Origin of the sequence: Pseudomonas sp. FSL W5-0299 (assembly GCF_005930655.1) — a bacterium.
Taxonomy (GTDB): domain Bacteria; phylum Pseudomonadota; class Gammaproteobacteria; order Pseudomonadales; family Pseudomonadaceae; genus Aquipseudomonas; species Aquipseudomonas mandelii.
In genome coordinates, this window is sequence record NZ_RXHX01000038.1 from 1 (window position 1) to 57,671 (window position 57,671).

Consider the following 57,671-nt stretch of genomic DNA (forward strand, 5'->3'; position numbering starts at 1 on the left):
GGCGTAGAGCTTGAGCGCCGGCGTAAACGTCTCGGCGCCCTGATTGAAACGGGTCACCCGGTACGCCAGCGTGTGCGCCCCGGTCAGCCAATGCCTGGGCTCGACCCACAAGGTCACTCGCTGACCGACTTCGGCGTCGTCGGTGATGATGTGCTGATTGACCACCTGGCCGTTGAACTGCAGCTCGACCTTGTCGCCTTTGCCCATGCTTGACCAGGCCGGGACGTAGACCTTGAGCCCGCTGATGGGGAAGTTGTCCAGGGCGGCGGCACGGTTGATTGCCCAGACGTCAGTGGAAGAGTCCAGTAGACGGGCACCGGGGATTTCTGGTTCACGCAGCAGCCTGGAAACGGGGTGACGGACGGGTTGCACGAGCATGGGGAGACTCCTGTCGAGGGGGGCTGGGCGACGGAGTTATTTAAGGTGTGAGTCACGGCGATTGGCTACTGTCATAAATGACAGGTGGAGGTGCTTTCCCGACAAGTGGTACATCCCGTATGGGAGCGACGCGTCGCTTCGATCTCAAGCATGTGCTTGCGAATCAACAAAATATGACGGTAAAAGCGCCGGATCTTTAAAGGATTTTTACCCATGAGCTCGATTCTCGACCTGGAGATCTTCGTTCGCACCGCCGACTCCGGCAGCATCTCCGCCGCCGCCCGTACTTTGGAACTCACCCCTGCCGCTGCCAGCATCGCCCTCAAACGCCTGGAAACCCGCCTCGGCATCCGCCTGTTCGCGCGCTCCACGCGCAGCATGCGCCTGACCGAGGAAGGCCGGCGTTATCTGGAAAGCGTGCGTCTGGCCTTGGCCGCCCTGGCGGAAGGTGAACAGGCCCTCAAGCCTCAAACCCAAGGCTTGAGCGGCGTGTTGCAACTGGCCGCGCCGTCGGACTTCGGGCGTAATGTGTTGTTGCCGTGGCTGGATGACTTCAAGCGCCAGCACCCGAATATCCAGCTGCAACTGCTGCTCAATGACCGCCACTCAGACCTCTTTCGCGAAACCGTCGACGTCGCGTTGCGTTTCGGCGTGCCCAGCGATTCGACGCTGGTGGCGTTGCCGATTCTGCCGGGGCATCGTCGTGTGGCCTGCGCCAGTCCCGATTACCTCGCCCGCCACGGCACGCCGAAAACGCCGGCGGACCTCGGCGAGCACAGCGCCCTGCTCTACCTGCGTAACGGCCGGCCTTATAACTGTTGGCGTTTCAGTCGGCAGCATGAAGTGTTGGAGGTTGAGGTGCGCGGAGACTACCTCACCGACGACGGCGAAGTCGCCCGTCGCTGGGCGTTGGCCGGGCATGGCATTGCTTATAAAGCCTGGCTGGATGTCGCCGCCGATGTGCAGGCCGGGCGGCTGGTGACGCTGTTTGATGACTGGCAAGGCGAAAGCGTGCCGTTCAATTTGCTGTGCCCGCATCGGGTGCAGGTCTCGGAGCGGGTCAAGGTGTTGCAAGCGTTTCTGCAAGAACGTTGTCATGCACTTTGCGTATAAATTCACTTTTCGACGCGCAGGCGTTCTGGTATTTGATTGAAGCTTTCCCACGGTAAAAGGATTTCCTCATGAGTTATCGCACGCTGGGTCATTCGGGTTTACAGGTGTCGACCCTGACCTTGGGCACCATGATGTTCGGCGAACAGACCAGTACCGAAGATTCCCTGCGGATCATCGACAAGGCTTGGGACCAGGGCATCAATTTCATCGACACTGCGGACGTCTACACCGGCGGCCGTTCCGAAGAGATTGTCGGAGAAGCGATTGCCGGCAACCGTCACGAATGGGTGCTGGCGACCAAGGTCGGCTTTGGACCGGTGGACGGTGTGCCGAACCGCAGCGGGTTGAGCCGCAAGCATATTTTCAATGGCCTTGATGCCAGCCTGACGCGTTTGGGCACTGACTACCTCGACATCTATTACCTGCACCGCGAAGACCACAACACGCCGCTGGAAGTGACCGTGTCGGCGATTGGCGATCTGATTCGCCAGGGCAAGATCCGGTACTGGGGTCTGTCGAACTACCGTGGCTGGCGGATTGCCGAGGTGATCCGGGTGGCGGACCAGTTGGGTGTTGATCGGCCGGTGATCAGTCAGCCGCTGTACAACATCGTCAACCGTCAGGCCGAGACCGAGCAGATCACTGCCGCGCAAAACTATGGTTTGGGCGTGGTGCCTTACAGTCCGCTTGCGCGCGGAGTGCTCAGCGGCAAATATGCGCCGGACGTGAAACCGGACGCCAACAGCCGCGCCGGTCGCGCTGACAAACGCATTCTGGAAACCGAATGGCGAGTGGAGTCGTTGCGTATTGCCCAGCAGATTCAACGGTACACGCAGGAACGTGGCGTGGGCATTGTCGAGTTCGCCATTGCCTGGGTGTTGAACAACAGCGCCGTGACATCGGCGATTGTCGGACCGCGCACCGAGGAGCAATGGGATGCGTACACCAAGGCGCAGGCAGTGAAAATCACGGCTGAAGACGAGGCGTTCATTGATTCGCTGGTCACGCCGGGGCATTCATCGACGCCAGGGTTCAATGATGTGAGTCATTTTGTTTCAGGGCGCAAACCGCGCACGGCTTGAGATTTTTCGCGAGCAGGCTCGCTCCCACAGTGGACCGCATTTCAAGGTGGGAGCGGCTTGCAGTGAAAATAGTCCACAGATGACCGCGATCCTGTGGGAGCGAGCCAGCTCGCGATGAGGCCCTCACACCTGACACACCTCGCACTGCAATGGTGCAAAACCCCGTAAACCACGCCCATTACCGTGACTTGCCAGTCCCGTTTTGACCCATACCGAAAAATAAACCTGCCCTTCGTCGGTGCGTTTCCCCCTACAAGCGTTGTGCCTTTACCCTCTCCCCACCGATTGTCGAACAATTTCGCCACTTGACCTGCCCCGCTCTAGGATCTGGCCTAGACTCATTTTCGCGAGGTAAAACCGGTCAGTCATCTGGTGGTAAAAAACTCGAAACTTTCGGTCCTGCCCAAGGGTCAGGTTAAAGGTAGGGCCTCAGCGACTGGTGCATTCCTTGCAACGGCCCCTTCACCCTTTCTGCATTAGCGCATGGGGCAGCATTTGCTCACCGATGCGAAGCGCGTTTGCGCCCGGCCACAGGATTTGGCCACGAACACCGTTGGTGCCAGACCTAGAATTAGATCAACAACACGGGAGATTCATATGATTAGTGCGGCTTTAGATATTCAGGGAGAGCGTGCTCATCAGCAGGTCGGCGAATCAAGCGCCGTGAATGCTCCGAGCGCCAAATCGATCAGCGTACCAGGCACCAAAACGCTGTCACCGGCTGCCAGTCAGAATCCGAACAGAAAGAAGGTATTGTTCGTCACCTCCGAGATCGCCGATCTGGTCAAGACCGGCGGCCTGGGTGACGTTTCCGCAGCGCTGCCTCGGGCCATGTCTCATCTGCACGATGTGCGGGTGCTGATCCCCGGTTACCCGCAAGTGCTGCACAGTGAAAACCCGATCCATATCATCGGTGAACTGGGTGGGCACGCCGCACTGCCACCCTGCAAGATCGGACGCATGGACATGCCGGACGGTCTGGTCATTTACGTGTTGATCTGCCCCGAACTCTACGAGCGCGAAGGTTCGCCTTACGGCGCCAACAACGGCCGCGATTGGCCGGACAACCACATTCGTTTCGCCCGCCTGGGCCTGGCCGCCGCCGATATCGCCGCCAATCTGGCACAAATCCACTGGTGCCCGGATCTGGTGCATGCCCATGACTGGCCAGCCGGCCTGGCGCCAGCGTACATGCACTGGCGTGGACAGCGCACCCCGACGCTCTTCACCATTCACAACCTGGCCTATCAAGGCGTCACCAGCCTGGGCTCGTGCCCTGAACTCGGTATTCCCAACCATGCCTTGCAACAGGAAGGCATGGAGTTCTACGGCAAGATGTCGTTCCTCAAGGCCGGCATGGCCTATTCGAGCCACATCACCACCGTCAGCGCCACTTACGCCCAGGAAATCACCACGCCGGCCTTCGGCTGCGGTCTCGACGGCTTTCTCGCCGCCAAGACCCAGCAAGGCCTGCTCAGCGGTATTCCCAATGGCATCGATGAAAGCTGGGACGCCGCCACCGACCCGCACCTGTTCTGCCCGTTCGGCATCGGCGACTGGGACGGCAAAGCAGTCAACGCCGCCCATGTCCGCGACCTGTTCGGCCTGGAAGACTCCGAAGGCCCGCTGTTCGCCGTGGTCTCGCGCCTGGTCTATCAGAAAGGCCTGGACCTGACCGAAGCGGTCTCCGAATACATCGTCAACAACGGGGGCCAGATCGCGATCATCGGTCGTGGCGAGCCCGAAGAAGAACAAGCCATGCGGGAACTCGCCCTGCGCTTCCCCGGGCAAATCGGCGTGCGCATCGGCTTCAATGAAACCGACGCCCGTCGCATGTTCGCCGGCAGTGATTTCCTGTTGATGCCGTCGCGTTACGAGCCATGCGGCTTGAGCCAGATGTACGCCCAGCGCTTCGGCTCGCTGCCGGTGGCCCGCAATACCGGCGGTCTGGCCGACACCATCGAAAACGGCGTGACCGGTTTCCTGTTCGACGAATCCACGGTGGAGAGCTATCAAGAAGCCCTGAGCCGCGCGTTCAAGGTCTTCGCCTTCCCCGGCCTGCTCAGCGCCATGCGGTGCCGCGCCATGGCCGCGCCGTTCAACTGGTGCAAGGCGGTTGAACCCTACGCCGAACTATACGAACGACTGGTCGCCAAAGCCCTGGGTAAATCGGGCAAACAGTAAAAAGAGGTTTTCAACGATGCCGTTACGGACCCTTGAGACCTGGCCCCACGGCGCAATCATGCTGGACGCAGAACACACGCGTTTTGCCTTGTGGGCGCCAGATGCGTTTTACGTCAGTGTCGAACTGGAAGATGGACAATCCTTGCCGCTACTGCCTCAGGCTGATGGCTGGTTCGTGATCAAGACCCGTTGCACGGCGGGTACGCGTTACCGCTACAACATCGATGGCGAGCTGGAAGTGCCGGACCCGGCCTCCCGCGCGCAGGCCGGCGATATCGGCGACCACAGCGTGGTGGTCGATCCACTCGCCTATCAATGGCAGAACAGCGCCTGGACCGGCCGCCCCTGGAACGAGGCGGTCATCTACGAATTGCATGTCGGTGCGCTCGGCGGCTTCAGTGAAGTCGAGAAGCACCTGGCACGCCTCGTTGACCTGGGCATCACCGCGATCGAGCTGATGCCGCTGGCGCAGTTCCCCGGCGATCGCAACTGGGGTTACGACGGGGTTCTGCCCTACGCGCCCCAATCGTCCTATGGCACTCCCGAACAACTTAAACACCTGATCGACACCGCCCACGGCCATGGCCTGGCGGTGATTCTCGACGTGGTCTACAACCACTTCGGCCCGGACGGCAATTACCTGCATCACTACGCCAAGGGCTTTTTTCGCGAAGACAAGCACACGCCTTGGGGCGCGGCCATCGATTTCCGGCGCCGAGAAGTGCGGGACTTTTTTATCGACAATGCGCTGATGTGGTTGCTGGAATACCGCTTCGATGGTCTGCGCCTGGATGCCGTGCACGCCATTGAGAGCCCGGACTTTCTTCAGGAACTGGCGCAGACGGTTCGCGAGCAAACCAACCCGGCGCGGCACGTCTGGCTGACGGTCGAGAACGAACACAACCAGGCCAGCCTGCTGGAGGAAGGATTCGACGCGCAGTGGAACGATGACGGCCACAACGCCTTGCATGTTTTGCTGACCGGTGAAACCGACGCCTACTACGCCGACTATGCCGACAACCCCACGGAAAAACTGGCGCGCTGCCTGAGCCAGGGCTTCGTGTTTCAGGGCCACGTGACCCGCCACGGGACAACCCGGGGCGAGCCCAGCGGTCACCTGCCGCCCAGCGCGTTCGTGCTGTTTTTGCAGAACCATGACCAGATCGGCAACCGTGCCTTCGGCGAACGCTTGCATCAATTGGCTCCCCTCGAAGCCCTGAAAGCGGCGACCGCGCTGTTGCTGCTGTCGCCGATGATCCCGCTGATGTTCATGGGCGACGAATTCGCGGCCGAAGAGCCCTTCCTGTTTTTCACCAGCCATCACGGTGAGCTGGCGGAGCTGGTCCGCGAAGGGCGACGGAATGAATTCGCGGCCTTCAGCGCCTTTGCCGATCCTCATAGACGCGAACAGATCCCTGATCCTAACGCGCCTCAGACCTTTGAAGCGTCGCGGCCAAAACTGACCGCCACCCGGCAATCGGCCATGCAGGGGCTGTATCACCAACTGCTGCGGATTCGCCACGACCACATCATCCCCCACCTGCCGGGCGCTCAAGCCCTCGGTGCCGAGGTGTTGGGCGAAGGTGCAGTGACAGCGCGCTGGCGACTGGGCAATGGCCGTCAGCTGCGCATTGACCTGAACCTCAGCGACAAGCCAGTGGTCCACTCCCCACAGGCCGACGCCAGGTTGTTGTTCGAAACGCCGCCTCAGTCAGCCGGCCTGTTGGAACAGGGCACCCTTGCCCCGTATTGCGCGCTAGTCAGCCTCACGGCCGCAGCCCCCTTGCTACCCCCGGATGGAGAGCGCCAATGAGTGATGCGCAATTGGAAATACTGGCCGGCCGTGCCGGTTTGGCAGTCGACTGGATCGACGCCAACGGCCGCCCGCAGAAAGTCGCCCCCTCGGTATTGCGCAATGTCCTGATCGGACTCGGCCACCCGGCCAGCACCGCACAGGAAATCGACGCCAGCCTCCTGCAATTGCAGGAGGTGCAACAGACCCGGCATCTGCCGCCGCTCATTACCGCCGATTTCGGCGTCAACCTCGACCTGGCGCATTTCTTTGAACCGGAATCGCCGTGCGAGATCCACCTTGAAGATGGCTCACGACTAAACTTGAAACTGGACGCCGAGGCCCAACTGCCCGGCCTGGTTCCGGTCGGGTATCAGCACGTCAGCATCGACGGACAATCATTTACCCTGGCCGTGGCACCGGCGCGTTGCTACAGCGTCGGCGATGCCGTCGACAGTCCGATCCCACGCACCTGGGGCCTCAGCGTGCAGTTGTACTCGCTGCGTCGCGCCGGCGATGGCGGGTTCGGCGATACCCAGGCGCTGGAAGACCTCGCTCGAGTGGCCGGCGAACGCGGTGCCGAGGCGCTGGCGATCAGTCCGCTGCACGCGATGTTTGGCAGCGACACCCAACGCTACAGCCCGTATTCACCGTCCAGCCGGTTGTTTCTCAACAGCCTCTACGCTGCGCCGGGCGCTATTCTCGGCGAGCGCGCGTGGCGTGCCGCGATAGACGCCACCGGCCTCGCTGCCGAACTGCAACACCTGGAAGAACAGCCGCTGATTGACTGGCCCGTGGCCGCCGAAGCCAAGCATCGTTTGCTGCAAGCCTTGTATGAAGGCTTCGTCCAGGGCGAACACCCGTTGCATGCCGATTTCAGCAGTTTCCGCCACGCGGCCGGTGAGGCACTGGAAAACCACTGCCGCTTCGAAGCCATACAAGAAGCGCGCGCCACCAAGGGTGAAACCCTCGACTGGCGCGAGTGGCCGGAACAATGGCGCGACCCGCGCAGCGCCGCCCTCGCCGAATTTGCCGAAGAGAACGCCGGTCGCATTGGCTTCTTCGCATTCAGCCAATGGCTGATCACCCGTTGCCTGGAGCGCGCACAAACCGCCGCCCGCAGCGCGGGGATGAGCATTGGGCTGATCGCTGATCTGGCGGTGGGTGCCGACGGCGGTGGCAGTCAGGCGTGGAGTCGCCAGGACGAACTGCTCGCCTCACTGACGGTGGGAGCGCCACCGGACATTCTCAACCGCACCGGCCAGGGCTGGGGCATTTCCGCGTTCTCTCCTGAAGGCCTGGTGCGCAACGGCTTTCGCGCCTTCATCGAAATGCTCCGGGCCAATTTCGCCCACGCCGGCGGCTTGCGCATTGATCACGTCATGGGCCTGCAACGGCTGTGGGTGATCCCCAATGGCTCGCCGCCCGCCGACGGCGCCTACCTGTATTACCCGGTGGACGACCTGCTGCGCCTGCTCAGCCTTGAATCCCATCGCCATCAGGCGATCGTACTGGGCGAAGACCTGGGGACGGTGGCCGATGGTCTGCGGGAAAAACTCATCGCCCGCTCGATCCTCGGCATGCGCGTGCTGCTGTTTGAACAGGACAACGCGCACTTCAAATCGATTCTCGACTGGCCGGACAACGCCCTCGCGACCACCAGCACCCATGACCTGCCGACGCTCAATGGCTGGTGGCATGGCCGTGACATCGACTGGAACGCCCGATTGGGCCTGGTCGATGCCACGGGTGAAATCGAATGGCGCCATCACCGTGAGCGCGAGCGTGAAGGCCTGCGTCGCGTGCTGAGCGAGGACCCGCAGAACTTCCGCGAAGAATCCCATGAGACGGACCAGATACTGGACGCGGCGGTACGCTTTCTCGGGCATACCCGGGCACCGCTGGTGTTGCTGCCACTGGAAGATGCCCTGGGCATCGAACAACAGGCCAACCTGCCCGGCACCATCGACACGCACCCCAACTGGTCGCGGCGCTTGCCGGGCAGCAGTGAAGCGCTGCTCGATGACCCGGACGCCTCGCGGCGCCTGGAATTGCTCGCCTGCGCGCGACTTCAGGCTGGCGAGCGTGACCAATGAATCAGTCAATACAACCGCTGCCGCTTAGCGCGTCGTTGCGCCTGCAATTCCATAAAGGCTTCACGCTGGATCAAGCCGTGCCGTTGGTGCCGTACTTTGCCAGCCTGGGCATCAGCCACGTCTATGCCTCGCCACTGCTTGCTGCCCGCGCCGGTTCAATGCACGGGTACGACGTGGTGGACCCGACCACGGTCAACCCTGAGCTGGGCGGTGAAGCGGCCCTGCGCCGCCTGGTTGCGGCCCTGCGCGAACACAAGATGGGGATGATCCTCGATATCGTGTCCAACCACATGGCCGTCGGCGGTAGTGATAACCCTTGGTGGCTGGACTTGCTGGAATGGGGACGCCTGAGCCCTTACGGCGAGTTTTTCGACATTCAGTGGCACTCGCCAGACCCGCTGATGGAGGGCCAGTTGCTGCTGCCTTTCCTTGGCAGCGATTACGGCGTCGCCTTGCAGGACGGCACCCTGCCGTTGCGCTTTGATGCACAACGCGGTGCGTTTTATGTCGAGCACTACGAGCATCATTTCCCGATCTGCCCGTCGAGCTACGGTGAACTGCTGCGAACCGACGACGAGCAACTCAAGTTTCTCGCCGACCGTTTCAGTGCTTTGAGCTACCAGACCGACTCGCACAGCCTGGCGCAACCGCTGAAGGCAGAGCTGCGCGAACTGGCCAGTGACCCTGCGATCCTGCAGTGCATTCAGCAGAATCTCAGTGCCTACGATTCGCTGACGCCCGATGGTTTTAAGCGGCTGCACAACCTGCTCGAACGCCAAAGCTATCGGCTGGCCAGTTGGCGCACGGCGGCGGATGACATCAATTGGCGGCGTTTTTTCGATGTCAACGAATTGGGCGGCCTGCGGGTCGAACGTCCCGCCGTGTTCGAAGCGACCCACGCGAAAATCTTCGAGTTGGTGGCTGAAGGCCTGGTCGACGGTCTGCGCATCGACCACATCGACGGCCTCGCCGACCCGCGCGGCTATTGCCGCAAACTACGGCGTCGGGTCGATACGCTGTCTCCCGATCGACACCTGCCGATTTACGTGGAGAAGATTCTCGGTGAAGGTGAAACCCTGCACCGCGACTGGTCGGTGGACGGCACCACCGGTTACGAATTCATGAACCAGTTGTCGTTGCTGCAGCACGATCCCGAGGGTGAAAAGGTTCTGGGTGAACTGTGGAATCGCTTCAGCGAACGGCCCGCCGACTTCCGTCAGGAAGCGCAATTGGCGCGCCAGCAGATTCTCAACGGCTCCTTGGCCGGCGATTTCGAGAGTGTGGCCCAGGCGTTGCTGCAAGTGGCTCGGGACGATCTGATGACCCGCGACCTGACCTTGGGCGCGATCCGTCGGGCGTTGCAGGAACTGATCGTGCATTTCCCGGTGTACCGCACCTACATCAGCCCGCGTGGCCGTTCTGCCGAAGACGATGTGTTTTTCCAGCAGGCCATGGACGGTGCCCGGCAGACCCTCGGCGAGGCCGATTGGCCGGTGCTCGATTGCCTGGCCGGTTGGCTCGGCGGTGAGCCGTGGCGCAAACGCCCGGTGGGTCGTCAGCGCAAGATCCTCAAGCATGCCTGTGTGCGGTTCCAGCAACTGACTTCACCCGCCGCAGCCAAGGCTGTGGAAGACACCGCGTTCTATCGCTCAGCGGTGCTGCTGTCGCGCAATGATGTGGGCTTCAGCACCGAGCAATTCAGTGCGCCGGTCGCCGATTTCCATGCCGTCTGCATCAATCGCCTGGAGCAGTTTCCGGACAACCTGCTGGCCACCGCCACCCACGACCACAAACGCGGCGAAGACACCCGCGCGCGGTTGGCGGTGTTGAGTGAACGCAGCGCCTGGTACGCCGAGCAGGTCCCGCTGTGGCGGACACTTGCCCGGCCCCTGCGTGAAGACGACCAGATGCCCTCGGCGGGCGATGAATTGATCCTGTATCAAGCGCTCCTCGGCAGCTGGCCACTCGATTTGCACGGTTACGATCAACCGGCGCTGGAGAACTACACTCAACGGGTGTGGCAGTGGCAACAAAAAGCCTTGCGTGAAGCCAAATTGCAAAGCAGCTGGAGCGCGCCGAACGAGGCTTACGAAAACGCCGTTCAGCAATTCCTGCAACGCTTGCTGCTCAGCCCTGAAGGCGAGCTCTTGTGCACCGCACTCAGCAAAGCCGCCAAGAGCATCGCCGTCCCCGGTGCCCTCAACGGGTTGGCGCAAACCTTGCTGCGCATGACCGTGCCGGGGATCCCGGACCTCTACCAGGGCAACGAGTACTGGGACTTCTCGCTGGTGGACCCGGACAACCGCCGGCCGGTGGATTACGTGAGCCGCCAACAGGCGATGCAGGTGCCGTTGAATCTGCCTGACCTGTTGACCAACTGGCGTGACGGGCACATCAAGCAAACCCTGATCAAGCAGGTGTTGAACCTGCGGGCCGAGCATGCGGAGCTGTTTCGACGAGGGACGTATCAAGCCCTTGAGGTCGTGGGCAGCCAGGCTCACCGAGTGCTGGCCTTTGCTCGCGAACATCAGGGAAAACGGGCCATCGTGATCGTACCGATTCGATGCGCCCCGCTGCTGGAAAACAGTGCCGAACCCCGGGTTGACGCGCTGCGCTGGGGCGATACACGGGTGAAATTACCGTTCACCGCCTCCGAGGAAAATCTGAAGGGACTTTTCTCGAGCACCGCAGTCACACACCACAGGGAGCTGAACATCAGCGCCGCGCTGGGGGATTTCCCGGTCAATCTCTTTATTCAAACGTTTACCCAAGCTTGAGTTCAGTTCAGGAGTATTGCGATGAGTACCGACGATAAACGCGTTCGCGAATTTGCCTATCAAATCTGGGAATCGGAAGGTAAGCCTGAGGGCCAGGACGCCCGGCATTGGGAGATGGCGTGCAAGCTGGCTGAAGCCGAAGCCCTGGCCCCCAAAAAATTGCCCAAGGCTGCCGGCAGTAAAACGGTTGCCAAGCCTGCTGTGGCCAAAGCCAATGGCAAGGTGCCCGAGCCGAAAGCCAAGGCCAAGCCTGCAGCGGCTTCTAAGGTGATTCCGCCCGGCGAAAAAGCTGCCGAGAAGAAGCCTAAAGCAGCGCGCAAACCGCCTGCTGTCTGACGCTTCACTATCGCGTCCTGATTGACCTCGTGGCCAGCCCCCTGGCCACCGTGGGCTTGCTCGCCCACGAAAAACCTGTAGGAGCGAGGCTTGCCCGCGAAGGCGGCATGTCAGTCGATTCAACTGTGACTGAAACACCGCCTTCGCGGGCAAGCCTCGCTCCTACAAAGAATCCCCTTTTTGCAGGAGCATCTATGTCCAATCCAAAGAAAGCCGCGCCAGAACCTCACGCCGAGGCCTCGCGAATCCGTGAAGGCTTGCCCTTCCCGCTGGGTGCGACCTGGGATGGTCTGGGGGTCAACTTTGCCTTGTTTTCCGCCAACGCCACCAAAGTCGAACTGTGCATCTTCGACGATGCCGGCGAGGTCGAACTCGAACGTATCGAACTGCCGGAATACACCGACGAGATCTACCACGGCTATTTGCCCGACGCCCACCCAGGGCTGATTTACGGCTACCGTGTCTATGGCCCCTACGACCCGGCCAACGGTCATCGTTTCAACCACAACAAACTGCTGATCGACCCCTATGCAAAACAACTGGTCGGCCAGCTGAAATGGTCCGAAGCGTTGTTCGGCTACACCATCGGGCATCCTGACGCCGATTTGAGTTTCGATGAACGCGACAGCGCACCGTTTGTCCCCAAGTGCAAGGTGATCGACCCGGCTCACACCTGGGGCAACGACCATCGCGTCAGCGTGCCGTGGGACAAGACGATCATTTATGAAACCCATGTACGCGGCATCAGCATGCGCCACCCTTCGGTCCCCGAGAACGTGCGTGGCACCTTCGCCGGGTTGATGGTCGATGACGTGCTGGAACACATTCGCAAGCTCGGGGTGTCCTCGGTGGAGTTGCTGCCGATCCACGCTTTCGTGAACGACCAGCACCTGTTGCACAAAGGCATGACCAATTACTGGGGCTACAACAGCATCGCCTTCTTTGCCCCGGACCCGCGTTACCTGGCCAGCGGCAAGATCGCCGAGTTCAAGGAGATGGTCGCGCACCTGCACGAAGCCAATCTGGAAGTGATCCTCGACGTGGTCTACAACCACACCGCCGAGGGCAACGAACAAGGGCCGACCCTGTCCATGCGCGGCATCGACAACGCCTCGTATTACCGTTTGATGCCCGATGACAAGCGCTACTACATCAACGATTCCGGCACCGGCAACACCCTCGACTTGAGTCACCCTTGCGTGCTGCAAATGGTCACCGACTCCCTGCGCTATTGGGCCACGGAAATGCACGTGGACGGTTTCCGCTTCGACCTGGCGACCATCCTCGGCCGCTACCACGAAGGCTTCGACGAACGTCACAGCTTCCTCGTGGCCTGCCGCCAGGACCCGGTGCTGCGCCAGGTGAAGATGATCGCCGAGCCTTGGGATTGCGGTCCCGGCGGTTATCAGGTCGGCGGTTTTCCACCGGGCTGGGTCGAGTGGAACGACAAGTTCCGCGACACCGTGCGCGCGTTCTGGAAAGGCGATGACGGCCAACTGGCCGACTTCGCCAGCCGCATGACGGCGTCCGGCGAGATGTTCAATCAGCGCGGCCGACGGCCCTATGCCTCGTTGAACTTCATCACCGCCCATGACGGTTTCACCCTCAATGACCTGGTGTCGTACAACGACAAGCACAACGAAGCCAACGACGAGAACAATCAGGACGGCAGCAATAACAACCTGTCCTGGAACCACGGCGTCGAAGGCCCGACTGACGATCCGGAAATCAATGAACTGCGTCAGCGGCAAATGCGCAATTTCTTCGCCACGCTGCTGCTGTCCCAAGGCACCCCGATGCTGGTGGCCGGCGACGAGTTCGCCCGGACCCAGGAAGGCAACAACAACGCCTATTGCCAGGACAGCGACATCGGCTGGGTCAATTGGGACCTGAGCGAAGACGGCAAGGCCCTGCTCAAGTTCGTCAAGCGCCTGATCAAGTTGCGCCTGGCCTATCCGATCCTGCGTCGCGGACGCTTCCTGGTGGGTAATTACAACGAGGACATCGGCGTCAAGGACGTGACCTGGCTCGCCCCGGATGGCAGTGAAATGTCCACCGAGCAGTGGGAAGAACCGCACGGCCGCTGCCTCGGCATGTTGATGGACGGCCGCGCCCAGGAAACCGGTATCCGCCGCAAGGGCGGTAACGCAACCCTGTTGCTGGTGGTCAACGCGCACCACGACATCGTCAACTTCACCTTGCCGGAAGTGCCGGACGGCTATCACTGGACGTGCATGGTCGACACCAATCAACCGTCGATTCGCGGACAGGAACGCTTCGAGTTCGGTCACGAATATTCCGTCACCGGGCGTTCGCTGCTGCTGTTCGAATTGCAGCATGAGGAAGAAGAGTGAAATGGACCTTCAAGCGTTTCTCACTCGCCAGCCACCGGACTACGCCGATACTCAGGCGCTAGGCCGGTGCCTGCGGGCGTTGGTGGAGGCTGGGCTTGATCAGCTTCCGCTGCCAGGCAGTGGCCAGACGCTGGAACGCTTCCAGCGGTTGGCCGAGGTCGGCGGGCATGACCTGGGGTTGTGCAAGTTGTACGAAGGCCATACCGATGCGCTGGCAATCATCCAGCAGTTGGGTGGCTCGCCGACACCGGGCAGCACGTGGGGGATGTGGGCCGCTGAACCGCCAAACGCCCGGGTGCGCGTCCGTCCGCAGGGACACATGGTCGAGTTGAACGGGCGCAAGGCCTGGTGCTCGGGCGCGGCGGTGTTGAGCCATGCGCTGCTCACGGCCTGGGATCAACAGGACTGCCAGCAATTGGTTGCGGTGGCGCTGGATCAACCCGGCGTGACCGTGACCGATCAAGGCTGGCAAGCGGTCGGCATGGGCGCCTCCGGCAGCGTCGAAGTGCTGTTCGAAGGCGCCGAGGGCCAAGCCATCGGTTCACCCGGCGATTACCTGAATCGGCCCGGTTTCTGGCAGGGCGGCATCGGCATTGCCGCCTGCTGGTACGGCGCGGCGCAAAGCATTGCCGAACGCCTGCGCAGCCATTGCGCGCACCATGAAGAACCCCACGCCCTCGCTCACCTCGGCGCCGTCGACAGTGCGCTGCATGCCGCCGCCGAGGTCTTGCGGGTCAGCGCACTGATGATCGACGCCGCCCCGCTGGACGACGCCGAATTGCTGGCCCGGCGCGCCCGTGCGGTGGTGGAACACACCGCCGAACAGGTCATGTTGCATGTCGGCCACGCCCTCGGCGCGGGTCCCTACTGTAGGGATCGGCAGTTCGCCCGATTGATCGCCGACCTGCCGGTGTTCCTGCGCCAAAGCCACGCCGAACGCGACCTCGCCGCCCTCGGCCAAACCGTCATTACCGGAACATGGACGTTATGAAAACCAACCCTATCGTCGGCCAGGGCACGCCGCTTCATCGGTGGCAGACCTCCAGCCACTTGGCGCAGTTACCGGTGATCGATATCCTGAGCCTGGTGCCGGAAGGTGCCCGCGCAGTGATCATCGCTCCGCACCCGGATGACGAAGTGCTGGGCTGCGGCGGTTTCCTGCAATTGCTCGCCGCCGCCGGTCGGCCCTTGCAACTGATCTCGGTCACCGATGGCAGCGCCAGCCATCCCGGCTCCGAGCGCTGGCCGGTGGAGCGCCTGAGCGCGGTCCGGCCTCAGGAGTCGGTCGAAGCCCTGCGGCGTCTCGGTGTGCCACTGCACAGCCTGAAATGGCTGCGCGGTGGATTCAAGGACAGCCAGGTCGCTGATCGAGAAAGCGAGCTGAGCGAGTTCATCGAACGTCACTTGCACCCCAACGACGTGGTATTCACCACGTGGCGCGAGGACGGCCATTGCGACCACGAAGCCGTGGGCCGGGCCAGCGCCACAGCGGCAAGACGAGCGGGTGCGACCGTCTATGAATTGCCCGTATGGACCTGGCACTGGGCGACACCTGAAGACAGTTTCGTGCCGTGGCACCGGGCGCGAAAAATCCTCCTGGCCCCGCACCTGGTCGCGCGCAAACGCCACGCGATCCACGCCTTTGCCAGCCAGTTGGAGGGTGACCCGCACATCGGCTTGCCGCCCGTGCTGGCGCCCTATGTGCTGGAACGGCTGCTGCAACCGTTCGAAGTGGTGTTTGTATGAGCGTCGACGACCGCTATTTCGACGGTCTGTTTGCCGGCAACGATGATCCCTGGTCGTTCCGTCAGCGCTGGTATGAACAGCGCAAACGCGCAATCACCCTCGCCGCACTGCCCCGCCCTCACTACCGGGCGATCTTTGAGCCCGGCTGCGCCAACGGCGAGTTGAGCTTTGAGCTGGCCAGCCGCTGCGATCGTCTGCTGTGTTGCGACACCGCCGCCGCAGCTGTGACGCTGGCTCGTACCCGACTCGGCCCGTTCGACCACGCCGAAGTCCGCCACAGCCGCTTGCCTGCCGATTGGCCGGACGAGAAATTCGACCTGATCGTGCTCAGCGAGATCGGCTACTACCTCGACGCCGATGATCTGAAACGCCTGATCGAACAGGCCGCACAATCGCTGACCGCCGACGGCCAGCTGCTGGCCTGCCACTGGCGCCCGCCCATCGACGGCTGTCCGTTGAACGCCCGGCAAGTCCATGACTTGCTCCACGAACATTTGCATTTGCCGCGACTGGCCCTGCATCAGGAAGCGGATTTTCTACTGGAACTCTGGAGTCGTGAACCACGCTCCGTGGCGGCTCTGGAGGGCTTGCGATGATCGGCATTCTGATCCCCGCGCATAACGAAGAAGACTTGCTCGAAGACTGCCTTGAGGCGGCCCTGCTCGCCGCGCAACACGAGCGGCTGGGCGGTGAAACCGTCGAGGTGCTGGTGGTGCTCGACAGTTGCACCGACCGGTCCTCGGAGATCGTCAGCGCCTATCCGGTGCACAGTCTGGCGATCGAGGCACGCAACGTCGGTCAGGCCCGCGCCGCCGGCGCACGGTTTCTGCTGGAGCGCGGGGCTCGCTGGATTTCCTGTTCCGATGCCGACAGCCGTGTGGCGCACGATTGGCTGGTGGCGCAACTGGCCCTCGACGTCGATGCGGTGTGCGGCACGGTTACGGTGGAGGCGTGGCACGAGGCGTTCGATGAGTCGGCTCAGATTCGCTATCACCAGCACTATCAGGCCCGCGAAGGTCATCGGCACATTCATGGAGCCAATCTGGGCATCAGTGCTGACGCCTATCAGCGCGCCGGCGGTTTCGAACCGCTGGCCTGTGACGAAGATGTGCAACTGGTGCGACAACTCGAACGCTGTGGCGCAAACATAGCCTGGAGCCATCGCCCGCAAGTGCTGACCAGTGCTCGGCTGGACAGTCGCGCACGCGGTGGTTTCGGCGATTATTTGCGAGACCTGGTACAGCCTGGTTAAAAAATACCGTCTCAGATGCCAGCACCACGCGACGAATAGCGAGACTTGAGCAATACTCTCCTCGCGGCAATCCAGGGTATGGAGCGCTGCACATTGCTCTCAAACAGAACAAGGACGTAGCCCGATGAAACCCGTTTCCCTCATCGAAAGCAGCTTGCCGGGACAGGTCTGGAACAGCGCCCGGCAACTGGACAACATCCCCGTCATCAACACCGAGACCCTGGTCCCCACTGGCGCGCGTGCCGTGGTCATTGCGCCGCATCCTGGCGATGAAGTGGTCATGTGTGGAGGCTTGCTTCAGCTCCTATCCTCGTTGGGTCATCCCCTGCAATTGATCTCGATTACCGATGGCAGCGCCAGCCATCCGGGCTCGCAACAGTGGTCAGAGAAACGCCTGAGTGTGTTTCGCGGCCAGGAAAGCGTCGAAGCCTTGCGCCGGCTCGGTTTACCGATGCACAGCCTGAAGTGGATTCGCGGCGGCTTTACCGACAACGCCCTGGCCAAGCATGAAACCCAATTGACCCAATTCATCGCCCGTTATTTGCGCCCCGGCGATGTGGTGTTCACTACCTGGCGCGAAGACGGCACCTGCGATCATGACGCCGTCGGCCGCGCCAGCGCCAATGCGGCGAGCATGGTCGGCGCGACGATCAACGAACTGCCGGTCTGGGCCTGGCACTGGCCGACCCGAGATCAAGGACTCTTTCCCTGGCATCGTGCGCGCAAAGTACGCCTCGACACCTGGACCGTCGCGCGCAAAAGCCACGCCACCCACGCCTACGCCAGCCAGCTCGACGGCGAACCGGCCATCGGCATCGCGCCACTGCTGCCCCGGGTGATACTGGAGCGCATGCGTTTGCCCTATGAAGTTGTCTTTGTCTGACCCAATTCCCCATCCAACCCATCCCTGCGGGAGAGAGCCTGCTCGCGATATCGTTGGGGCAGTCGACATCAATGCTGGATGTCACTCCGCTATCGCGAGCAGGCTCGCTCCCACATGGAATGGGTGTCGCTCAAACTGAACTGCCCGCCGCTGCATCAGTCGCATGCATAAGCAGCCCAGATTCAGAGGAGTGAACGTGACTAGCGATTCCGAGCAGCGAGCCGTTGAATCAGTGCCCTTGGACTCGCCCCCGGCGATTCATCGATTGAGGGTGCTGACGGTCAACACCCACAAAGGGTTTACCGCCCTCAATCGGCGATTCATCCTTCCGGAGCTGCGAGAAGCGGTGCGCAGTACGTCGGCCGATCTTGTATTCCTGCAGGAAGTGGTCGGCGAGCACGATCGGCATTCCTCCCGTTACAACGACTGGCCGCAGACCTCGCAATACGAGTTCCTGGCCGACAGCATGTGGAGCGATTTCGCCTACGGTCGCAACGCCGTTTACCCCAACGGCCATCATGGCAACGCGCTGCTATCGAAATACCCGATTCGCGAACACCGCAATCTCGATGTCTCGATCACCGGCCCCGAACGCCGCGGCTTGCTGCACTGTGTACTGGACGTGCCGGGGCACGCGGAAGTCCATGCGATCTGCGTGCACTTGAGCTTGCTGGAAAGTCATCGCCAGTTGCAGCTGCAACTGCTCTGCCTACTGCTCGAATCCCTGCCCGACGATGCGCCGGTCATCATCGCCGGCGACTTCAACGACTGGCAGTTGCAAGGCAACGCCGCCCTCTCCCGTCGCAATTACCTGCACGAAGCCTTCGAACGCCACAATGGCCGCCCGGCGAAAACCTACCCGGCGCGCTTTCCGCTGCTGCGCCTGGACCGGGTCTACCTGCGCAACGCCAGCAGCCACAACCCGCGAATTCTCGGCAATAAACCCTGGACGCACCTGTCGGATCACTTGCCGTTGGCGGTGGAAGTGCACCTCTGAGCGATCAATGCATCAAGGTGCGTTGACCACAACATAGGTCACATTGCTGCCCTGATACTGCGGCTGGTACCAGGTCGAACCGCACTGCATGTACACCGTGTTGTATTGCATGACCTGCACGCAACTGGTGGGCATTTGTGCCGGCGTCAGGATCGAGCCAACCACCGCTGCTGTCACCGCGACCGTCGCGGTCACGGCCGCCGCCGTGGCGATCGGATGATAGTGATCGTCGTAGCCATAGCGGCCATGCCCGTCGACATCAATGTCGACGTCGCGATTGTTGTTGATGTTGACGTTACGAGTGCTGTTGTTGATGTTGGTACGGTTGCCGACAGTGTTCCCGGCATTGACCCGGTTGCCTGAGTTCACCCGATTGCCCGCATTGACGTTGCTCGCGCGCGGCGGGGTATTGATCCGCTGCGCCCGCTGGGCATTGGGGGCTGGCGCACGGTTGACTGACGCCCTTGCCTGCCCCTGACCCCGTGGCCGGGCATCCGCTTCGGCGATCAGGCCGACAGTCAGCACTGCGGCAGTGGCTAGCGATACAAACAGGCTCCACGACATCGACCGGTTCATGTCATTCCCCTCCCTGATCAGCGGCTTTCTTCAGCGCAATCGCCACATCACCCTTGGCCGGTTTGAAGGTGAACATCGACTCCTGGAGGCCAGGCTTCAGGTTCCAGTGATACACCGCGCTGTATTCCGGAAAGCTCTGCTCATCGGTGGTGGTAATCACCAGTTTGCACGGCAGTGGTTTCTCGGACCGTGTGATCCACAATTGCCAGTCGACGCCCTCCTGCCGAAAGGCCAAGTGATCACAGAGTTGGCCCTTGATCGTTGACGGTCCCACGTACAGGGCTTCCTTGAGTGCATCGATCTGGGCCTGATCGCTGCCAAACAGAAACAGGTCTTCCATGGGGATCTGGATCCCGTAATGGTTTTCGATCATGTGCAGGGTTTCGGACACCTTGGGCGGAGCATCCACCGTGGTGTAGTACTTGAGGTACGGTGAGTACTGGGTCAGTTTCTTGCCGTTATAGAAGAACTCTCGCGTTCGGACATCGCCTTCTGTCCGGGCGTACATTCGGTCATGCCCCAGCACTTTCAGGGTAGTGGAAGCCTCGGACTTGATCTTCTGCCCGGTCTCCAGGACGGTATCCAGGGTCACTTCGGCATCTACCTGAAACTTCGACAGGCTGCGCAGGTAGTTGCCCATATCAATCAGCTTATCGACCACCTGCGGATTGATGATCGGGGTGGCGTCCGCCGCCGGTACCTCTTCGGCGCGAGCCCCTGGGGCAAGGAGCAGGGTAAACATCAGGCAGAAAACACTGGGTTGGGTTTTCATCGATTTTTCTCCTGTCCCTGCGCCGGGCTGCCGCCCGAAACCTTGTGGCTGAATGTTCAGCCTAGTTGCGGCCAGTCCTGTTCGCCAGATAGACAAACCGGTGTGAGGACAGCGATTCCCTTGCGTTCATTTCAGCGCAGCATTACTGACAGAATCGAGACATGGACATCGTCGGGCAAGCAGGCCCTGAACCCCGTCCGGACAGACCGGTAGCCCACTACCCAAAGGCTCTGGCCCGAGGGTTTTTTGACGATTTTTCGAACAAACAAGTACTTAGATGCGCGGCAAAAATCAGGCACTTGCGAGCACTAAAATTCCATTACCGCCTATCGGCCATTTTCTTGACGCACTGTCAAGGGTCTTCTTAGCTTCACGTTACTACCCCCGGAAATCCACCAGGGGCAAACCTCCAGACACCCGCGAAATCGGGCGGCCAGCGGCTTGCCTCAATCCATTCGGTCGCCCCTCATTCGGGGTAGGAGAGACGCCAAAGCGAGATACGGCATGCGATTGCAAGGTAGACCCCCATGAAAACTTCATTCACCCAACAAGAGATCAAAATCACTTTTTGCACTGTCTCGAGTTCTCTGCTGCTGTGTTCGTCCATGGAGGTGCAAGCCGGGCACGCAGAGGATGAAACCGCCCCCTGGTATCGCCAGGATGTTCCGGCAATGACCTTGCCCACGATACACATCACCGCCCCCTACCCCGGCCATTTCAGCGCCGCCTCCGATACACGAAGTTCTCGCCTGACCATCGAAGATGCCGCGCCTTCGACCTGGGACCAGTTGTACGGACAGGCATCGCGACAAGCACAGACCGATGTAATGACCCAAGGGTTTTCCAGCCCTGGCAGCACCGAATTCAAAGGCCCGGCGATCCTGACCCTGCAAAGCGGTAGCGGCCATACCCAACGGGTCGGACTGATCGGCGGGATGACGCAGTTACAAGGCAACAGCAACGGCCTGTTGACCAGTCGCGCCCTCGCCGCCCCCGAGACCGACACCCTCAACCTTCAAGGCCAGAGCCTCGGCGCCTACTGGAGCCTGACCGGGCCACAAGGCTGGCACGTGGATCTATCGGCCAGTGGTGGACGGGTCGCCGGTTTCAGCCGTAACGACCAGGGCGCGCGGATAGCAACCGAAGGCAGTGCGGTGACGTTGTCGGTGGAAGGCGGTTTTCCGATTGGGGTCAGCGAAAACTGGGTAGTCGAACCGCAAGCGCAGTTGATCAATCAGCGCATCACGCTGGATACGCCTTATGCCGGTTCAAGTAATGCATCGTCCAGCGACCTGACGTCCTGGAGCGGCCGGGTCGGCGCAAGGTTGAAAGGTAGTTACGACATCAACGGCCTGGGGGTCGAACCCTATGTGCGGACCAACTTGTGGCACACCGTGTACACCGGCAACACCGTGACCCTCGATCAGGTCGACAAGATCAGCAGCAGCCGCAACTCATCGACGGTCGAAGTGGGGTTGGGGCTGGTGGCCAGAGTCACGCCCGCGGTGAGTTTCTACGTCAGCGCCGATTACAGCAGTGATGTGGATGAAAATGATTTGAATGGGTTGATCGGGAGTCTGGGTGTGCGGATGCGGTGGTGAAGTGATCGTTCCCACGCTCCGCGTGGGAATGCCTCCAGTGGCGCTCTGCGTCACATCGTAGGGACGCGGAGCGTCCCGGGGCTGCATTCCCACGCGGAGCGTGGGGAACGATCATGTCGCAGCGAGCCTGCTCGTGATGGGAGAGACCCCGTACTGGATCAACCCTCAGGACTCAGGATCAACACCGCCAACGGTGGCAGATTCAACACCAGTGAAATGTTCTGGCCATGGCTCGGCTCTTCCTCGGTAAACGCCCCGCCGCTGTTGCCATAATTGGACCCGGCATACATCGCCGCGTCGCTGTTGATCACCTCGCCCCAGCGCCCGGCGAACGGTACGCCGATGCGATAGGCCTGACGCGGCACCGGCGTGAAGTTCGCCACCACCAACACCGGCCGCCCTTCCTTGCTCCAACGCAGGAACGCGTAAACGCTGTTGATCGCATCATCGCCGATCAACCACTGGAAGCCTTGCGGCGCGTCATCCTGGTCATGCATCGCCGGCTCTTCGCGGTACAGCCGATTGAGGTCGCCGACGAGTTTCTGCACACCCTTGTGTTCGGAGTATTGCAGCAGGTACCAGTCCAGTTGCTGATCGTGATTCCACTCGCGCCACTGGCCGAACTCGCAGCCCATGAACAGCAGTTTCTTGCCCGGGTGCGCCCACATGAAGCTTAAATAGGCCCGCAGGTTGGCAAATTTCTGCCAGCGGTCGCCAGGCATCTTGTCGATCAGCGAGTGCTTGCCGTGCACCACTTCATCGTGGGAGATCGGCAGGATGAAACGCTCGGACCAGGCATACACCAGGCCGAAACTCAGCTCGTTGTGGTGATGGGCGCGGTACACCGGATCCTGTTGGATGTAATGCAGCGAATCGTGCATCCAGCCCATGTTCCACTTGTAGTCAAAGCCCAGCCCGCCCTGTTGCGTGCTCTGGCTGACACCCGGCCACGCGGTGGACTCCTCGGCAATCACCAGCGCACCGGGCGCTTCGATGTTGACCACGTCGTTGAGGTGACGCAGGAAGTCGATGGCTTCGAGGTTCTCGCGACCGCCGTGACGGTTTGGCACCCATTCCCCGGCCTTGCGCGAGTAATCGCGATAGAGCATCGACGCCACGGCATCGACCCGCAGGCCATCGACGTGGAAATGCTTGAGCCAGTGCAGCGCCGAGGCCAGCATGTAGCCGTGCACTTCGGTGCGGCCCAGGTTATAGATCAGCGTGTCCCAGTCCTGATGGAAACCTTCCTGCGGATTGCCGTATTCGTACAACGCGGTGCCATCGAATTGCGCCAGGCCGTGGGTATCGGTGGGGAAATGCGCCGGCACCCAATCGAGGATCACGCCGATGTCAGCCTGGTGACAGGCGTTGACGAAGGCGGCGAAGTCATCCGGCGAACCATAACGGGCGCTCGGGGCGAATTGCGACAGCAACTGGTAACCCCAGGAACCGCCGAACGGGTGTTCCATGATCGGCATCAGCTCGATGTGGGTGAAGCCCAGTTCCTTCACATAAGGAATCAGCCGCTCGCCCAGTTCGTGCCAGGTGTACTGGCGCGCCACTTCACCCAGATCGTCCAGCTCGCATTGCCACGAGCCGGCGTGCAATTCATAGATCGACAGCGGCGCACTCGGCAGATGACGCTCGCCACGAGACTCCATCCACGCCTGATCCTGCCAGTCGATGTTCAACGGTGAGGCGACTTTGGACGCGGTGTCCGGCGGCAACGAGGTGGCCAATGCCATCGGGTCAGCCTTGAGCGGCAGAATCCCGTGGGCGCCGAGGATTTCGTATTTGTAGGTTTCCCCTGCCTGCAAACGCGGGATGAACACTTCCCAGACCCCGGTGGGATGGCGCAAACGCATCGGGTGCCGACGACCGTCCCAGTTGTTGAAGTCACCGACCACCGACACCCGTTTGGCATTCGGCGCCCACACGGCGAAACGCACGCCGTCGACGCCGTCCACCGTCTTCAACTGCGCGCCGAGGCAGGCGCTGAGGTCGCGATGATTGCCTTCGGCGAACAGGTACAAGTCCATTTCGCCGAGTAATGGGCCAAAGCTGTAAGGGTCCTCGGAAACCTGTTCGCCACCGGCCCAACGGGTGCGCAAAAGATACGGCTGCGCCCGATCGAAGTGCCCGACAAACAGGCCCGGCGTCTGGGTGGCTTCAAGGTTGCCGAGTTCTTCCCCGGAGTCCTTGGCCAGTACCTGCACGCTCAGCGCGTCTGGCAGATACGCTCGAATGAATTGCCCGCCGGCGTCATCGCCGTGGGGGCCGAGAATTGCAAAAGGGTCGTGATGTTCGGCGCGTACCAGCGCGTCGATATCCCGCGATCTGGGCAGCAACGCTTCTTTAGCGTGACCCTGTTCCTTGTTCGAGAAACTCATGACTACTCTCCACCAAGCTCGGAAAAGGGTTTAAGCCCACTCAATAATCCATACAAACCGTGCAATGGCACCGGCAGCCACGTGGGGCGATTTTCAGCCTCATAAGCCACCTCATACGCCGCCTTCTCCAGCCCGAACAACGCCAACGCGGCGTCCTCGCCTTCCGGATCTTGCCACGCATGAGCAAGACTAGCTGCCGCCAGCCGATAAGCGTCGACAAATGCCTGTTTTGCTTCATTCAAATAACGGTCGGCTACCCGTTGCCGTGCCGCTCGGGCTTCGGCGGTGTTGTCGACGTTGTGCACGTTGATCGCCATCGCTGCGGCGTAATCGAAGGAGCGCAACACGCCACTGACATCTTTGTACGGGCTGTGCTTGCCGCGTCGTTCGCTCAGCGGCCGTGCCGGCTCGCCTTCGAAGTCGATCAAGAAGGCGTCGCCCTTGATCACCAGCACCTGACCCAGGTGCAAATCGCCGTGGACGCGAATGCGCAAACCACCGACGGCTTTTTCGCCCAGGTCCTGGACATGACTGAGAATGGCTTTTTTGTTGTCCAGTAAACGAGTGACCAGCGCTTTGTCCGCCGGGTTCAGTTCGCCTTGATGCTGTTTGAGCAACTTCAGCGAGTGCTCCAGTTGCGCCGCGACGTCCTTGGCCGAGGCCAGGGCCTCTTTTTGCGTGGTGACCTGCGGGGCGAAGTCCGGGTCATCGGTCGGGGCCGCCAGCACCTGGTGCATCTCACCCAGCCGTTGGCCGAGCATGCCGGCGAAGTCTTTGAGCTCACCCAGTGCGTTGTAGTGCTGCTCCTGCTCGGACATGGCGTCGGCCAGTTCGTCGCGCAGTGCCCGTTCGAGGTTGTTCTGCGTCCATTCCCAGGCATCGCCCTGATTGCTCAAATAGCCTTGGGCAATCATCAGCAGATTGTCCTCGCCCTTGGCGTCGCGGCGAACCACCGACCCCAGCAGCGGTGAGATGTTGCTAAAACCGGCGTTGGTCAGATAGGCGCTCATTTCCAGTTCCGGGTGCACGCCCGAGGCGACCTTGCGGATCAGCTTCAGCACCAGGCTGCTGCCGATCACCACCGAACTGTTGGACTGCTCGGCCGACAGGTAGCGCACTTCGGATTCGGCCGTCAGGCCCAGTTTGGCCAGCTCCTCGGTCGGTTCGAAACGGATCTCGCCGCCATCGGAAGGCAACACGGTGTTTTCCTGCATGCCTCGCAGCACCGCACGGATGAAGTTTTCCAGGCTGAATGCGTCGGTGATCAACCCCACTTGAGGGCCACGTCGAACCCGAGACAGCGCCAGTTGCTGCGGCAACGCCGGCCCGACCTGATCATCGGCAATGAAGCCGAACGGCAGCTGGTAACGGCTGGTCTGACCGCCACTGGTGACTTCGATTTCACTGAGCAACACCGGATGCTGCGCATCGCCAAAGCGCACGCCATAGACCAGGTTGACCTTCTCGATGGCCGCGTCCTTGCCGGCGAACCAGCGACGGTTTTGCAGCCAGTTCGGCAGGATGCCCTGCTCCAGCGTGCCGCGTGACGGCGCTTCGAGCAGTTCTTCCATGCGTTTTTTCAACACCAGGGTGGTGAAGTCCGGCAGGCTTTGCGCCGGTTCTACGTGCCAGCTGGGCATTTGATTCTCCGCAGCAAGTCCAAACCAATAAAAGCCGTAAGGCGCCAGCGTCAGGAGGAAATTCAACTGGCCGATCGGCGGGAAGGCGTTACCCCCGAGCATCTCCACCGGCACCATACCGGCGTAAGCCGACAGGTCCAGCTCCGCCGCTTGCGCACTGCGCGATACGTTGGCCACGCACAGGATGATTTCGTATTTGCCGTCCGGCCCGTTGTATTCACGGGTGTAGGCCAGAATTCGCCGGTTGCTCGGCGAGAGCATTTTCAGCGTGCCACGCCCGAAGGCCTTGGACTGTTTGCGCACGGCGAGCATGCGCCGGGTCCAGTTCAGCAGCGAATGCGGGTCGCCGGCCTGGGTCTCGACATTGACCGACAGGTACCCGTATTGCGGGTCCATGATCGGTGGCAGCACCAGGCTTGCCGGGTCGGCGCGGGAAAACCCGCCGTTGCGGTCGATCGACCACTGCATGGGCGTGCGTACGCCGTCACGGTCGCCGAGGTAGATGTTGTCGCCCATGCCGATTTCATCGCCGTAATACATCGTCGGTGTGCCCGGCATCGACAGCAGCAGACTGTTGAGCAGTTCCACCCGACGGCGATCCCGCTCCATCAACGGTGCGAGGCGGCGGCGAATACCGAGGTTGATCCGCGCCCGACGGTCGGCCGCGTAGTAGTTCCACAGGTAATCGCGCTCCTTGTCGGTGACCATTTCCAGGGTCAACTCATCGTGGTTGCGCAGAAAAATCGCCCACTGACAGTTGGCCGGGATCTCCGGAGTCTGGCGCAGGATGTCGGTGATCGGGAAACGATCTTCCTGCGCCAGCGCCATGTACATGCGCGGCATCAACGGGAAGTGAAAGGCCATGTGGCATTCATCACCGTTGAGGCCTTTTTTATCGGTGTCACCGAAGTACAGCTGCGTGTCTTCCGGCCATTGATTGGCCTCGGCCAGAAGCATGCGGTCTGGATAGTTGGCGTCGATCTCGGCACGGATCTGCTTGAGGACGTCGTGGGTCTCGGGCAGGTTTTCGTTGTTGGTGCCGTCGCGCTCGATCAGGTAGGGAATCGCGTCCAGGCGCAGGCCGTCGATGCCCATGTCGAGCCAGTAGCGCATCACCGACAGCACCGCTTTCATGACTTGCGGGTTGTCGAAGTTGAGGTCTGGCTGGTGCGAATAGAACCGGTGCCAGAAGTACTGGCCGGCGACCGGGTCCCAGGTCCAGTTGGACTTTTCGGTGTCGAGAAAGATGATCCGGGTGCCGTCGTATTTGTGATCGTCGTCGGACCAGACGTAGAAGTCCCGCGCCGCCGAACCGGGTTTGGCTTTTCGTGCGCGCTGGAACCAGGCGTGCTGGTCGGAGGTGTGGTTGATGACCAGCTCGGTAATCACCCGCAGGCCGCGTTTGTGGGCCTCGGAGATGAAACGTTTGGCATCGGCCATGGTGCCGTAATCGGGGTGGACGCCACGGTATTCGGCAATGTCGTAGCCATCATCGCGCCGTGGCGACGGATAGAACGGCAAGAGCCAGATGGTGTTGACGCCGAGGTCGGCAATGTAATCGAGTTTGGCGATAAGGCCGGGAAAGTCGCCGATCCCGTCGTTGTTGGAGTCGAAAAAAGACTTAACGTGAACCTGGTAGATCACCGCATCCTTGTACCAGAGCGGGTCCTTGATAAAGGTGGCTGCCTTGGGTTTCTTCGCCATTTGAAACTCCTGTTGAATTCAGTGCAGCCCCTGAGCCGAACGCCTACCTGCGGCGAGGGAGCTTGCTCCCGCTCGGCTGCGAAGCAGTCGCAAAACCTGTAAATCAGTTGACCCTGAAAATATAGGGCCGCTGCGCGCCCCAGCGGGAGCAAGCTCCCTCGCCACAAAAGTTCATCCCATCGCAAATCTGGGGGGCTTCAAGAAGTTGTGATTCGCCAGATACCGAATGGTTGATGTGCCGGGTCGATTCGCATGAACTGATACTTGCCGTACCAGGTCCAGCGATGGCCGCTCATCAAGTCTTCACCCTGAGTGCTGGCGTCATCGGGCAAACCCATTTCCCACAGCGGCAATTCAAAATTCGCTTCCTGGACGTTATGCGGATCGAGGCTGACGGCCACCAGAATGAAGTTGCTGCCATCCGCGCTGCGTTTGCCGAAATACAGAATGTTGTCATTCCACGCGTTGTAGACCTTCAGGCCCAGGTGCGTGTGCAACGCCGGGTTTTGCCGGCGGATGCGGTTGAGCTGGGCGATCTCGGCGATGATGTTGCCCGGCGCGGTAAAGTCCCGTGGGCGGATCTCGTATTTCTCGGAATTGAGGTATTCCTCTTTGCCCGGTACCGGCGCGGCTTCACAGAGTTCGAAGCCCGAATACATGCCCCACAGACCCGAGCCCATGGTCGCCAGCGCCGCGCGGATGAGAAAGCCGGCGCGTCCGGATTCATGCAGAAACGCGGGGTTGATGTCCGGTGTGTTGACGAAGAAATTCGGCCGGTAGCATTCGCGCCATGGCGACTCGTTGAGTTCGGTGAAATAGGTCGCCAGTTCCCGCTTGGTATTGCGCCAGGTGAAGTAGGTGTAACTCTGGGAGTAACCGACCTTGCCCAGCCGCGCCATCATCGCCGGCGTGGTAAAGGCCTCCGCCAGGAAGATCACCTCGGGATACAACGCCCGCACATCGGCGATCAGCCATTGCCAGAACGGCAGCGGCTTGGTGTGAGGGTTGTCGACACGAAAGATCTTCACGCCCTCTTCGACCCAACCGACCACAATGTCCCGCAGCTCGACCCACAGGCTGGGAATTGCATCGCTGGCATAGAAATCGACGTTGACGATGTCCTGGTACTTTTTCGGCGGATTCTCGGCGTATTTGATCGTGCCGTCCGGGCGCCAGTTGAACCAGCCCGGGTGCTGTTTGAGCCACGGGTGATCCTGGGAACACTGGATCGCGAAATCGAGAGCAATTTCCAGTCCGTAATCCGCCGCCGCCGCCACCAGTCGACGAAAGTCTTCGCGGGTGCCGAGTTCGGAGTGGATCGCCTCGTGCCCGCCCTCTTCGCTGCCGATGGCATACGGGCTGCCCGGATCGTCGGGGCCGGCGCTCAGTGAATTGTTCGGGCCTTTGCGGAAGCTGCGACCGATTGGATGAATGGGCGGGAAATACAGCACGTCGAAACCCATGTCCTGAATCATCGCCAACCGAGCATGCACGTCGTTGAACGTGCCGTGACGGTTTGGATCGTCGGTGATCGAGCGCGGAAACAACTCATACCAGCTGGCGAACTGGGCGAGCTCGCGCTCGACGTCCAGCGGAAATTCGGGACTGAGGCTCAAGTAGGCACGGTGATCGGCCTGAGCCATCAGGTCCGCACTGCGTTGGTGCAGAAACAAGGTGACTTGTTCCGCTTCGAGCAACCCGGACAGTTCATGGTGCAACGCCGCCAGGTCTTCGCTCAGCGGCCCTTCCGAGCGCTCGGCCGCCTGTTTCACCTGATTGCGCCCTTCCTGCAACTCCAGGCTGATGGGCACGCCGGCAATGTGCTTCTTCTCGATCTCGTATAGAAAGCTGGCGTACTGATCGATCCAGGCTTCGATACAAAAGACGTAGCGGCCTTGATCTTCAACGCGGAACTGTCCTTCCCAGCCGTTATTGCCGAGTTCGGTCATGACCTCGCTCTGCCAGGCCTCGTCGCCGTCGGCACGCCAGCGTATGCGTACGGCCAGTTTGTCGTGGCCGTCGGCGAACACTTTGCTGGTCACCACCACGTCCTGGCCCACCACGGCCTTGGCCGCGAACTGCCCGCCATCCAGGGTTGGCATCACGCTTTCAATCGCGATGCGCGGCAGCAGTAGCGCCTGTGACAGTGGCATATGAGGGTTGTAGTTCAGCTCTGTCGGTTTTTCAGCAGTCATCGAGCATCTCTCCTTAACGCCCCATGGACGCTCTTGTGTCTGGTCGTCTTTCACACGAAACCCGTCGGTCCCGAAATGAACTCACTTAGGTTCCGAGCGACAAGCGCGGGGAAAAGTTCACGCCCATTTGCTGCGGAATCAAATCCCTTGCGTGACGGTCAACTCACTTAAGCACGACTTACGCCATGTGCCACTGGAGGCTTCAACGATGAGTATTCCAATCCCTGCCGAGACACCCGATCCGAACATCGACACCCCGACCATTCCGCCGACCGAACCGCAACCGGTGCCTGAGAAGGAACCGCCTGGCACTACGCCGCCACCCCGGGAAGAACCACCGAGCACGATGCCGCCGGTGATCGTCTCGCCTGAGTGACGATGGCGATCTAGGGTCGTTCCTGCTCGTCTTTGTCCCTGTCGAGCATTTGCACGATCCTCGGCATCACGCTGAAAATCGCCAACGCCAGCAGCGTACTAAACACCGCCGTCGCCTCGCGGCCCAGCCCGGCCGAGACACCGATGGCGGCGGTCAGCCATAAACCGGCGGCGGTGGTCAGGCCTTTTACGTGGCCTTCATCGCCCTCCTGGTTTTTCAAAATGGTGCCGGCGCCGAGGAAGCCGATCCCGGCGATCACGCCTTGCACCACCCGGCTCATGGCATCGGCCTGGGAGCCGGACATCTGTGGCACCAGCACAAACAACGCAGCTCCCAGCGCTACCAGCATGTGCGTACGCACACCGGCGGCCTTGCCCTTTTGCTCACGCTCGAAACCCAGAATGCCGCCCAGGATCGCAGCCATCAGTAATCTCACGGTTATACGCGTCAGTTGTGACGCATCGCCGATGTCGGCGAATTCCGCTTGCAGCGTTACCCAAACCTCATGCCACCAGGCGTTCATGGTGCAATCCTTGTGATTGATCGTTATGGGAGGATGGACCGCGCCGACCATTAATCGGTTGCACAGAACGATGTCCGCCGGATGTGCCCTAACAGTTTAGAACCCGCTAAAAAAAGGACATCGCCATGACTGTGCGCATCGAAAGCCAGACCTGCTTTTTCGTTACCGAGAACGGCGAAGAAATTCGCCTGTGCCCCGATGTCACGATCATCACCGACTCGGAAAAAGCCATGTCGGCGGTGGAACTCAACGGCCAGCGCGTCTACATCACCGAAGCAGAAGCCGATGCATTGACCGTAGCAGGCGCAGTGGACGGCCGTAAGCATTTGAAGGCTACCGACAGTGATTCGGTGATTTGACTGCCCCCGATCAACAAGCCCCGCAAGCGCCTGATATAGGCGTCTGCGCCCTGCTGTGACGGGGTGCATCAAGTTGTCGCAGGCAGCGGATCAATCCCCATCTGATCCGCTTTTTATTGCAATACCTGAGTCTGTTATGCAAACAGATCACTGGTCATAGTGCTCATGCCTGATGGAGGCTGATGAGCGAAAGACCATGAGCGAAAGAATCCCCGTCCGAATCGTAGAACCTGCCTCATTTATAAAAACCGAGCCTTTGCGTCCAAAGATAAAGGCCAAGTCCAGCGACAACCTGATTCACACCCGCAGCTTCACCGGCCTGTTCCGCACATTGCGCCTGAGCGGTGCGGGCGTTCTGTTTTTGCTGTTCTTCGGCACCGTGTGGCTGAACTGGGGTGACCGTCAGGCGGTGCTCTGGGACCTTTCCGAAAGCAAATTCCACATCTTCGGCGCAACTTTCTGGCCCCAGGACTTCATCCTGCTTTCGGCGCTGCTGATCATCGCCGCGTTCGGACTGTTCGCAATCACCGTGTTCGCCGGCAGGGTCTGGTGCGGCTACACCTGCCCACAGAGTTCCTGGACCTGGATCTTCATGTGGTGCGAGAAGATCACCGAAGGCGAACGCAACCAGCGCATCAAGCTGCAAGCCGCGCCGTGGGGCCTGAACAAACTTATTCGCCGCTCGGCCAAGCACACACTGTGGCTGGCCATCAGTCTGCTCACCGGGCTGACCTTTGTGGGGTATTTCACGCCGATCCGGCCCTTGGCCGAAGAGCTGCTGACCTTGCAGATGGGCGGTGTCAGTCTGTTCTGGGTGCTGTTTTTCACCGGCGCGACTTACATCAACGCCGGCTGGCTGCGTGAAGCGGTGTGCATGCACATGTGCCCGTATGCGCGGTTCCAGAGCGTGATGTTCGACAAGGACACTCTGACCATTTCCTACGACTTCGCCCGCGGTGAAAACCGTGGCCCGCGCAAACGCGAGGTGAAACCAGCCGAGGTGGGCCTGGGTGATTGCATCGATTGCCAGCTGTGCGTGCAAGTCTGCCCGACCGGGATCGACATACGCGACGGCTTGCAAATGGAGTGCATCGGCTGCGCGGCGTGTATCGACGCCTGCGATTCGATCATGGACAAAATGGGCTATGCCCGTGGCTTGATCAGCTATACCTCGGAGCATGAGTTGCAAGGGGGCAAGACTCATCTGCTACGGCCGCGGCTGATCGGTTACACCGCGGTGCTGCTGGTGATGATCGGCGCCCTCGCCCTGGCGTTGGTCGAGCGGTCGATGGTGTCGCTGGACGTGAGCAAGGACCGCGGCCTGTTCCGAGAGAACAGCCAGGGGCAGATCGAAAACATCTACAGCTTGAAGGTCATCAACAAGACCCAGCTGCGTCAGGACTATCGGCTGAGCCTGGTGGACGGCGAAGGCTTCGTGCTGCAAGGCAAGACCGAGCTGAGCCTGGCGCCGGGTGAGATTGTCGATGTACCGGTGTCAGTGGCCATGACCGCCGAACGCCCCAGCAGCAGCTCGCAGACGATCAGTTTCAAGATTGTCGACAGTGACGAACCGGACATCTATAGCGTGGCCAAGAGCCGGTTTGTTGCGCCGATGAACCGTTGATCCCTTAGACTGCGGTGCTGCCATTCGCGGACAAGCCTCGCTCCTACGGTTTCGTGCTGACTGTAGGAGCGGTGCTTGCCCGCGAAGAAGTCACCTCGATTTCACTGAAAAACACCAATCCAGGCACTCGATGAAACGCTACGAAAAATTCGCCGAAGACATCGCTGAACTGATTCGCTCCGGCGTTCTGGGCCCTGGCCAGCGCGTGCCGTCGGTGCGCTATGCCAGCCAGACTTACGGGGTCAGCCCGTCCACCGTGTTCCAGGCCTACTACCTGCTCGAACGCCGTGGCCTGATCCGCGCCCGGCCGCGTTCCGGCTATTTCGTCAACGCGCACGCGCCGAGTCCGTTCTCGGAGCCGGTGATCAGCAGCCAGGTCAATGAATCCACCGAAGTCGACGTCAGCGAGCTAGTGTTTTCGGTCCTCGACTCGATCAAGGACCCGACCACCGTGCCCTTCGGCTCGGCCTTTCCCAGCCCGACCCTGTTCCCGTTGCAGCGCCTGTCCCGCTCCCTGGCCAGCGCCGCACGGGACATGGACCCGCGCATGGTCGTCACCGATATGTCGCCGGGCAACCCGCAGCTGCGGCGCCAGATTGCCCTGCGCTACATGGTCGGCGGCCTGATGTTGCCGATGGAAGAACTGCTGATTACCAACGGTGCGCTGGAAGCCCTGAACCTGTGCCTGCAAGCGGTCACCGAACCCGGCGACCTGGTGGCCATTGAAGCGCCAGCGTTCTATGCCTGCCTGCAAATCCTGGAACGGCTGAAACTCAAAGCCGTCGAGATCCCGGTGCACCCGCGCGACGGTATCGACCTGGGCGTGCTCGCGCAAACCCTGGAGCGCCACCCGATCAAGGCCTGCTGGTGCATGACCAGTTTCCAGAACCCGATGGGCGCGACCATGCCCGAGGCGAAGAAGCAGGAGCTGGTCGAGCTGTTGCGCAGCCACCAGGTGCCGCTGATCGAGGACGACGTCTACGCCGAACTCTATTACGGCCAGCAGGCGCCGAAACCGGCCAAGGCGTTTGATACCGAAGGGCTGGTGATGCATTGCGGTTCCTTCGCCAAGAGCCTCGCCCCCGGCTACCGCATCGGCTGGGTCGCCGCCGGGCGATATGCGCAGAAGATCGAACGGCTGAAACTGATGACTTCGCTGTGCGCCTCGATGCCGGCCCAGGCCGCTATCGCCGATTACCTGCAACACGGCGGCTACGACCGGCACCTGCGCAAACTGCGCTACGCCCTGGAAGAACAGCAAAGCGCCATGCTCGCCGCCATCGCCCGCTATTTTCCGGCGCAGACACGTGTCAGCCAACCGGCAGGCGGCTACTTCCTATGGCTGGAACTGCCGCCGCAGATGGATTCGCTGAAGTTGTTCCAGATGGCACTGGCGCAAGGCATCAGCATCGCGCCGGGGCCGATCTTTTCACCGACGCAGCGGTTCAGGAATTGTATCCGGCTGAATTATGGCAGCCCGTGGACCGAGGATTCGGAGAAGGCGATGGAGACGTTGGGGCGGATAGTTCGGTCGTTCTGAAGCGTTGATGTCGTTTGGGCTACCGTCATCGCGAGCAGGCTCGCCCCCACAGGAATTTAGTGTCGTTCACAAATACTGTGTTCACATCAATCCACTGTGGAAGCGAGCCTGCTCGCGAAGGAGCCGGGCCGGACAATACAAATCTTAAGGATTAACGCCCACCGCCCAGGTCAACAAAAGTCCCGGTCGCATAAGAAGCCTTGTCCGACAGCAACCAGATAATCGCCTCGGCCACTTCGTCCGGCCGTCCACCGCGGGCCATCGGGATCGCCGATTCCAGCTTGCTGACCCGATCCGGATCACCGCTCAGCGCATGGAAGTCGGTGTAAATAAAGCCTGGCCGCACCGCGTTGACGCGAATGCCCTCGCCCGCCACTTCCTTGGACAGGCCGATGGTGAAGCTGTCCAGCGCGCCTTTTGACGCTGCGTAATCCACGTATTCGTTGGGTGAACCCAGACGTGAGGCTACAGAGGACACATTGACGATGCTGCCGCCCTGCCCGCCATGCTTGGGCGACATGCGCATGATCGCGTGCTTGGCGCAGAGGATCGGTGCCAGGACATTGGTCTTGAGCGTTTTGAGAATGCGGAACTCGGACATTTCGTCGACGCGGGATTTTTGACCCACGGTGCCGGCGTTGTTCACCAGCGCCGTGACGCGACCCAGTTCGGTGTCCACGCGGTGGAACAGACTGATCACTTCGTCTTCGATGCTGACGTCGGCACGCACGAGAATGGCTTGAGCACCCAGTGCCCGAACTTGCTCCAGGACGCTTTGTGCAGCCGATTCGTCGGACTGATAGTTGATACAGACCCGATAACCAAGCCCTGCAGCCAACAGCGCGGTTGCCGCGCCGATACCACGGCCGCCGCCGGTGATGACAATGACTTTGTCCATGTTGACTTCCCCTTCACGCGTAAGCAATCGGGGGCAAGAATAACCTCCATTGCCGGCTTTTGCATGGACTCACATCAACTGAACTCGCCAACGCTGTGTGCATTGGGGTCTCTGTAGACGCCGTCGCCCCTCACGATCAGGCAGGCTCGACAGCGGCCACAGGCACCCATCGTTCACCACGGACGATGTCGGCCATGAAGCGATCCGCCGGCAGCGGGTGCCCGAGCAGGTAGCCCTGCAACGAATCGCAACCGAGTTTGGTCAGGAAGTCTTGCTGGACACCGGTCTCGACGCCTTCGGCGACAATGCGCAAGCCCAGCGCCTGGCCGAGCGCGACGATGGCGGACACGATGGCGGCGTCGTCACTGTCGTGTTCCAGATCGCGGACAAAACCGCGGTCGATCTTCAGCTCATTGGCCGGCAGGCGCTTGAGGTACATCAAGCTCGAATAACCCGTGCCGAAGTCATCGATGGACAGATCGACGCCCATGTCCGAAAGTTCCTGAAGCACCGTCATGCTCGCATCGGCATCGCTCATGGCGGTGGTTTCGGTGATTTCAAGGGTCAGGCTATTGGCCGGCAACTGATGCCGGGCCAAGGCGTTGGAGACGCTCTTGACCAGGCCCGTATGGCAGAACTGCAACGCCGAGAGGTTCACCGCAATGCGCCAGTCGGTGTAGCCGAGCACGTACCACTCGCGCATCTGGCGGCAGGCTTCGTTCAGCACCCATTCACCAATGGGAATGATCAGCCCGGTCCTTTCCGCCAGCTCGATAAACTTGTCCGGCAGCAGCATGCCCTGGGTCGGATGCTCCCAACGCAGCAACGCCTCAGCACCCACCGGACGACCATTGCTGGCGTCGAACTTGGGTTGGTAATAGAGGCTGAACTGCTGCTGATCGAGGGCATTGCGCAAATCCTGGAGCAGTTGCAGCTGTTTACGCGCGTTGCTGTTCATCGAGGCGTCGAAGAAGCTGTAGCCGTTTTTCCCGGCGCCCTTGGCGTGGTACATCGCAGCGTCGGCGTTCATCAGCAATTCCTGGGCGGTCTGGCCGTTGCCCGGGTACAGCGCGATGCCAAGGCTGGCGGAAATCTGCAGGTCTTGCTCGGCGACCCGGAACGAACTGCCGATCAGCCCGACCTGCCGCGCGGCGACGTTCAGCGCGTCATTTGGCTCGCTGAGGCGTACCAGCAGGACGAATTCATCGCCGCCGATCCGCGCCAAGGTGTCCTGACTGCGCATGTCTTCGCGCAGACGTAAACCGACCTCACGCAACAACTGATCGCCCATGTGGTGGCCGAAGGCATCGTTGACCGGTTTGAAGCCGTCGAGGTCGATAAACATCAGCGCAAAGCAACCGCCCTGCTCCTGAACCTTGGACATGGCCTGTTCGATACGGTCGGCCAGCAACATGCGATTGGGCAACCCGGTCAGAGTGTCGTGCAGGGCCAGTTGGGTCAGTTCGCGATTGGCTTGCGTCAACGAGCGCGCAAGATCTGCGGTGCGGGCTTCAAGACGCGCATCGAGAACCGAGGTCAACAAGGCGATGCTCAATACCGCAAGCGTGGTGATCAGCACCAGGTTGTCGAGGCCTTTGCCGTTCAAACCGCTGAGGGCGGCGCCACAGAAACTGCCGTCCGGGAAGCGTGCCGCCGCCATTCCGGTGTAATGCATGCCGACGATGGCCAGGCCCATGATCACCGCCGCACCGGCGCGAAACAGGCCCACATACGGCGTGTGCTGGCGCAGGCGGAAGGCGATCCATAACGCGGCGCCGGAAGCACCGACGGCGATGAGCAGCGATGCACCAAACAGCGTCGGGTCGTAATCGATGCCCGGCTGCATGCGCATGGCCGCCATGCCGGTGTAATGCATGGCACTGATCCCGGCGCCCATGATCAGCGCGCCGAACGCCAGTTGCCAGGACGGCAACCGGGGCTGACTGACCAGCCACAGGGCAAAACCGCAGGACAGGATCGCGGTCAGCAGCGACAGGGACGTAAGGCTGAAGTCGTAACCCAGATCGATGGGCAAGGTGAACGCGAGCATGCCGATAAAGTGCATCGACCACACACCCACGCCCATGGCAAAGGCGCCGCCCGCGGTCCAAAGGAACACGGCACGGCCCTTGGCGGTGGCAATGCGTTCGGTCAGGTCGAGCGCGGTATAGGAGGCGAGAATCGCTACACAGAGCGAAATGATAACCAGCGTGGGGGAATAGCTACCGATGAGCATGTGACTTCTCGCGATCGCCCCCCGTACTGCTTCCGTTCTCGGCAGGGCAAATCGGGCGATTGTACTGATTGCGCAAAAGAACGCACTGACAAAGTAATCAAATGGCCATCAACCCGATGAAACGCTTGTTTGATCGCCCCAAAGGCTCAAGTTGATCGGTCCCGAACTCTGCGTGGGAACGATCAACAAAGGGGTTGGGGGTCAGGGCTATTTGTTTTCGCTGACTTGAAGCGCCCCGTCCCAACCACCGCCCAGCGCTGCAATCAACTGCACGCTGGCGATCAAGCGGCTCTGTAACAGACTCAACACGTTACGTTCGTTATTTAACGCCGTGGCCTGGATCACCACCACGTCCAGGTAAGCAATCAATCCGGCCTTGTATTGATTTCGCGTCAACCGCAGGGATTCACGCGCAGCATCCAGTGCTTCCTGGCGCACGCCGGCTTCGTCTTCCAGCACCTTGAGCTGCACCAGATAGTTTTCCACCTCGCGGAAACCATCGAGCACGGTCTGGCGGTACTTGGCGACCGTTTCGTCGTAGGCCGCTTCACTGCGATCGACCTCGGCCGAACGCTGGCCGCCATCAAACAGGGTCATGGCCAGTTGCGGCCCTACCGACCAGAAGCGGTTCGGCACGCTGATCCAGTTGGCATAGGTGCTGCTGCTGTAACCGCCGTTCAGGCTCAGGGTCAGGTCCGGGTAGTAGGCGGCCTTGGCCACGCCGATGTTGGCGTTGGCCGCCATCACCGAACGCTCGGCGGAAGCGATGTCCGGGCGACGCTCGAGCAGCTGCGACGGCAGGCCCAGCGGCACTTCAGGCAATGCCGGGATGGTCTTGGTTTCGGCCAGGCTGAACTCGGCGGGTGGTAGCCCGATCAGCACCGCGATGGCGTTCTCGAACTGGGCACGCTGCCAGATCAGATCGACCATGTCCGCCTGGGTGCTTTTAAGCTGAGTCTGCGCCTGGGCCACCGCGTCCTTGCCGGAGACACCGGCGCGGTACTGGTTTTCGGTCATCTTCAGCGAGCGCTGATAGGCCTCGACGGTCGCTTCCAACAGGCGTTTCTGTTCGTCGATCACCCGCAATTGCAGGTAGTTCTGCACCAGCTCCGATTGCTGGCTCAGGCGCATCGCCGCCAGGTCGGCGAAGCTGGCTTCGGCGTTGGCCGTGTCGGCTTCCAGGCCCCGACGCAATTTGCCCCAGATATCCGCCTCCCAACTGACCCCGGCCTGCGCGGTGTAGGTGTCGCGAATCCCGCTGGAGGAACTGGTCAGGCTCGAACTGCTGCTGCCGGTGCCCTGGCTGGAACGATTTTTCCCGACTGTAAGGTCCACCGTCGGAAAAAACGCGCCCCGGGCACTGCGCACCAAGGCTTGGGCCTGACGGTACTGGGCTTCAGACTGGGCGACAGTCTGGTTGGAGCGGTTGAGTTTTTCGATCAGGCCGTTGAGCTGCTGATCGCCATACAACTCCCACCAGGCACCACGGGCCAGTGAATCACTCGGGCTGGCCTGACGCCAGCCGGCGGCTTCCTTGTATTGCACCGGCGCGGCGGCTGGCGGGCGCTGATAGTCCGGGCCGACAGCGCAAGCGCTGAGCATCGCCACGCACAGCGCCAGGCTCAACAAACGCGAGCCCCGGGCGGCTGCCAGTGGCGTGGCCAGATTGATAAGCGAACGGTCAGTCATAGCGGAGTTTCCAGAGCAGCATCGGTACGCACGCCACGCCATTTGTTGAAGCGATGGCGCAGTTTGTCGAGATAGAGGTAAACCACCGGGGTGGTGTAAAGGGTCAGCACCTGGCTGAAAATCAGCCCGCCGATGATGGTCAGGCCCAGCGGCTGACGCATTTCCGCGCCTTCGGCACGACCCAACAGCAACGGCAACGCGCCGAGGATCGCCGCCAGGGTGGTCATCAGAATCGGCCGCAGACGTTGCAGACAGGCACTGCGAATCGACTCCAGCGGCGCCAGGCCCTGCTGGCGCTCCAGTTGCAGCGCGAGGTCGATCATCAGGATGGCGTTTTTCTTGACCACGCCGATCAGCAGGAACAGCCCGAGCAACGAAATCAGGCTGAATTCGCCCCCCAGCGCGTAGATCGACAGCAACGCGCCAACCCCGGCCGACGGCAATGTCGACAAAATGGTCAGCGGATGAATGTAGCTTTCGTACAGCACGCCCAGCACCAGATAGACCGCCACCAGCGCGCCGAGAATCATCCACGGCTGGCTCTTCTGGGTGGCGGCGAAGGCATCGGCGGTGCCGGCCATTTTCGCAATGACATCCTCCGGCAGGCCCACCTTGGCAACTGCGCGCTCGATGGCGGCGCTGCCCTGCTCCACCGTGACGCCTTCCGCCATGTCGAAGGCAATGCTTTCGGAGGCGAACTGGCCTTCATGGCTGACCCGGTCATCTTCCAGACTGTTTTCATAGTGCGCGATGGTCGACAGCGGAATCCGCGCGCCGTCAGCGGTGATCACTTGCACCTGCTTGAGCGTGATCGGGTCCTGGGCGTATTTCGGATTGACCTCCATCACCACCTGGTATTGGTTGAGGCTGTCGTAAATCGTCGAGATCTGCCGCTGGCTGTAGGCGTTGTTCAACACCGAGGTGACCATGTCCATGTCGACCCCCAAGCGTTTCGCCTGATCGCGGTCGACGATCAGCGTCACTTGCTGGGCGCCCCGACCTTCACGGGCATCGATCGCCGTCAGCTCTGGCAACGCTTTCAATGCGGCGACGACTTTCGGGTACCACTGGCGCAATGCGCCCAGATCACCGCTTTGCAAGATGTAGGAATACTGCGCCGTGGTCTGTTCACGCCCCCCGCCGAACTGCAAGTCCTGGTCCGCCATCAGCATCAACTGCGCACCAGGGACCTTGGGCATTTCCTTGCGCAGGCGCTCGATGACTTTCTGCGCGGAAATGTTGCGTTCCTTGATCGGCTTCAAGCGCACCAGCATGAAGGCGTTGTTGGTGCCGTTGGTGCCGCCGATGAACCCGGCGACGCTTTGCACCGCATCGTCCTTGAGCACGGCACGGCGGAACGTTTCCATTTTCGGCTGCATGACGCTGAACGACAGACCGTCGTCGCCGCGCACAAAACCGATGAGTTGGCCGGTATCTTGTTGCGGCATAAACGTTTTAGGAACAACGACATACAACGCAATGTTAACGCCGACTGTCACGATCAGGCTGAGCAAGGTCAGCCGGCGGTGACGCAGCACCCAGTCCAGGCTGGTGGCGTATTTGCCGACCATCCACTCGTTGGCCCGCTGGCTCCAGCGCTGCAAACGATTTTCCTGCCCCGGCGTGTGCGGCTTGAGCCAACGGGCGCAGAGCATCGGCGTCAGCGTCAGCGAGACCACCAGCGAGACCACGATGGACGCTGCCAAGGTGATGGAAAACTCGCGGAACAGGCTTTCGACAATCCCGCCCATGAACAGGATCGACAGGAACACCGCCACCAGCGAGACGTTCATCGACAGCAACGTGAAGCCGACTTCCTCAGCGCCGAGGTAGGCGGCCTTCATCGGCGGCACGCCTTCATCGATGTGCCGGGAAATGTTCTCCAACACCACGATGGCGTCGTCCACCACCAGCCCGGTGGCCAGGATCAGCGCCATCAGCGACAGGTTGTTCAGGGAGAACCCGTACAGGTACATCACCGCAAACGTGCCGACCAGCGACACCGGCACCGCCAGGGTCGGAATCAGCGAGGCGCGGAAGTTACCGAGGAACAGGAACACCACCAGAATCACCAGCGCCACGGCGATCAGCAGGGTCATTTCCGCTTCGTGCAACGTCGCCTTGATCACCGGCGAGCGGTCCATCGCCAGGTTCAGCTTGACGCTGGCCGGCAGCACCGCCTGCAACGCCGGCAGCTGAGCCTTGATTTCGTTGACCGTCTCGATGATGTTCGCACCGGCCTGGCGGTTGATCACCAGCAGCACCGCCGCGTCATTGTTGAAGAAGCCGCTGTTGTAGCGGTCCTCGACGCCATCGCTGACCTTGGCCACGTCTTTCAGGCGCAATGCCGCGCCGTCGGCGTAGTGGATGATCAGCGATTCGTAATCCTTGGCCTTTTCCAGTTGATCGTTGGCCTGCACCTGCCACAGCCGCTGGCCGTCTTCGACCGAGCCCTTGGGCCGGCGCACGTTGGCATTGGCGATGGTGTTGCGCACATCGTCCAGGGCCACGCCGTACTGGTTGAGCGCCTGGGGTTCGAGTTCGATGCGCACCGCCGGCAGGGAACTGCCGCCGATCTGCACCTCACCGACGCCCCGCACCTGGGACAGGCTCTGGGACAGGATCGTCGAGGCCAAATCATAGAGCTGGCCTTTTTCCAGCACGTCGGAGGTCAGCGACAGCACCATGATCGGCGCCTGGGACGGGTTGACCTTCTTGTAGGTCGGCATGCTGCGCATCCCGCTCGGCAGCAGGTTGCGCGAGGCGTTGATCGCCGCTTGCACTTCCCGGGCCGCACCGTTGATGTCGCGGTCGAGGTCGAACTGCAAAATCACCCGGGTCGAGCCCTGGCTGGAGCGGCTGCTCATGGTGTTGACGCCGGCGATGGCGCCGAAGGAGCGTTCCAGCGGCGTGGCCACGGTCGAAGCCATAACCTCAGGGCTGGCACCGGGCAAGCTGGCCTGGACCACGATCACCGGGAAATCCATCTGCGGCAACGGCGACACCGGCAACAGGCCGAAGCTCACGCCGCCCAGCAGCATGATCGCCAGGCTCAGCAGCATGGTCGCGACCGGCCGCTTGATGAAAGGTCCGGACAGGTTCATGGCTGCTCTACCGCTTCCGCGGCTTCAGACTTGCGACCCCAGCGCCGACCGAGACGGTCGAAATACAGGTAGATCACCGGCGTGGTGAACAACGTCAGCACCTGACTCAGCAGCAAACCGCCGACCATCACCAGGCCCAACGGCTGGCGCAATTCAGCGCCGGAACCGGTGGCCAGCATCAACGGCACCGCTCCAAACAATGCCGCCAGGGTAGTCATCAGGATGGGCCTGAAACGCAGCAGCGCCGCTTGATAAATCGCGGTTTCCGGGTCCATGCCCTGATTGCGCTCGGCGTCGAGGGCGAAGTCGATCATCATGATCGCGTTCTTTTTCACGATGCCGATCAGCAAAATGATGCCGATGATCGCGATCATGCCCAGGTCATTGCCGCTCAACAACAACGCCAGCAAGGCGCCGACCGCCGCCGAGGGCAAGGTCGAGAGAATGGTGATCGGGTGGATGTAGCTCTCGTAGAGCACGCCAAGCACGATGTACATGGTCACCACCGCCGCCAGAATCAGCAGCAAGGTGCTCGACAACGATGCCTGGAATGCCTCGGCGGCGCCCTGGAACTGGGTCTGCACGCCAATCGGCATGCCGATGTCTTTTTGCACTTGTTCGATGATTTCCACCGCGTGCCCCAGCGCCACGCCGGGTGCGAGGTTGAAGGACATCATCACGGCCGGGAATTGGCCGATGTGAGTGATCGCCAGTTGCGCCTGACGCTCCTCGATGCGCGCCAGGCTGGACAGGCGCACTTGCCCGCCGTCGGTGGTCTTGACGTGAATCTGGTTCAGCGCATCCGGGCCGATCTTCTCGCCGGACTGCGATTGCAGCACCACGCGGTACTGGCTGGCCTGGGTGTAAATGGTGGAAATCTGCCGCTGGCCGAAGGCGTCGTACAGCGCATCGGTGATGTTCGACACCGATACGCCGACCCGCGACGCTGCATCGCGGTCAATCACCAGATAGACCTGCAAGCCCTTGTCCTGCAAGTCGCTGGCGACGTCGGTCAACTCCGGCCGTTGCGTCAGTGCGTCCACCAGACGACCGCTCCACAGGCTGAGCAACTCGGAATCTGGCGACGACATGCTGAACTGGTATTGCGTGCGGCTGACACGGTCTTCAATGGTCAAGTCCTGCACCGGCTGCATGAACAGGCGAATGCCAACCAGCTTGTCCAGTTCCGGTTGCAGACGGGCGATCACTTCGGTGGCGCTCAGGTCGCGGTTGCTGTGGGACTTGAGGTTGATCAGCAGGCGACCGCTGTTGAGCGTCGAGTTGTCGCCGTCGACACCGATGTAGGACGACAGGCTCTCCACCGCCGGATCGGCCAGGATCACCTTGGCCAGTTCCTGCTGCCGCTCGCTCATCGCCGCAAAGGAAATCGACTGCGGCGCCTCGGAAATGCCCTGGATAACGCCCGTGTCCTGCACCGGGAAAAAGCCCTTGGGCACGATCAAATACAGGAACACGGTCAGCGCCAGGGTGCCGATGGCTACCATCAGCGTCAGCGGTTGATGCTTGAGAACCCACTTTAACTTGCGGCCGTAAGCCGCGATCATCCAATCAATTGTCGCGCCGCTGGCCCGGTAGAAACGGCCCTGTTCTTCTTCCTTGGGTTCACGTTTCAACAACCGTGCGCACATCATCGGCGTCAGGGTCAGCGACACGACCAGGGAAATCAGGATCGCCACCGCCAGGGTGATGGCGAATTCGCGGAACAAGCGCCCCACCACGTCCGCCATGAACAACAGCGGGATCAGTACCGCGATCAAAGACAGGGTCAGGGAAATCAGGGTAAAGCCGATCTGCTTGGCGCCCTTCAGCGCCGCATTAAGGGGACTGTCCCCTTCTTCGATAAACCGGGAAATGTTCTCCAGCATCACGATCGCATCGTCCACCACGAAACCGGTGGCGATGGTCAGGGCCATCAAGGTCAGGTTGTTGACCGAGAAACCGGCGAGGTACATCACGCCGAATGTGCCGATCAACGACAGCGGTACGGCCACCGACGGAATGATCGTGGCGCTGAAGCGGCGCAGGAACAGAAACGTGACCATGACCACCAGCGCGATGGCGATCAGCAATTCGTGCTGCACGTCGGTGACGGAGGCGCGGATGGTCTGGGTGCGGTCGGTGAGGACCGTGACGTCGAGGCCGGCCGGCAGGTTGTCGGTGATGCTCGGCAGCAAGGCCTTGATACGGTCGACCACCTCGATAACGTTCGCGCCGGGCTGACGCTGAATGTTCAGCAACACCGCCTGGTTTTCATTGGCCCACGCCGCCAGGCGTTCGTTCTCGGCACCGTCGACAATCTCGGCCACGTCCTTGAGGCGCAGCGGCGCGCCGTTGGCGTAGGCCAAAATCAGGTTGGCATAGTCCTTCGGCGAGGTCAGTTGGTCGTTGGCATCGAGCATCGAGACCCGGGTCGGGCCGTCGAAGTTGCCCTTGGGCTGGTTGACGTTGGACGCGCCGATCAGGGTGCGCACATCCGACAGGTTCAAGCCATTGGCCGCCAACGCCTCCGGGTTGACCTTGATCCGCACCGCCTGGCGCTGGCCGCCGGCAATGCTGACCATGCCGACGCCGCTGATCTGGGCGATTTTCTGCGCCATGCGCGTATCGACCAAGTCGTTAAGCTTGGGCAACAGCATGGTTTTGGAGGTGATGGCCAGGGTCAGCACCGGGGTGTCCGCCGGGTTGACCTTGTTGTACACCGGCGGTGCCGGCAGGTCCTTGGGCAGCAGATTGGTCGCAGCGTTGATCGCGGCCTGCACCTGCTGTTCGGCGACGTCCATGTTGATGTCGAGGCTGAAACGCAGGGTCAGCACCGACGCGCCACCGGAACTGGTCGACGCCATCTGAGTCAGGCCGGGCATCTGCCCGAACTGACGCTCCAGCGGCGCGGTCACGGCGCTGGTCATGACATCCGGGCTGGCGCCGGGATACAGCGTCATGACGCGGATGGTCGGGTAATCCACCTGAGGCAATGCCGACACCGGCAGCAGCCGATAAGCAATCACGCCCGCCAGGATAATGGCCAGCATGCTCAGCGTGGTGGCGACCGGGCGAAGGATGAACAGCCGCGAGATGTTCATGCGCCGCCCTTTTTCGCCTTGTCGGTGGTCGCCGGCTCAGCCGAGCTGGCTGCCGACTTGCCTTGCAGATGCCCGGTCGGGGTGGTCGGCACGTCCTTGGTGTCGTTGACCACCTCCACTTCGCTGCCTTCCTTCAGGCGGTCAGTGCCTTCGAGGACCACACGGTCCCCAGGCGCCAGGCCTTCGGTAATCACAGTGTTTTCACCGTCACTGGCACCGACTTTCAACTGGCGGATCGCGACTTTCTTGTCACCGTCCATGGCGTAGACGAAGGTGCCGTTAGTGCCGAACTGAATCGCCGCCGATGGCGCGAGCACCACGTCTTTCAAGGTGTCGGCGAGCAGGTGGACGTTGACGAACTGATTGGGGAACAGCGCCTGATCACGGTTCTCGTAGCGTGCCTTGAATTTCAGGGTGCCGGTGGTCACGTCGATCTGGTTGTCCAGGCTCTGCAACACACCGGTGGCCTGCAACTTGGTGTCACCACGGTCCCAGGCTTCGGCCGGCAATTTGGCGCCGGTGCGGTAGCGTGCCAGGACGATGTCGAGGCTGTTTTCCGGCAAGGTGAAGGCGACGCTGATCGGTTGGGTCTGGGTGATGATCGCCAGCGCCGTGGTGTCGTTGGCCGCCACCAGGTTGCCGACGTCCAGCTGCCGCAGACCCACGCGCCCGGTTATCGGGGCGCGGATCCTGGTGAATTCGAGATTGAGCTTGGCGTCGTTGACCGCCGCCTGATTGGTCTTGACCGTGCCCTGGTACTGGGCGACCAGTGCTTCGGCGGTGTCCAGGGTTTGCTTGGCGATGCTGTCTTCCTTGAACAGGCCGCGATAACGCTCGACGTCGACCTGCGCGTTTTTCAGTTGTGCCTGGTTCTGCAGCAGCGTGCCTTCGGCCTGGAGCAAGGCGTTCTGGTAAGGGCGCGGATCGATTTCAGCCAGCAGGTCGCCGGCCTTGACCATCTGCCCTTCTTCGAAGGAAATTTTCATCAGTTCGCCGCCAACCCGACTGCGCACATTGATGGTGTTCAGTGCGGTAACGGTGCCCAGTGCCTTGTAGTACAGCGGAAAATCACCCTTGACCGCCGGCGCCACACGCACCGGGATCGGTCCGGTCGCCCCGCCGAAACCAGGACGCATCCCCCCCGACTTGCCGGTGTGGCCGGCCACGGCTTTCGGCGCAGCTCCGTCCTTATTGGCAGTGCCGGCGGGCCAGAATTTCCAGCACAGGCCCGCGATGACCAACAGGACAAGCAGGCCGAGCAGCCAGCGACGAGGATTACGGGAAGCGGAGGATTGCATGGAATGATCAACCATTGGGCGCGTGAGCTTCTTTCTACGGGAGGCTGAACGATAAGCACTGGTGGGCATTAAGCAAAGCGCCTTTACCGGCAATTTACCTTCGGCTTACGTAACAGGAGATTTATCTAAGACACTGAAGCACAAATGAAAACGGCCTGGACAGAGGGGGCGTTCTCAGCTAATTACCCCGCCGCGCCGGGTCTGCTGTTGTGCAGAGCTAGGCGCGAGAAGCGTGGTTTGGTCATTCCAAATAAGCTTCGAGCAACGCAGCCCTGCACAACAGCAGGCCCGGCCCTTCGGGTTGTGCCTTCAAGCGGGCCAGCCTGCGTTGCAGGCCTTGGAAAGGGAACAACCATTCCCAGCGGCCTGCGCCTTGCCTGGCCCGCTTTAAGGCGACAACGCGGCGGGGAAATTAACTGAGAACGCCCCCTCAGGCCGTTAACAATTGTAAAAGTAACCTTATTTCAGAACGGCGAGTGCCGCTTCGTAGTTCGGTTCTTCAGCAATTTCCTTGACCAGTTCGCTGTGCAGAACGTTGTCGTTTTCGTCCAGTACCACGACGGCACGGGCGGTCAGGCCTTTGAGCGGGCCGTCAGCGATGGCCACGCCGTAGTTCTCGATGAACTCGGCACCGCGCAGGGTCGACAGGTTTTGTACGTTTTCCAGGCCTTCGGCGCCGCAGAAGCGAGCTTGAGCGAACGGCAGGTCAGCGGAGATGCACAGCACCACGGTGTTGGCGATGTCGTTGGCCTGGGCGTTGAACTTGCGTACCGAAGTGGCGCAGGTCGGGGTGTCGACGCTTGGGAAGATGTTCAGCACTTTGCGTTTGCCGGCGAAGCTCGCCAGGGTCACGTCGGACAGATTGCCGGCGACCAGGGAAAAGGCTGGCGCCTTGGAACCGGCTTGTGGCAGTTGGCCGTTGACTTGAACCGGGGAGCCTTTAAGAGTGACTTGAGCCATGAACGGAGTCCTTCTGACATTGTTGTGGAGAATTTTGAAGAGGCCGAAGTTAACCACGAAATGGGCCGACGACCTATGCCCGGATACAAATTGTGAAGTGTCGCCCCCTAAACTGGATACAACTCTTCCAAACGACACAGAAACCTGTAGGAGCGAGCCTGCTCGCGATAGCAGACGAACATTCAAAATGGATGTCGATTGGTACACCGCTTTCGCGAGCAGGCTCGCTCCCACAGGGTCGGATGCGTGCCCACTGTCTCAGCAACCGCAGCACATTTTGGTGCCGCGTCTCGAAAATCCGGCGCATATCAACGCACCACCGACAGCCGAACAGTTCGCGCAGCCGGTGTACAGCGTACCGCCCTCTCCCGCCTTCACCCGGCGTTCAAGATGAAAGGCAGCCACCGCCTCTACATTTCACACATTGCCTGTCGATTCGGCTCACGCCCATTCGACTAGACAGTGAATCACCCACCCTCCAGCGGAGATAAAACCATGCGATTCATGATCATTGTGAAAGCCAGCCCGGACTCCGAGGCCGGTGTGCTGCCCACCGAGGAATTGATGACAGCGATGGGCAATTACAACGAGGAACTGACCAAGGCCGGCATCCTCATCGACTGCGACGGCCTGCAACCAAGCAGCAAAGGCGCCCGGGTGCGTTTCTCCGGCGAAAAACGCACGGTCATCGACGGCCCGTTCACCGAAACCAAAGAGCTGATCGCCGGTTACTGGATTTGGGAGGTCAAGTCGAAAGAGGAAGCGATCGAGTGGGTCAAACGCTGCCCCAATCCGATGCCGGGCACCGAAGCGGAGATCGAGATCCGCCCTATATACGGAGCGGAAGATTTCGGCGAGGAATTCACTCCGCAACTGCGTGAGCAGGAAGAACGGATACGCGAGCAGATGAAAAAGCGCTGAACATTGCAGGGGGTTAAGCGTCCAGCGCCACCTCATCAACACCTTTCTCGGGCAAGTCGATCACCACACCGCGCTCTCTTGCAGGTGCCAGGCTTGCCCGCGATGGCTTTTCTGCCACATCACCCAAGCCTCAGGTTTGCATTCAATTTCAATGCACAAAAAATACCGAAAACCTGAACAAACTTCCAAAGCCCCCGTCCGGCTGGCGAATCCGACGTTAGCTGCTAACTTCAACAAACATGTCATACAGGCTTGATAGGAAAGAGATTACGCAGCAGTGGCAACCGCGACACAACTGCCTTTCGGTAAATAGGAGTCTCGTATGCACTGTGCAATTCGCTTGGCCGGCTACAGCCTGATGACCATGTTCGTCAGTTGCGGCGTCGGTGCCCAGGACCTCGATACCCAAATCCGCAAGGCTGCGCTGGAAAACAGTCTGCCGGCCCAAGAAGCGATCCTTTGTTTCTACACGGGTTCTATGGCGATCGACCCCCCATCCCGTCCGGTACTCGACGCCGTCACAGCGGTGAAATGACGCCCAAGGGTTCACTATGACTAACCGCCTGTTGCTCACCGCGCTCTCGCTCGCCCTGAGCACCAGCGCCTGGGCCGACTTCACTGCTACTCCCGAAGACGCCCGGGGCATCGCCAAGGAAGCCTACCTGTACGGATTTCCGGTGGTGGAGATGTACAAAACCCTCTACTCCCAAGCGGTTGACACGAAGAGCGCGAACTTCAAGGCGCCGTTCAACCGGATCGGCAACACCGCGAAGGCGTTCACCGCCAAGGACACTGCGTTCGTCACACCCAACGCCGACACGCCCTACTCCTTTGTGTGGATGGACCTGCGCGCCGAACCGGTGGTGCTGACCTTGCCGCCCATCGACGAGCACCGTTACTACTCCGTGCAATTGATCGACGCCTACACGCAAAACTTTGCGTACCTGGGCACCCGCAGTACGGGCAACAACGGCGGGCATTTCATGGTCGCCGGCCCCAACTGGCAGGGTCAGCAACCGGTAAAAATGGATCGACTGCTGCGCAGCGAAACCAACATCGCCTACGCCCTGTATCGCACGCAGCTGTTCGATGAAAAGGACCTGGCCCAGGTCAAGAAGATTCAGAAAGGCTACAAGGTCGAAACGCTGAGCCACTACGTCAAGCAAAAGGCCCCACCCGCCGCGCCGAAGATTGCCTGGCCCAAACCCACCCCGACCATGAGCGATACCCCTGATCTGTTCCGCTACCTTAACTTCATGCTGGCCTTCGCCCCGGCGCATGACTCGGAAACGGACTTGCTCGCGCGCTTAAAGACCATCGGCATCGAGGCCGGCGAGCCTTTCAACCTGCACGACTTCACCGCAGAACAACGCCAGGCCCTGGAAGACGGTATCAGTGATGCCAAGGCCGAATTCGCCCGATTCAAGAAAGACAAAGTCGATACTCACGAGGTCACCAGCGGCGATTTCTACGGCACTCGCGATCACCTCAAGGGCAATTACCTGTACCGCTACGCTGGCGCCAATATGGGGATTTTCGGCAACTCGGCCGAAGAGGCCAATTACATCGGCTATTTCGTCGACAAGGACGGCAAGCCGCTCGACGCCTCGAGACACGATTACACCCTGCATTTCGACAAAGGCGCCCTGCCCCCGGCCGATGCGTTCTGGTCGCTGACGATGTACGACAGCAAGAACAAGTTGCTGGTGGCCAACCCGCTGAATCGCTACCTGATCAACTCGCGGATGCTGCCCGATCTCAAGCTCGACACCGACGGTGGCTTGACCCTTTATCTGCAAAACAGTGCACCGGCCAAGGACCTGCAAAGCAACTGGCTGCCTGCGCCGGAAGGCCCGTTCTATGGGGTCTTGCGCCTTTACCTGCCACAACCCGAAGTTGCCAGCGGCCAGTGGAAAATGCCGCTGCTAAACCCCGTGCCTGCTAAACCATGAATTCCCACCCCATAGACCGCAGGAGCACCCCGACCGACACACCCGGTGCAAAACTCCGGTGCAGATCGATGGCAAACCGGCACAACTGAGCGCCCTGTACCTCTGGGGCAGACGCAGCCGCCTGGGCCTGAAACCGGGCAACCTCGGCCCGCGCCTGCAAAACCTGTTGCGCGCCTGTTACAGCCGGCAACCGACCGAAGATCAGGCGCTGCGCCAACTGAAGAAATCCTTGGCTACGCTGCATAGTCAGACCTGTCACCACCCGCCCCCGGCAGCTGACGCGTTGCGCCCACTCAACCCTATTCACGAGAAGGACTTCCCATGACAAACCTGATGTCGACCCGCCGACGCCATGGGCTGAGGCTGCTGTTTGCGCTGGTCTTGAGCATGCCGCTGCTGGCCCTGGCAGCCGAACCCTTGCCCTCGTGGAACGACGGCCCATCGAAGAAAAGCATCATCGAGTTCGTCCAGACCGTCACCGACCATTCCAGCAAGGACTTCGTCAAACCCGAGGACCGCATCGCCGTCTTCGACAATGACGGCACGTTGTGGAGCGAACAGCCGATGTATTTCGAGTTGCTGTTTGCCCTCGAAGAGGTCAAGCGCACCGCACCGCAACACCCGGAATGGAAAACCACCCAGCCCTTCAAAGCCGTGCTGGAAAACGATCACCAGGCCCTGGCTGCCACCGGTATGGACGGCATCCTGAAGATCTTCGGCGCCACCCACACCGGCATGACCACCGACGCCTTCGATGACTACGCCAAGACCTGGCTGAGCCAAGCCAAACATCCGAAAACCGGCAAGCCGTACACCGAGATGATCTTCCAGCCGATGCTGGAAATGCTCGATTACCTGCGCAGCCAGGACTTCAAGACCTACATCGTCTCCGGGGGCGACACCGCGTTCATGCGCGCCTTTGCCGAGAAGGTCTACGGCATTCCACCCGAGCAAGTGATCGGCACCACCTTTGTCACCGCGTTCCAGTTCAAGGACGGCAAGGCCTCGATCGTGCGCACCCCGAAACTGGCCCACAACGACGACGGCCCGGGCAAACCGGAAAGCATCGACGCGGTGATCGGGCGTCGGCCGATCCTCGCGTTCGGCAACTCCGATGGCGATCTGCAAATGCTGCAGTGGACCGCCGCCGGGCCGGGCAAACGCTTCATGGGGCTGGTGCACCACACCGACGCCAAGCGCGAATGGGCCTATGACCGTCAATCTCAGATCGGGCGTCTGGACAAGGCCCTGGACGAAGCCAAAACCCGTGGCTGGACGATTGTGGATATGGCATCCGAATGGCGCCAGATCTATCCGTTCGATGCGCCCGCTCCCGAGCAAGTGCAATAAAAAAAGCGTTACGCCGGACTGCAATAAACGTTTGTCGGTGACTGAAGGTAAGACCCGAGGACTTTTCGACGCGAAACAGGTAGGGGGCGCAAAAATCAAATTGCCACTAGTGGACGCGTCCCGGGTTTTCATGGAGTTGCACACGCAATGAGTTGCTGGACCACCCTTGGCCTCCCGGCCGATGCCGATACACGCAGTATCAAACGCCAATACGCAATCCTGCTCAAACAGACGCGCCCGGATGAAGACCCAGAGGGCTTTCAGCGTCTGCGTGAGGCGTATGAGCAAGCGCTGAGCATCAAGGAATGGGAGCAATTGCGCGAGGATGACTCGGGTAATGATGCCCCGTGGGACCTGAGCGGGCTGTCGGTGGTGGAAGTCGACACGCTGCAACGGGTCACCCGTTCGCTGGACGGTGTCAGCCGTGTCGAGCTCGAACAACGTTATGCCGCCGCCCTCGAACATGGCGCGGCCGATGTGATGGAAGACGCCGTGCTCAGGCATTGCGTCGAACACTTCGAGACCTGTGAAACACTGCTCGAATGGGCAATGGAAACCTTTCACTGGTTCAGTCTCTGGCAGCGCCTGGAACTGGACGAAGAACTGATTGTAGAACTGTCGCTACAGCGCGAGCGCTTGGCGGAGCGTCGTGAAGCGCCGATATTTCTGGCCCGGCAACAACGCCTCGCCGCAGAACCCGCTGCCACGCCAGAGCATCGCGCCGCCCACTTGCTGCTGGCGCCGGGCCCATTCAGTCAGCGCCGAGCCCTGGCCCGACGCTTGCGCGAAGACGACTGGGTGCACTGTCGAAAGCTGAGCTCTGCGTTGTACGCCAACCACCCCGACATCTGCGCAGACCTGCCCGGCGGTACGCCGTTCTTCTGGCGTGACTGGGAACATGCCTATGACAGCTGGCCGATTTACCTGGGTATTGTCCTGGCCTGTCTGGTCGGCACCTTTATTCAGTTCGCGCCGTTGGGCACGCGTCTGGGCGAATTGATCGGCGTCACGGTGTTCTGGTCGATGATATTCGCGGTCGTCGGATGGGCACTCAACTGGCTGACGGCGCACGTTGCCCATCGCTTTTGGTGGCTGGACGATCGATTGAGTGTGCGCCTTTCGCCCTCGCTCATGCCCCTGCCGTTTGGAGTACTGCGCGACTTGATTCCCTGCATTGCGATGGCGGCGGGCATTGGCAACGTGTATGGCGTGGTCGGCAGCATCGTTTACATCACGACACTGATGAGTGTCGGACTTATACGCCGACGGAAGGTCAAACCGCACGTTTCCTGGCAACACGCCAGCCCCTTGCTCAAGCGCAGCCTGATGGGCGCGGGCATTTTGGTACTGGTTTTAGTACTCGGCGTGTTCAAAGTGATCTCAAGCCAAAGTACGGTCAACCGCAACCAGGGCCTGCAACAGTGGACCGAACGCTTGTGCAGCCGGATGCCGGCCACCGCCAGCGAATGCAACGCACCGGCCACTGTTGAGCAGTGGTACGGCCAGGAGAAACAGCCATGAACCCGAAATGGCTGTTCCCGGTGGCGACCCTTTTGATGCTGATCCTGATGGGGCTGGCCGGCTCTTCGACATTCGTCGCCCGCATCGATTTGTGGCTGGATCGACACGACGCTCCGCTCACCGCGCAGGCCAATGCCCTGAGCCCGGTGATCGATTGCATCAACCGGGTCGACGTGCATTGGCGGGTCGCCTACGCACTGTACAAATCGCCGAAGCAACCTGCGGAACCGGTGCGAGACTGGATCGCCAACCAGCATGATTTCGACGACAACGGTGCCCGTGATGCGCCCGCCATTCAAAGGGATATCTGTTCGCCGAAAATCAGCGAAAAACTCAAGTTGCTGGACTACGACCCAACACTGGCGTTGAAAGCCGATGCCTACGCACAGGCATTACAGCAAGTGACGCCCTTTACGCAGCAAATCACCTTTTACCGACAGGCGCGTTTTTCGACCGCCATCAGTGAGGTGCAGCCCGCCTTTGCCGATCAATTCAGACCCAGGGCCGAGGACTACCTCACGGCGTCAACGGTACTGAGGCAGCAGGTTGAAGCGCTGGACCTCGAACAGCGGCGCGAGCAACTCAAACTGATCGAAGCGCGCCTGGGCAAGGACATTCACTGGTATTTGCTGGCCTACATGATCCAGGCCAGGGACACGCTGAACCTTGTAACGGAGGGCGTGAACAATCGAAGCCTGACGCCGCAGGCACTGGCTAAAGCCATCGCTGAACTGCAATTGGCCTGGGATTACCTGCAGCAGTTCGGTCAACGCCATATCCAGGGAACGCAAAAACGTAACGAAGCACCCAGTTATCTCTGGTCGCACATCGCCAGGCCGACTCAGAAGTATCTGGATGCCTTGAATGCGCTGCACAAGGACTGGAAGAACAAGGCTGAACCACAGCGATTGAGTGATGATTTTTATGCGGTGACGCGTGGATATGATTCGCTGATCAGCCATTACAACCGACTGGCGCGTGCTGATTATTGAGTGATGTGTTGTGCTTGAGGCCGCCTTCGCGGGCAAGCCTTGCTCCTACAGGATCAGGTCGTTCATAAAGTTGACTAACGACTCAACACCGTAGGAGTGAGGCTTGCCCGCGAAGCGACCATCAACCGTCAACGCATCACTTGGACTTAAGCTTTAGAAAAGACTGATGCAAATCCGACGCCCAACCATCAATCACGCCCTTCACGTCATCGACCTTCATCACCTGAGATTCGTTTTCCAGCGGCTTGCCGGTGCCCTTGCGCACGACCTGGGCTAACACATGGTTATTGCCGCCATCGAGGAACACCGCTTCGGTGGCCAGATCGGTCTCTTGATCACGAATACCGCTGGCCGTGCTGACCGCCGCGGCCACCAGCGCAATCGGGATCACTTCATAAGGTTTCAGCCCTTCTGTCTTGCTGCTTACCGCCGTAATCGCGGCACGTACCACCATCACGCCCGGGCCAGGACCTGCGGCCAATGGCAGGGATTTACCCACCTCGCGCTTCAGCGCCTGGTCGTAGTAACCGGTGATGCCGTTGAGGGTCGCCTGGGGGATTTTCACCGTCGGTTGTGGTTTCGGATAGAGCTGGGTCGGCTCAATGTAGACGCTGGTGTATTGACGGATGTCGAGCTTGGGATCGACCCAGCGCATCACTGTCGCGCCCGAGGGTGACTTGGCTTCCTTGAGTTGACTGTAGTCCTTGAGAAAACCTGAATACTGGTCCGGCTCTACGACTTTGCTGGCACAGCCCACCACCCCGATCGAGGCAATGCACAACGTGCTCATCATTAACGCAAGCTTCATGCTGTAACTCCTGTCAGAAGGCCGACAACGGTATTGCATACGGGAATTACAGTTATAGCCAACGCACAGCGATTTGTTGTCAAAAAGCACACTATTTATCTATCGCTGCGCAATGGCTCACAAGCGCCATTTGACAGACACAGAACCTCCGGCAAAGCTGCATCAAGCCTCAACGCACGCCTGACGGCCAATGCACTGGACTATGGAAGCTGCAATGCCGAAATATAAAAATAAAGCAGCAACCCCAACCCCTGATTCACCACCGACATTGATTAACCGTTACCTGTTTCCCGTGACCATCGGCGTCTTGCTGGTGGCCGTGGCGGCAATCGGCTGGTTTCTGCTGTACAGCACGCCAGCGCCGATCAATACCGTGCCCGTCAGTACGCCGACTGTTCAGCCGGCCAAAGCGCAATCCGTCGTCGTGACACCGGCGAAGATGGTCGATGAGCAACAATGCCGGGGCTGCCACAGCGAACAGATGAAAGATTGGCAAGGCTCCCATCACCAGTTGGCGATGCAGGAGGCCAATGCCGAAACGATGCTGGGCGATTTCAATAACGTCACGTTCAAGGCGCAAAACGAAACCACCCGTTTCTCGCGCAAGGACGACGGTTTCTGGGTCAACACGCCCGGTATTGACGGCAAGAATGCCGACTTCAAAGTGGCCTACACCTTTGGCATCGCGCCGTTGCAGCAATACCTGATAGAGGTCGGCGAAGGTCGCTTGCAAGCGCTGGGTGTGGCTTGGGATACCGAGAGAAACCGCTGGTTCCACCTCTATCCGGGCCAGGGCGTGAATTTCAAGAACCCGCTGCACTGGAGCAAGCCCAGCCAGAACGCCAATTTCATGTGTGTCGAATGCCACACCACTGGTTACAAGCGCAATTTCGACGCGGCCAAAAACACCTTCGACAGCCAGTGGAACAGCCTCGGTGTCGGTTGTCAGGCGTGCCACGGGCCCGCGTCCAACCACCTGGAATGGACGGCGAAGAAAGGCGATCTGATCCACGCCGGCTTTGCGGTCGACCTCAAGGACAAGGACGCCACGGTCGAAATCGAAACCTGTGCCCGCTGCCATTCGCGCCGCGCACCGCTGGGCGACGGCTACACCGTTGGCAAGCGTTTGATGGACGACTACCTGCTGAGCCCCCTGACCCGCGAGCTGTACGCGCTGGACGGCAAGATCAAGGATGAAGTGTTCGAACACGGCTCCTTCGCCCAAAGCAAAATGTTCGACAAGGGCGTGCGTTGCAGCAACTGCCACAACCCCCACAGCACCGAACTCAAGGCCCCGGGCAACGGCGTTTGCCTGCAATGCCACAACATCGCCGGCAAGACTTCGGTGACAGGCGTCGACGGCAAGGGTTTGCAAGCCAAGAACTACGACTCCATCGAACACACCCGCCACACCCCGGGCCAGCCTGGCTCCCAATGCGTGGATTGCCACATGCCCGGCAAGTTCTACATGGGCAACGACTTCCGGCACGACCACAGCTTCAGCATTCCCAACCCGGAGCGGGCAAAAAAACTCGGCACGCCGGACGCCTGCCTGACCTGTCACCAAGGCAAGGCCGGCGACAAGGTCACTGAGCAATTCAAACTCTGGAACACCGCCACCACGGCGCAGGCGCCACGCTACGACGAAAGCCTGTGGTTGATTCGCAACGGCCAGCCCGGCGCCGCGCAAGCCTTGTACGAACAGTTGCAGCGCAGCAACCTGCCGGCGATTCAGCGCGCCACCTTGCTGGCAGAACTGCCGCTGTACCCGAGCGAACAGGCCTTGAAACTCGCGACCAAGGACTTGAGCAACCCTGCACCGCAAGTGCGTGAAAGCGCAGTGCGGGCAATCAGTGCGTTCCTGCCGCCACCGGAGCGTGCGCCGCTGCTGACGCCGTTGCTGGGCGATCCGGTGAAGGCGGTGCGGATCGTCGCGGCCCGAGACTTGCTGAGCGTCGCGCGTAACGGATTGGGCAGCGCCCAGGCCAACTGGAACGCGGCCATTGCCGAATACGAAGCGGTGCAAAAAAGCCTGGCCGAGCGCGCCGAGTCCAACCTGAACCTGGCGATGCTCTACCAGGCCAGCGGGCGCAACGACGAAGTCGAATCGCTGCTGCGCACCGCCCTCAAGCGTGATCCGGATTTCTACCCGGCGCTGGTCACGCTGGTGCAATGGCTGGAAGCCAATGGACGCGGCCAGGAAGCGCAGGCGCTGTTGGGACAAAGCCTGAAAGAACACCCGGACACCGCCCTGCTGCAACACACCCAGGGCTTGGCGCTGGTGCGTGCGGGCCAGTCAGCGCATGCCATGCCAGCCTTACGCAAAGCCGCGCAACTGGAACCGCAGAACGCCCAATACGGCTACGTGCTGGCGGTGGCGTTGCACGACAGCGGCAAGGTTGATGAGGCATGCGAAGAGCTGGAGCGGTTGTTGAACGTGCAACCGGCCAACCGCAATGCGCGGTTGTCGCTGATCCAGTACTACCTGGATAACGGGCAGGAACCGAAGGCGCAGGTGCTGTTGCAACGCTGGAAGAAAATGAACGGGGGC

Annotated in this window: 41 protein-coding genes and 1 pseudogene (1 of these 42 running past the window's edge); 27 read left to right on the forward strand and 15 right to left on the reverse strand. The window is 60.8% G+C overall.

Annotated elements, in window-relative coordinates:
• The coding region (locus FHL16_RS28585; RefSeq protein ID WP_138739089.1) for a hypothetical protein at nt 1–378 on the reverse strand (378 nt) is incomplete at its 3' end.
• 213 nt (nt 379–591) lie between these two features.
• Here FHL16_RS28585 and FHL16_RS28590 point away from each other — a divergent pair.
• The 14 genes from FHL16_RS28590 to FHL16_RS28655 all read left to right on the forward strand — a co-directional run bounded on the left by FHL16_RS28590 (nt 592) and on the right by FHL16_RS28655 (nt 18,990).
• The gene (locus FHL16_RS28590; protein WP_077749957.1) at nt 592–1,491 is read left to right on the forward strand and encodes a LysR family transcriptional regulator; all 900 of its coding nucleotides are present in this window, start codon (nt 592–594) and stop codon (nt 1,489–1,491) included.
• Between the two features lie 68 nt (nt 1,492–1,559).
• Complete coding sequence (locus FHL16_RS28595; protein ID WP_010459960.1) at nt 1,560–2,573, forward strand: aldo/keto reductase; 1,014 nt, start codon at nt 1,560–1,562, stop codon at nt 2,571–2,573.
• A gap of 597 nt (nt 2,574–3,170) precedes the next feature.
• On the forward strand, nt 3,171–4,757 hold the full coding sequence (gene glgA / locus FHL16_RS28600) for a glycogen synthase GlgA (protein ID WP_010459959.1): 1,587 nt from the start codon (nt 3,171–3,173) through the stop codon (nt 4,755–4,757).
• A 16-nt stretch (nt 4,758–4,773) separates the two neighbouring features.
• Nucleotides 4,774–6,570, forward strand: a complete 1,797-nt coding sequence (gene treZ, locus FHL16_RS28605) for a malto-oligosyltrehalose trehalohydrolase (protein WP_077749958.1) — start codon at nt 4,774–4,776, stop codon at nt 6,568–6,570.
• A complete protein-coding gene (gene malQ / locus FHL16_RS28610; protein ID WP_077749959.1) occupies nt 6,567–8,645 on the forward strand; it encodes a 4-alpha-glucanotransferase in 2,079 nt (692 codons plus the stop codon). The genes treZ and malQ overlap by 4 nt, the downstream gene beginning before the upstream one ends.
• Nucleotides 8,642–11,422, forward strand: a complete 2,781-nt coding sequence (locus tag FHL16_RS28615; RefSeq protein WP_077749960.1) for a malto-oligosyltrehalose synthase — start codon at nt 8,642–8,644, stop codon at nt 11,420–11,422. The genes malQ and FHL16_RS28615 overlap by 4 nt, the downstream gene beginning before the upstream one ends.
• Nucleotides 11,423–11,443: 21 nt before the next feature.
• Entirely contained in the window at nt 11,444–11,758 is a 315-nt protein-coding gene (locus tag FHL16_RS28620; RefSeq protein WP_010459953.1) for a DUF2934 domain-containing protein, read from the forward strand.
• 194 nt (nt 11,759–11,952) lie between these two features.
• Nucleotides 11,953–14,112: a glycogen debranching protein GlgX gene (gene glgX, locus FHL16_RS28625; RefSeq protein WP_077749961.1), complete on the forward strand. Its 2,160-nt coding sequence runs from the start codon at nt 11,953–11,955 to the stop codon at nt 14,110–14,112.
• A 1-nt stretch (nt 14,113) separates the two neighbouring features.
• On the forward strand, nt 14,114–15,103 hold the full coding sequence (locus tag FHL16_RS28630) for an acyl-CoA dehydrogenase family protein (protein ID WP_077749962.1): 990 nt from the start codon (nt 14,114–14,116) through the stop codon (nt 15,101–15,103).
• On the forward strand, nt 15,100–15,858 hold the full coding sequence (locus FHL16_RS28635; protein ID WP_010459946.1) for a PIG-L deacetylase family protein: 759 nt from the start codon (nt 15,100–15,102) through the stop codon (nt 15,856–15,858). The genes FHL16_RS28630 and FHL16_RS28635 overlap by 4 nt, the downstream gene beginning before the upstream one ends.
• A complete protein-coding gene (locus FHL16_RS28640) occupies nt 15,855–16,454 on the forward strand; it encodes an SAM-dependent methyltransferase (protein WP_010459944.1) in 600 nt (199 codons plus the stop codon). The genes FHL16_RS28635 and FHL16_RS28640 overlap by 4 nt, the downstream gene beginning before the upstream one ends.
• Complete coding sequence (locus FHL16_RS28645) at nt 16,451–17,110, forward strand: glycosyltransferase (protein WP_010459942.1); 660 nt, start codon at nt 16,451–16,453, stop codon at nt 17,108–17,110. Before FHL16_RS28640 ends, FHL16_RS28645 begins: the two co-directional genes overlap by 4 nt.
• Nucleotides 17,111–17,234: 124 nt before the next feature.
• Complete coding sequence (locus FHL16_RS28650) at nt 17,235–17,993, forward strand: PIG-L deacetylase family protein (RefSeq protein ID WP_077749963.1); 759 nt, start codon at nt 17,235–17,237, stop codon at nt 17,991–17,993.
• A 196-nt stretch (nt 17,994–18,189) separates the two neighbouring features.
• The gene (locus FHL16_RS28655; RefSeq protein ID WP_010459937.1) at nt 18,190–18,990 is read left to right on the forward strand and encodes an endonuclease/exonuclease/phosphatase family protein; all 801 of its coding nucleotides are present in this window, start codon (nt 18,190–18,192) and stop codon (nt 18,988–18,990) included.
• Nucleotides 18,991–19,002: 12 nt separating this feature from the next.
• Here FHL16_RS28655 and FHL16_RS28660 read toward each other — a convergent pair whose 3' ends face one another.
• Nucleotides 19,003–19,566, reverse strand: coding sequence for a hypothetical protein (locus FHL16_RS28660; protein WP_010459935.1), 564 nt, complete (start codon nt 19,564–19,566; stop codon nt 19,003–19,005).
• A gap of 1 nt (nt 19,567) precedes the next feature.
• Nucleotides 19,568–20,338, reverse strand: coding sequence for a DUF2092 domain-containing protein (locus FHL16_RS28665; RefSeq protein WP_077749964.1), 771 nt, complete (start codon nt 20,336–20,338; stop codon nt 19,568–19,570).
• 527 nt (nt 20,339–20,865) lie between these two features.
• Here FHL16_RS28665 and FHL16_RS28670 point away from each other — a divergent pair.
• On the forward strand, nt 20,866–21,939 hold the full coding sequence (locus tag FHL16_RS28670; RefSeq protein ID WP_077749965.1) for an autotransporter domain-containing protein: 1,074 nt from the start codon (nt 20,866–20,868) through the stop codon (nt 21,937–21,939).
• 158 nt (nt 21,940–22,097) lie between these two features.
• Here the strand turns inward: FHL16_RS28670 and glgB are convergent, their stop codons facing one another.
• The 3 genes from glgB to FHL16_RS28685 all read right to left on the reverse strand — a co-directional run bounded on the left by glgB (nt 22,098) and on the right by FHL16_RS28685 (nt 29,868).
• Nucleotides 22,098–24,329 carry a 1,4-alpha-glucan branching protein GlgB gene (gene glgB, locus FHL16_RS28675; protein ID WP_077749966.1) on the reverse strand — a complete coding sequence of 744 codons (2,232 nt, stop codon included), beginning with the start codon at nt 24,327–24,329 and terminating at the stop codon, nt 22,098–22,100.
• Between the two features lie 2 nt (nt 24,330–24,331).
• The gene (gene treS / locus FHL16_RS28680; protein WP_077749967.1) at nt 24,332–27,673 is read right to left on the reverse strand and encodes a maltose alpha-D-glucosyltransferase; all 3,342 of its coding nucleotides are present in this window, start codon (nt 27,671–27,673) and stop codon (nt 24,332–24,334) included.
• 197 nt (nt 27,674–27,870) lie between these two features.
• On the reverse strand, nt 27,871–29,868 hold the full coding sequence (locus tag FHL16_RS28685) for an alpha-1,4-glucan--maltose-1-phosphate maltosyltransferase (RefSeq protein ID WP_077749968.1): 1,998 nt from the start codon (nt 29,866–29,868) through the stop codon (nt 27,871–27,873).
• A 208-nt stretch (nt 29,869–30,076) separates the two neighbouring features.
• Between FHL16_RS28685 and FHL16_RS34145 the strand changes: the two genes are divergently transcribed.
• Entirely contained in the window at nt 30,077–30,244 is a 168-nt protein-coding gene (locus tag FHL16_RS34145; protein WP_167362284.1) for a hypothetical protein, read from the forward strand.
• A 10-nt stretch (nt 30,245–30,254) separates the two neighbouring features.
• Here FHL16_RS34145 and FHL16_RS28690 read toward each other — a convergent pair whose 3' ends face one another.
• Nucleotides 30,255–30,767, reverse strand: coding sequence for an MgtC/SapB family protein (locus FHL16_RS28690; protein ID WP_010459923.1), 513 nt, complete (start codon nt 30,765–30,767; stop codon nt 30,255–30,257).
• Nucleotides 30,768–30,892: 125 nt separating this feature from the next.
• On the opposite strand from FHL16_RS28690, the gene FHL16_RS28695 reads away from it, so the two are divergent.
• The 3 genes from FHL16_RS28695 (at nt 30,893) to mapR (ending at nt 34,290) form a co-directional block, all read left to right on the forward strand.
• On the forward strand, nt 30,893–31,126 hold the full coding sequence (locus FHL16_RS28695) for a DUF3203 family protein (RefSeq protein WP_077749969.1): 234 nt from the start codon (nt 30,893–30,895) through the stop codon (nt 31,124–31,126).
• A 196-nt stretch (nt 31,127–31,322) separates the two neighbouring features.
• The gene (gene ccoG, locus FHL16_RS28700; protein WP_077749970.1) at nt 31,323–32,750 is read left to right on the forward strand and encodes a cytochrome c oxidase accessory protein CcoG; all 1,428 of its coding nucleotides are present in this window, start codon (nt 31,323–31,325) and stop codon (nt 32,748–32,750) included.
• A 130-nt stretch (nt 32,751–32,880) separates the two neighbouring features.
• Nucleotides 32,881–34,290: a GntR family transcriptional regulator MpaR gene (gene mapR / locus FHL16_RS28705; RefSeq protein ID WP_010459917.1), complete on the forward strand. Its 1,410-nt coding sequence runs from the start codon at nt 32,881–32,883 to the stop codon at nt 34,288–34,290.
• Between the two features lie 151 nt (nt 34,291–34,441).
• Here the strand turns inward: mapR and FHL16_RS28710 are convergent, their stop codons facing one another.
• The 7 genes from FHL16_RS28710 to tpx form a co-directional block, all read right to left on the reverse strand.
• Nucleotides 34,442–35,188 (reverse strand): SDR family oxidoreductase, encoded by a 747-nt coding sequence (locus FHL16_RS28710; protein ID WP_010459916.1) that lies wholly within the window; start codon nt 35,186–35,188, stop codon nt 34,442–34,444.
• A 136-nt stretch (nt 35,189–35,324) separates the two neighbouring features.
• Nucleotides 35,325–37,424 (reverse strand): putative bifunctional diguanylate cyclase/phosphodiesterase, encoded by a 2,100-nt coding sequence (locus tag FHL16_RS28715; protein ID WP_077749971.1) that lies wholly within the window; start codon nt 37,422–37,424, stop codon nt 35,325–35,327.
• A gap of 207 nt (nt 37,425–37,631) precedes the next feature.
• A complete protein-coding gene (locus FHL16_RS28720; protein WP_010459914.1) occupies nt 37,632–39,113 on the reverse strand; it encodes an efflux transporter outer membrane subunit in 1,482 nt (493 codons plus the stop codon).
• Complete coding sequence (locus FHL16_RS28725) at nt 39,110–42,217, reverse strand: efflux RND transporter permease subunit (RefSeq protein WP_077749972.1); 3,108 nt, start codon at nt 42,215–42,217, stop codon at nt 39,110–39,112. The genes FHL16_RS28720 and FHL16_RS28725 overlap by 4 nt, the downstream gene beginning before the upstream one ends.
• Nucleotides 42,214–45,318 carry an MdtB/MuxB family multidrug efflux RND transporter permease subunit gene (locus FHL16_RS28730; protein ID WP_010459912.1) on the reverse strand — a complete coding sequence of 1,035 codons (3,105 nt, stop codon included), beginning with the start codon at nt 45,316–45,318 and terminating at the stop codon, nt 42,214–42,216. Before FHL16_RS28730 ends, FHL16_RS28725 begins: the two co-directional genes overlap by 4 nt.
• Entirely contained in the window at nt 45,315–46,631 is a 1,317-nt protein-coding gene (locus FHL16_RS28735; RefSeq protein WP_077749973.1) for an MdtA/MuxA family multidrug efflux RND transporter periplasmic adaptor subunit, read from the reverse strand. Before FHL16_RS28735 ends, FHL16_RS28730 begins: the two co-directional genes overlap by 4 nt.
• Nucleotides 46,632–47,075: 444 nt before the next feature.
• Nucleotides 47,076–47,576, reverse strand: coding sequence for a thiol peroxidase (tpx, locus tag FHL16_RS28740; protein WP_077749974.1), 501 nt, complete (start codon nt 47,574–47,576; stop codon nt 47,076–47,078).
• A 495-nt stretch (nt 47,577–48,071) separates the two neighbouring features.
• On the opposite strand from tpx, the gene FHL16_RS28745 reads away from it, so the two are divergent.
• From FHL16_RS28745 to FHL16_RS28775, 7 genes and pseudogenes are all read left to right on the forward strand, one after another.
• Nucleotides 48,072–48,497 carry a YciI family protein gene (locus tag FHL16_RS28745; RefSeq protein ID WP_077749975.1) on the forward strand — a complete coding sequence of 142 codons (426 nt, stop codon included), beginning with the start codon at nt 48,072–48,074 and terminating at the stop codon, nt 48,495–48,497.
• A gap of 322 nt (nt 48,498–48,819) precedes the next feature.
• Nucleotides 48,820–49,032: a hypothetical protein gene (locus FHL16_RS28750; RefSeq protein WP_077749976.1), complete on the forward strand. Its 213-nt coding sequence runs from the start codon at nt 48,820–48,822 to the stop codon at nt 49,030–49,032.
• A gap of 16 nt (nt 49,033–49,048) precedes the next feature.
• Nucleotides 49,049–50,449, forward strand: coding sequence for a DUF1254 domain-containing protein (locus tag FHL16_RS28755; RefSeq protein ID WP_077749977.1), 1,401 nt, complete (start codon nt 49,049–49,051; stop codon nt 50,447–50,449).
• Between the two features lie 55 nt (nt 50,450–50,504).
• Nucleotides 50,505–50,774 (forward strand): annotated as a pseudogene (locus tag FHL16_RS28760) (hypothetical protein); the annotation flags it as partial.
• Complete coding sequence (locus tag FHL16_RS28765) at nt 50,771–51,799, forward strand: HAD family hydrolase (protein WP_077749978.1); 1,029 nt, start codon at nt 50,771–50,773, stop codon at nt 51,797–51,799. The pseudogene FHL16_RS28760 and the gene FHL16_RS28765, both read left to right, overlap by 4 nt.
• A 147-nt stretch (nt 51,800–51,946) precedes the next feature.
• Nucleotides 51,947–53,320, forward strand: a complete 1,374-nt coding sequence (locus FHL16_RS28770; protein ID WP_077749979.1) for a J domain-containing protein — start codon at nt 51,947–51,949, stop codon at nt 53,318–53,320.
• On the forward strand, nt 53,317–54,312 hold the full coding sequence (locus FHL16_RS28775) for a DUF3829 domain-containing protein (RefSeq protein ID WP_077749980.1): 996 nt from the start codon (nt 53,317–53,319) through the stop codon (nt 54,310–54,312). The genes FHL16_RS28770 and FHL16_RS28775 overlap by 4 nt, the downstream gene beginning before the upstream one ends.
• 136 nt (nt 54,313–54,448) lie before the next feature.
• Here the strand turns inward: FHL16_RS28775 and FHL16_RS28780 are convergent, their stop codons facing one another.
• Nucleotides 54,449–55,120: a DUF3313 domain-containing protein gene (locus FHL16_RS28780; RefSeq protein WP_077749981.1), complete on the reverse strand. Its 672-nt coding sequence runs from the start codon at nt 55,118–55,120 to the stop codon at nt 54,449–54,451.
• Between the two features lie 214 nt (nt 55,121–55,334).
• Between FHL16_RS28780 and FHL16_RS28785 the strand changes: the two genes are divergently transcribed.
• Nucleotides 55,335–57,671 carry the 5' portion of a tetratricopeptide repeat protein gene (locus FHL16_RS28785; protein ID WP_077749982.1) on the forward strand. Its footprint extends 18 nt past the window's final position, so the window shows 2,337 of its 2,355 coding nt (coding positions 1–2,337); it begins with the start codon at nt 55,335–55,337; its stop codon lies off the right edge, out of view.

Excerpts from the sequence above, each read along its gene's own strand:
- FHL16_RS28590 (WP_077749957.1), top strand. The coding sequence starts at position 592 with ATGAGCTCGATTCTCGACCTGGAGATCTTCGTTCGCACCGCCGACTCC.
- FHL16_RS28595 (WP_010459960.1), top strand. The coding sequence starts at position 1,560 with ATGAGTTATCGCACGCTGGGTCATTCGGGTTTACAGGTGTCGACCCTG.
- glgA (WP_010459959.1), top strand. The coding sequence starts at position 3,171 with ATGATTAGTGCGGCTTTAGATATTCAGGGAGAGCGTGCTCATCAGCAG.
- treZ (WP_077749958.1), top strand. The coding sequence starts at position 4,774 with ATGCCGTTACGGACCCTTGAGACCTGGCCCCACGGCGCAATCATGCTG.
- malQ (WP_077749959.1), top strand. The coding sequence starts at position 6,567 with ATGAGTGATGCGCAATTGGAAATACTGGCCGGCCGTGCCGGTTTGGCA.
- FHL16_RS28615 (WP_077749960.1), top strand. The coding sequence starts at position 8,642 with ATGAATCAGTCAATACAACCGCTGCCGCTTAGCGCGTCGTTGCGCCTG.
- FHL16_RS28620 (WP_010459953.1), top strand. The coding sequence starts at position 11,444 with ATGAGTACCGACGATAAACGCGTTCGCGAATTTGCCTATCAAATCTGG.
- glgX (WP_077749961.1), top strand. The coding sequence starts at position 11,953 with ATGTCCAATCCAAAGAAAGCCGCGCCAGAACCTCACGCCGAGGCCTCG.
- FHL16_RS28630 (WP_077749962.1), top strand. The coding sequence starts at position 14,114 with ATGGACCTTCAAGCGTTTCTCACTCGCCAGCCACCGGACTACGCCGAT.
- FHL16_RS28635 (WP_010459946.1), top strand. The coding sequence starts at position 15,100 with ATGAAAACCAACCCTATCGTCGGCCAGGGCACGCCGCTTCATCGGTGG.
- FHL16_RS28640 (WP_010459944.1), top strand. The coding sequence starts at position 15,855 with ATGAGCGTCGACGACCGCTATTTCGACGGTCTGTTTGCCGGCAACGAT.
- FHL16_RS28645 (WP_010459942.1), top strand. The coding sequence starts at position 16,451 with ATGATCGGCATTCTGATCCCCGCGCATAACGAAGAAGACTTGCTCGAA.
- FHL16_RS28650 (WP_077749963.1), top strand. The coding sequence starts at position 17,235 with ATGAAACCCGTTTCCCTCATCGAAAGCAGCTTGCCGGGACAGGTCTGG.
- FHL16_RS28660 (WP_010459935.1), bottom strand. The coding sequence starts at position 19,566 with ATGAACCGGTCGATGTCGTGGAGCCTGTTTGTATCGCTAGCCACTGCC.
- FHL16_RS28665 (WP_077749964.1), bottom strand. The coding sequence starts at position 20,338 with ATGAAAACCCAACCCAGTGTTTTCTGCCTGATGTTTACCCTGCTCCTT.
- FHL16_RS28670 (WP_077749965.1), top strand. The coding sequence starts at position 20,866 with ATGAAAACTTCATTCACCCAACAAGAGATCAAAATCACTTTTTGCACT.
- glgB (WP_077749966.1), bottom strand. The coding sequence starts at position 24,329 with ATGAGTTTCTCGAACAAGGAACAGGGTCACGCTAAAGAAGCGTTGCTG.
- treS (WP_077749967.1), bottom strand. The coding sequence starts at position 27,673 with ATGGCGAAGAAACCCAAGGCAGCCACCTTTATCAAGGACCCGCTCTGG.
- FHL16_RS28685 (WP_077749968.1), bottom strand. The coding sequence starts at position 29,868 with ATGACTGCTGAAAAACCGACAGAGCTGAACTACAACCCTCATATGCCA.
- FHL16_RS34145 (WP_167362284.1), top strand. The coding sequence starts at position 30,077 with ATGAGTATTCCAATCCCTGCCGAGACACCCGATCCGAACATCGACACC.
- FHL16_RS28690 (WP_010459923.1), bottom strand. The coding sequence starts at position 30,767 with ATGAACGCCTGGTGGCATGAGGTTTGGGTAACGCTGCAAGCGGAATTC.
- FHL16_RS28695 (WP_077749969.1), top strand. The coding sequence starts at position 30,893 with ATGACTGTGCGCATCGAAAGCCAGACCTGCTTTTTCGTTACCGAGAAC.
- ccoG (WP_077749970.1), top strand. The coding sequence starts at position 31,323 with ATGAGCGAAAGAATCCCCGTCCGAATCGTAGAACCTGCCTCATTTATA.
- mapR (WP_010459917.1), top strand. The coding sequence starts at position 32,881 with ATGAAACGCTACGAAAAATTCGCCGAAGACATCGCTGAACTGATTCGC.
- FHL16_RS28710 (WP_010459916.1), bottom strand. The coding sequence starts at position 35,188 with ATGGACAAAGTCATTGTCATCACCGGCGGCGGCCGTGGTATCGGCGCG.
- FHL16_RS28715 (WP_077749971.1), bottom strand. The coding sequence starts at position 37,424 with ATGCTCATCGGTAGCTATTCCCCCACGCTGGTTATCATTTCGCTCTGT.
- FHL16_RS28720 (WP_010459914.1), bottom strand. The coding sequence starts at position 39,113 with ATGACTGACCGTTCGCTTATCAATCTGGCCACGCCACTGGCAGCCGCC.
- FHL16_RS28725 (WP_077749972.1), bottom strand. The coding sequence starts at position 42,217 with ATGAACCTGTCCGGACCTTTCATCAAGCGGCCGGTCGCGACCATGCTG.
- FHL16_RS28730 (WP_010459912.1), bottom strand. The coding sequence starts at position 45,318 with ATGAACATCTCGCGGCTGTTCATCCTTCGCCCGGTCGCCACCACGCTG.
- FHL16_RS28735 (WP_077749973.1), bottom strand. The coding sequence starts at position 46,631 with ATGGTTGATCATTCCATGCAATCCTCCGCTTCCCGTAATCCTCGTCGC.
- tpx (WP_077749974.1), bottom strand. The coding sequence starts at position 47,576 with ATGGCTCAAGTCACTCTTAAAGGCTCCCCGGTTCAAGTCAACGGCCAA.
- FHL16_RS28745 (WP_077749975.1), top strand. The coding sequence starts at position 48,072 with ATGCGATTCATGATCATTGTGAAAGCCAGCCCGGACTCCGAGGCCGGT.
- FHL16_RS28750 (WP_077749976.1), top strand. The coding sequence starts at position 48,820 with ATGCACTGTGCAATTCGCTTGGCCGGCTACAGCCTGATGACCATGTTC.
- FHL16_RS28755 (WP_077749977.1), top strand. The coding sequence starts at position 49,049 with ATGACTAACCGCCTGTTGCTCACCGCGCTCTCGCTCGCCCTGAGCACC.
- FHL16_RS28765 (WP_077749978.1), top strand. The coding sequence starts at position 50,771 with ATGACAAACCTGATGTCGACCCGCCGACGCCATGGGCTGAGGCTGCTG.
- FHL16_RS28770 (WP_077749979.1), top strand. The coding sequence starts at position 51,947 with ATGAGTTGCTGGACCACCCTTGGCCTCCCGGCCGATGCCGATACACGC.
- FHL16_RS28775 (WP_077749980.1), top strand. The coding sequence starts at position 53,317 with ATGAACCCGAAATGGCTGTTCCCGGTGGCGACCCTTTTGATGCTGATC.
- FHL16_RS28780 (WP_077749981.1), bottom strand. The coding sequence starts at position 55,120 with ATGAAGCTTGCGTTAATGATGAGCACGTTGTGCATTGCCTCGATCGGG.